General features: G+C 71.6%; 53 protein-coding genes and 1 tRNA gene. 32 read left to right on the forward strand and 22 right to left on the reverse strand.

What is annotated here, in order from left to right; genetic code table 11:
* Positions 1-413 precede the first annotated feature (413 nt).
* From rpmB to ACNQOV_RS12075, 6 genes are all read left to right on the forward strand, one after another.
* On the forward strand, positions 414-650 hold the full coding sequence (gene rpmB / locus ACNQOV_RS12050) for a 50S ribosomal protein L28 (RefSeq protein ID WP_022903747.1): 237 nt from the start codon (positions 414-416) through the stop codon (positions 648-650).
* On the forward strand, positions 650-820 hold the full coding sequence (gene rpmG, locus ACNQOV_RS12055; RefSeq protein WP_022908193.1) for a 50S ribosomal protein L33: 171 nt from the start codon (positions 650-652) through the stop codon (positions 818-820). The genes rpmB and rpmG overlap by 1 nt, the downstream gene beginning before the upstream one ends.
* 2 nt (positions 821-822) lie before the next feature.
* Positions 823-1,128, forward strand: coding sequence for a 30S ribosomal protein S14 (gene rpsN / locus ACNQOV_RS12060; RefSeq protein WP_022908192.1), 306 nt, complete (start codon positions 823-825; stop codon positions 1,126-1,128).
* Between the two features lie 288 nt (positions 1,129-1,416).
* Positions 1,417-1,704 (forward strand): HU family DNA-binding protein, encoded by a 288-nt coding sequence (locus ACNQOV_RS12065; protein ID WP_022908191.1) that lies wholly within the window; start codon positions 1,417-1,419, stop codon positions 1,702-1,704.
* Positions 1,705-1,851: 147 nt separating this feature from the next.
* Positions 1,852-3,795, forward strand: a complete 1,944-nt coding sequence (locus ACNQOV_RS12070; protein ID WP_416394691.1) for a cytochrome c oxidase assembly protein — start codon at positions 1,852-1,854, stop codon at positions 3,793-3,795.
* Positions 3,792-5,102 carry an ATP-dependent DNA helicase gene (locus ACNQOV_RS12075; RefSeq protein WP_416394692.1) on the forward strand — a complete coding sequence of 437 codons (1,311 nt, stop codon included), beginning with the start codon at positions 3,792-3,794 and terminating at the stop codon, positions 5,100-5,102. The genes ACNQOV_RS12070 and ACNQOV_RS12075 overlap by 4 nt, the downstream gene beginning before the upstream one ends.
* Before the next feature lie 194 nt (positions 5,103-5,296).
* Here ACNQOV_RS12075 and ACNQOV_RS12080 read toward each other — a convergent pair whose 3' ends face one another.
* Positions 5,297-5,746 (reverse strand): DUF4383 domain-containing protein, encoded by a 450-nt coding sequence (locus tag ACNQOV_RS12080; protein ID WP_416394694.1) that lies wholly within the window; start codon positions 5,744-5,746, stop codon positions 5,297-5,299.
* A gap of 334 nt (positions 5,747-6,080) precedes the next feature.
* Here ACNQOV_RS12080 and ACNQOV_RS12085 point away from each other — a divergent pair, with 334 nt between their 5' ends.
* Together ACNQOV_RS12085 and ACNQOV_RS12090 are read left to right on the forward strand one after the other, a co-directional pair.
* The gene (locus tag ACNQOV_RS12085) at positions 6,081-6,881 is read left to right on the forward strand and encodes a phosphatase PAP2 family protein (RefSeq protein ID WP_416394696.1); all 801 of its coding nucleotides are present in this window, start codon (positions 6,081-6,083) and stop codon (positions 6,879-6,881) included.
* A 110-nt stretch (positions 6,882-6,991) separates the two neighbouring features.
* Complete coding sequence (locus tag ACNQOV_RS12090; protein ID WP_416394698.1) at positions 6,992-8,131, forward strand: CE1758 family FMN-dependent luciferase-like monooxygenase; 1,140 nt, start codon at positions 6,992-6,994, stop codon at positions 8,129-8,131.
* 169 nt (positions 8,132-8,300) lie between these two features.
* Here the strand turns inward: ACNQOV_RS12090 and ACNQOV_RS12095 are convergent, their stop codons facing one another.
* Complete coding sequence (locus ACNQOV_RS12095; protein ID WP_416394700.1) at positions 8,301-8,699, reverse strand: DMT family transporter; 399 nt, start codon at positions 8,697-8,699, stop codon at positions 8,301-8,303.
* Between the two features lies 1 nt (position 8,700).
* Entirely contained in the window at positions 8,701-9,015 is a 315-nt protein-coding gene (locus ACNQOV_RS12100; RefSeq protein WP_416394702.1) for a DMT family transporter, read from the reverse strand.
* A gap of 97 nt (positions 9,016-9,112) precedes the next feature.
* Between ACNQOV_RS12100 and ACNQOV_RS12105 the strand changes: the two genes are divergently transcribed.
* Genes ACNQOV_RS12105 through ACNQOV_RS12120 form a run of 4 tightly spaced genes read left to right on the forward strand, consistent with a single transcriptional unit; the run spans position 9,113 to position 12,920 of the window.
* Positions 9,113-9,691 (forward strand): TetR/AcrR family transcriptional regulator, encoded by a 579-nt coding sequence (locus ACNQOV_RS12105; protein ID WP_416394704.1) that lies wholly within the window; start codon positions 9,113-9,115, stop codon positions 9,689-9,691.
* 41 nt (positions 9,692-9,732) lie between these two features.
* On the forward strand, positions 9,733-10,749 hold the full coding sequence (locus ACNQOV_RS12110; protein WP_416394706.1) for a permease: 1,017 nt from the start codon (positions 9,733-9,735) through the stop codon (positions 10,747-10,749).
* On the forward strand, positions 10,736-11,530 hold the full coding sequence (locus tag ACNQOV_RS12115; protein ID WP_416394708.1) for a TIGR03943 family putative permease subunit: 795 nt from the start codon (positions 10,736-10,738) through the stop codon (positions 11,528-11,530). Before ACNQOV_RS12110 ends, ACNQOV_RS12115 begins: the two co-directional genes overlap by 14 nt.
* Positions 11,520-12,920, forward strand: coding sequence for a hypothetical protein (locus ACNQOV_RS12120; protein WP_416394710.1), 1,401 nt, complete (start codon positions 11,520-11,522; stop codon positions 12,918-12,920). Before ACNQOV_RS12115 ends, ACNQOV_RS12120 begins: the two co-directional genes overlap by 11 nt.
* Here ACNQOV_RS12120 and ACNQOV_RS12125 read toward each other — a convergent pair.
* From ACNQOV_RS12125 to ACNQOV_RS12165, 9 genes are all read right to left on the reverse strand, one after another.
* Complete coding sequence (locus ACNQOV_RS12125) at positions 12,917-13,876, reverse strand: helix-turn-helix transcriptional regulator (protein ID WP_416394712.1); 960 nt, start codon at positions 13,874-13,876, stop codon at positions 12,917-12,919. The two genes, ACNQOV_RS12120 and ACNQOV_RS12125, sit on opposite strands and share 4 nt — an antisense overlap.
* Positions 13,877-14,021: 145 nt before the next feature.
* Positions 14,022-15,068 (reverse strand): NAD(P)-dependent alcohol dehydrogenase, encoded by a 1,047-nt coding sequence (locus tag ACNQOV_RS12130; RefSeq protein ID WP_022907070.1) that lies wholly within the window; start codon positions 15,066-15,068, stop codon positions 14,022-14,024.
* 143 nt (positions 15,069-15,211) lie between these two features.
* Positions 15,212-16,327, reverse strand: coding sequence for a glycerate kinase (locus ACNQOV_RS12135; protein ID WP_416394714.1), 1,116 nt, complete (start codon positions 16,325-16,327; stop codon positions 15,212-15,214).
* 214 nt (positions 16,328-16,541) lie between these two features.
* The gene (locus ACNQOV_RS12140; protein ID WP_416394716.1) at positions 16,542-17,897 is read right to left on the reverse strand and encodes a M20/M25/M40 family metallo-hydrolase; all 1,356 of its coding nucleotides are present in this window, start codon (positions 17,895-17,897) and stop codon (positions 16,542-16,544) included.
* Positions 17,894-19,453, reverse strand: a complete 1,560-nt coding sequence (locus ACNQOV_RS12145; RefSeq protein ID WP_416394718.1) for an ABC transporter substrate-binding protein — start codon at positions 19,451-19,453, stop codon at positions 17,894-17,896. Before ACNQOV_RS12145 ends, ACNQOV_RS12140 begins: the two co-directional genes overlap by 4 nt.
* Complete coding sequence (locus ACNQOV_RS12150) at positions 19,450-20,580, reverse strand: FAD-dependent oxidoreductase (RefSeq protein WP_416394720.1); 1,131 nt, start codon at positions 20,578-20,580, stop codon at positions 19,450-19,452. The genes ACNQOV_RS12145 and ACNQOV_RS12150 overlap by 4 nt, the downstream gene beginning before the upstream one ends.
* Positions 20,577-21,845, reverse strand: coding sequence for an NAD(P)/FAD-dependent oxidoreductase (locus tag ACNQOV_RS12155; protein WP_416394722.1), 1,269 nt, complete (start codon positions 21,843-21,845; stop codon positions 20,577-20,579). The genes ACNQOV_RS12150 and ACNQOV_RS12155 overlap by 4 nt, the downstream gene beginning before the upstream one ends.
* Positions 21,846-21,914: 69 nt before the next feature.
* Positions 21,915-22,853, reverse strand: coding sequence for a class A beta-lactamase (gene bla / locus ACNQOV_RS12160; protein WP_416394724.1), 939 nt, complete (start codon positions 22,851-22,853; stop codon positions 21,915-21,917).
* Between the two features lie 491 nt (positions 22,854-23,344).
* A tRNA-Gly gene (locus ACNQOV_RS12165) sits at positions 23,345-23,415 on the reverse strand.
* A 210-nt stretch (positions 23,416-23,625) separates the two neighbouring features.
* On the opposite strand from ACNQOV_RS12165, the gene ACNQOV_RS12170 reads away from it, so the two are divergent.
* Entirely contained in the window at positions 23,626-24,693 is a 1,068-nt protein-coding gene (locus tag ACNQOV_RS12170) for a DUF6177 family protein (protein ID WP_416394726.1), read from the forward strand.
* Positions 24,683-25,030, forward strand: a complete 348-nt coding sequence (locus ACNQOV_RS12175) for a hypothetical protein (protein ID WP_022907058.1) — start codon at positions 24,683-24,685, stop codon at positions 25,028-25,030. The genes ACNQOV_RS12170 and ACNQOV_RS12175 overlap by 11 nt, the downstream gene beginning before the upstream one ends.
* A gap of 74 nt (positions 25,031-25,104) precedes the next feature.
* On the opposite strand, the gene ACNQOV_RS12180 is transcribed toward ACNQOV_RS12175, so the two are convergent.
* A complete protein-coding gene (locus ACNQOV_RS12180; RefSeq protein ID WP_416394728.1) occupies positions 25,105-27,150 on the reverse strand; it encodes a cytochrome c oxidase assembly protein in 2,046 nt (681 codons plus the stop codon).
* A gap of 82 nt (positions 27,151-27,232) precedes the next feature.
* Positions 27,233-28,324: a GNAT family N-acetyltransferase gene (locus ACNQOV_RS12185; protein WP_416394730.1), complete on the reverse strand. Its 1,092-nt coding sequence runs from the start codon at positions 28,322-28,324 to the stop codon at positions 27,233-27,235.
* 88 nt (positions 28,325-28,412) lie between these two features.
* On the opposite strand from ACNQOV_RS12185, the gene dcd reads away from it, so the two are divergent.
* Genes dcd through ACNQOV_RS12200 form a run of 3 tightly spaced genes read left to right on the forward strand, consistent with a single transcriptional unit; the run spans position 28,413 to position 29,936 of the window.
* Positions 28,413-29,000 (forward strand): dCTP deaminase, encoded by a 588-nt coding sequence (gene dcd / locus ACNQOV_RS12190; RefSeq protein WP_402265418.1) that lies wholly within the window; start codon positions 28,413-28,415, stop codon positions 28,998-29,000.
* A 46-nt stretch (positions 29,001-29,046) separates the two neighbouring features.
* Complete coding sequence (locus ACNQOV_RS12195; RefSeq protein WP_416394733.1) at positions 29,047-29,562, forward strand: helix-turn-helix domain-containing protein; 516 nt, start codon at positions 29,047-29,049, stop codon at positions 29,560-29,562.
* Entirely contained in the window at positions 29,559-29,936 is a 378-nt protein-coding gene (locus tag ACNQOV_RS12200; RefSeq protein ID WP_402265412.1) for a DUF86 domain-containing protein, read from the forward strand. The genes ACNQOV_RS12195 and ACNQOV_RS12200 overlap by 4 nt, the downstream gene beginning before the upstream one ends.
* Before the next feature lie 221 nt (positions 29,937-30,157).
* On the opposite strand, the gene ACNQOV_RS12205 is transcribed toward ACNQOV_RS12200, so the two are convergent.
* From ACNQOV_RS12205 to ACNQOV_RS12220, 4 genes are all read right to left on the reverse strand, one after another.
* Positions 30,158-31,261, reverse strand: a complete 1,104-nt coding sequence (locus tag ACNQOV_RS12205; RefSeq protein ID WP_022907053.1) for a sugar-binding protein — start codon at positions 31,259-31,261, stop codon at positions 30,158-30,160.
* An 85-nt stretch (positions 31,262-31,346) separates the two neighbouring features.
* Positions 31,347-32,639, reverse strand: coding sequence for a multiple monosaccharide ABC transporter permease (mmsB, locus tag ACNQOV_RS12210; protein ID WP_402265409.1), 1,293 nt, complete (start codon positions 32,637-32,639; stop codon positions 31,347-31,349).
* Positions 32,636-34,159, reverse strand: a complete 1,524-nt coding sequence (gene mmsA, locus ACNQOV_RS12215; RefSeq protein ID WP_402265725.1) for a multiple monosaccharide ABC transporter ATP-binding protein — start codon at positions 34,157-34,159, stop codon at positions 32,636-32,638. Before mmsA ends, mmsB begins: the two co-directional genes overlap by 4 nt.
* A gap of 484 nt (positions 34,160-34,643) precedes the next feature.
* Positions 34,644-35,666 carry a LacI family DNA-binding transcriptional regulator gene (locus ACNQOV_RS12220; RefSeq protein ID WP_402265407.1) on the reverse strand — a complete coding sequence of 341 codons (1,023 nt, stop codon included), beginning with the start codon at positions 35,664-35,666 and terminating at the stop codon, positions 34,644-34,646.
* Positions 35,667-35,974: 308 nt separating this feature from the next.
* On the opposite strand from ACNQOV_RS12220, the gene ACNQOV_RS12225 reads away from it, so the two are divergent.
* The 4 genes from ACNQOV_RS12225 to ACNQOV_RS12240 are packed head-to-tail and all read left to right on the forward strand — an operon-like array spanning position 35,975 to position 41,052.
* Positions 35,975-37,258 (forward strand): MFS transporter, encoded by a 1,284-nt coding sequence (locus ACNQOV_RS12225; protein WP_416394735.1) that lies wholly within the window; start codon positions 35,975-35,977, stop codon positions 37,256-37,258.
* Between the two features lie 28 nt (positions 37,259-37,286).
* Positions 37,287-38,063 carry an SDR family oxidoreductase gene (locus ACNQOV_RS12230; RefSeq protein ID WP_416394737.1) on the forward strand — a complete coding sequence of 259 codons (777 nt, stop codon included), beginning with the start codon at positions 37,287-37,289 and terminating at the stop codon, positions 38,061-38,063.
* Positions 38,064-38,110: 47 nt separating this feature from the next.
* Positions 38,111-39,628: an FAD-binding oxidoreductase gene (locus ACNQOV_RS12235; RefSeq protein ID WP_416394739.1), complete on the forward strand. Its 1,518-nt coding sequence runs from the start codon at positions 38,111-38,113 to the stop codon at positions 39,626-39,628.
* The gene (locus ACNQOV_RS12240; RefSeq protein WP_416394741.1) at positions 39,625-41,052 is read left to right on the forward strand and encodes an FGGY-family carbohydrate kinase; all 1,428 of its coding nucleotides are present in this window, start codon (positions 39,625-39,627) and stop codon (positions 41,050-41,052) included. Before ACNQOV_RS12235 ends, ACNQOV_RS12240 begins: the two co-directional genes overlap by 4 nt.
* 78 nt (positions 41,053-41,130) lie before the next feature.
* Here ACNQOV_RS12240 and ACNQOV_RS12245 read toward each other — a convergent pair whose 3' ends face one another.
* From ACNQOV_RS12245 to idi, 3 genes are all read right to left on the reverse strand, one after another.
* The gene (locus ACNQOV_RS12245; RefSeq protein ID WP_416394743.1) at positions 41,131-42,180 is read right to left on the reverse strand and encodes a magnesium and cobalt transport protein CorA; all 1,050 of its coding nucleotides are present in this window, start codon (positions 42,178-42,180) and stop codon (positions 41,131-41,133) included.
* A 261-nt stretch (positions 42,181-42,441) separates the two neighbouring features.
* Positions 42,442-43,029 carry a glycerol-3-phosphate responsive antiterminator gene (locus tag ACNQOV_RS12250; protein WP_022907723.1) on the reverse strand — a complete coding sequence of 196 codons (588 nt, stop codon included), beginning with the start codon at positions 43,027-43,029 and terminating at the stop codon, positions 42,442-42,444.
* A 54-nt stretch (positions 43,030-43,083) separates the two neighbouring features.
* On the reverse strand, positions 43,084-43,626 hold the full coding sequence (gene idi / locus ACNQOV_RS12255; protein ID WP_031262885.1) for an isopentenyl-diphosphate Delta-isomerase: 543 nt from the start codon (positions 43,624-43,626) through the stop codon (positions 43,084-43,086).
* A 21-nt stretch (positions 43,627-43,647) separates the two neighbouring features.
* Between idi and ACNQOV_RS12260 the strand changes: the two genes are divergently transcribed.
* The 10 genes from ACNQOV_RS12260 to ACNQOV_RS12305 all read left to right on the forward strand — a co-directional run bounded on the left by ACNQOV_RS12260 (position 43,648) and on the right by ACNQOV_RS12305 (position 52,626).
* Positions 43,648-44,706 carry a polyprenyl synthetase family protein gene (locus ACNQOV_RS12260; protein WP_022907725.1) on the forward strand — a complete coding sequence of 353 codons (1,059 nt, stop codon included), beginning with the start codon at positions 43,648-43,650 and terminating at the stop codon, positions 44,704-44,706.
* Entirely contained in the window at positions 44,703-45,635 is a 933-nt protein-coding gene (locus ACNQOV_RS12265; RefSeq protein WP_416394745.1) for a phytoene/squalene synthase family protein, read from the forward strand. The genes ACNQOV_RS12260 and ACNQOV_RS12265 overlap by 4 nt, the downstream gene beginning before the upstream one ends.
* Complete coding sequence (gene crtI, locus ACNQOV_RS12270) at positions 45,632-47,263, forward strand: phytoene desaturase family protein (RefSeq protein WP_416394747.1); 1,632 nt, start codon at positions 45,632-45,634, stop codon at positions 47,261-47,263. The genes ACNQOV_RS12265 and crtI overlap by 4 nt, the downstream gene beginning before the upstream one ends.
* The gene (locus tag ACNQOV_RS12275; protein ID WP_402265386.1) at positions 47,263-47,604 is read left to right on the forward strand and encodes a lycopene cyclase domain-containing protein; all 342 of its coding nucleotides are present in this window, start codon (positions 47,263-47,265) and stop codon (positions 47,602-47,604) included. Before crtI ends, ACNQOV_RS12275 begins: the two co-directional genes overlap by 1 nt.
* Positions 47,601-47,981, forward strand: a complete 381-nt coding sequence (locus ACNQOV_RS12280; protein WP_416394749.1) for a lycopene cyclase domain-containing protein — start codon at positions 47,601-47,603, stop codon at positions 47,979-47,981. Before ACNQOV_RS12275 ends, ACNQOV_RS12280 begins: the two co-directional genes overlap by 4 nt.
* On the forward strand, positions 47,978-48,904 hold the full coding sequence (locus tag ACNQOV_RS12285; RefSeq protein ID WP_031262891.1) for a prenyltransferase: 927 nt from the start codon (positions 47,978-47,980) through the stop codon (positions 48,902-48,904). The genes ACNQOV_RS12280 and ACNQOV_RS12285 overlap by 4 nt, the downstream gene beginning before the upstream one ends.
* Positions 48,905-48,975: 71 nt before the next feature.
* A complete protein-coding gene (locus ACNQOV_RS12290) occupies positions 48,976-50,019 on the forward strand; it encodes a Gfo/Idh/MocA family protein (RefSeq protein ID WP_416394751.1) in 1,044 nt (347 codons plus the stop codon).
* A 241-nt stretch (positions 50,020-50,260) separates the two neighbouring features.
* Positions 50,261-50,779 (forward strand): hypothetical protein, encoded by a 519-nt coding sequence (locus ACNQOV_RS12295; RefSeq protein ID WP_416394753.1) that lies wholly within the window; start codon positions 50,261-50,263, stop codon positions 50,777-50,779.
* A gap of 4 nt (positions 50,780-50,783) precedes the next feature.
* Entirely contained in the window at positions 50,784-51,815 is a 1,032-nt protein-coding gene (locus tag ACNQOV_RS12300; protein WP_416394755.1) for a YihY/virulence factor BrkB family protein, read from the forward strand.
* A gap of 115 nt (positions 51,816-51,930) precedes the next feature.
* Positions 51,931-52,626 carry an SDR family oxidoreductase gene (locus ACNQOV_RS12305; RefSeq protein ID WP_416394757.1) on the forward strand — a complete coding sequence of 232 codons (696 nt, stop codon included), beginning with the start codon at positions 51,931-51,933 and terminating at the stop codon, positions 52,624-52,626.
* A gap of 87 nt (positions 52,627-52,713) precedes the next feature.
* Here ACNQOV_RS12305 and ACNQOV_RS12310 read toward each other — a convergent pair whose 3' ends face one another.
* A complete protein-coding gene (locus ACNQOV_RS12310; protein WP_416394759.1) occupies positions 52,714-54,303 on the reverse strand; it encodes an ABC-F family ATP-binding cassette domain-containing protein in 1,590 nt (529 codons plus the stop codon).
* Positions 54,304-54,591: 288 nt separating this feature from the next.
* Here ACNQOV_RS12310 and ACNQOV_RS12315 point away from each other — a divergent pair, with 288 nt between their 5' ends.
* On the forward strand, positions 54,592-55,011 hold the full coding sequence (locus tag ACNQOV_RS12315) for a DUF3151 domain-containing protein (RefSeq protein WP_022906966.1): 420 nt from the start codon (positions 54,592-54,594) through the stop codon (positions 55,009-55,011).
* The last annotated feature ends 56 nt before the right edge of the window (positions 55,012-55,067 follow it).

Consider the following 55,067-nt stretch of genomic DNA (forward strand, 5'->3'; position numbering starts at 1 on the left):
GCGCCGCGCCGCGCCGCGCCGCGCCGCGCGCGCCCGCCCTGCTCACTTGGTGAGCAGAAGGTGTCGGCTGGCCGACCGTGACCCGACCATTCCTGCTCACGAACGTGCCCGCCGGAGCCGGGGCGTGCCTCCAGGGCGACCCACGTCGCCGCGGCAGTTTGCGACACGCCCGGTCGTCGCGTACTGTTGACCCTTGGTTCTCCACGTCCGCGTGGCGAACCCAGTTGTTCCAAGCCCTCCGACCGTCGCGAACGCCGCGGTCGCGCGGTGTCAACGGCCCCTTCGACAGGGACCGCAGGCCTGGGCGGTGCGCACAACCCCCTCGTTCCGTCGCTCCGCGACCGAGCGCGTGCGCGCCAGGCAAGTGAACTTGGGTGCGGCCGTCCGGTCGCACGGTACCTCAGGAGGAAACCATGGCAGCAGTGTGCCAGGTGACCGGAGCCACCCCCGGCTTCGGACACAACATCTCGCACTCGCACCGCCGGACGAAGCGTCGCTTCGACCCGAACGTGCAGAAGAAGACGTACTACGTGCCCTCGCTTCGTCGTAACGTCACGCTCACGCTCAGCGCGAAGGGCATCAAGGTGATCGACGCACGCGGCATCGAGTCCGTGGTCAAGGATCTCCTCGCCCGTGGGGAGAAGATCTGATGGCCAAGAAGGGTCAGGACGTTCGTCCGATCATCAAGCTCCGCTCGACGGCGGGCACCGGGTTCACCTACGTGACCAAGAAGAACCGTCGCAACAACCCGGACCGTCTCGTGCTCAAGAAGTACGACCCGGTGATCCGCAAGCACGTCGACTTCCGTGAGGAGCGCTAAGCATGGCGAAGAAGAGCAAGATCGCGAAGAACAACCAGCGCGCCGAGATCATCGCGCGCTACGCCGAGCGTCGTCTCGAGCTGAAGAAGGCCCTCGTGGACCCGAACGGCACCGACGAGTCGCGTGAGGCCGCTCGCGTCGGTCTGCAGAAGCTCCCGCGCGACGCGTCGCCGGTCCGCTACCGCAACCGCGACGCCATCGACGGTCGCCCCCGTGGCCACCTCGGTGAGTTCGGCATCAGCCGTGTCCGCTTCCGCGACATGGCCCACCGTGGCGAGCTGCCGGGCATCACGAAGAGCTCCTGGTAAGCACCTGCTTCCGCGAACGCCCCGACACCCGAGTGGTGGCGGGGCGTTCGCCGTTCCCGGGTCGTTTCGGGGGACATCTTCGTCACATCGGTCACATTCGCCCCGTCAGGAGCCCGACAACCCCGGAAATCCGGGCGAGTCGGCAGATTTCGCCTCGGGTGGCTGGTACGTTCGACTCCGGTTCCGCAGGGTCTCACGCCCGCCGGCACCGTGGCACGGAGCACCCGCTCCGGGCGCCGGACGAGAAGTCGTCCGACCGATACTGCAAGAAGTCCGAGGAGGACATCCATGGCTGACAAGTCCCTGAACCGCACCGAGCTCGTCGCTGCCGTCGCCGCTGAGTCCGGCCAGAGCCAGGCCACCGTCAACGGCGTCGTCGACGCGCTCTTCTCCGTCGTCTCCGGCTCGGTCGCCGACGGCACCAAGGTCACGATCCCCGGCTGGATCGCCTTCGAGAAGACCCACCGCGCCGCCCGCACCGGCCGCAACCCGCAGACGGGCGAGGCCATCGAGATCGCCGCGAGCGACTCGGTCAAGGTCAGCGCCGGCTCGAAGCTCAAGGCTGCCGTCAAGTAAGACCGCTCCGCGAACGGAAGGGACGACTCCGGTCGTCCCTTTCGTCGTTCCCGGGGTCCTCCCCCACAGCCAGGAGGCGCGGATCGCCGCCCACAGGTCGGCTCGCTCGATTCCGTGGCCGGGTCGGCCAGCGCCTAGGCTTGACGGGTGGATCGGATCGCGCGCATCGCCGGCCCCGGCGTGCTGCTGCTCGTCGGGTTCGTGTCCCTCCTCGTCGCGCTGGTCATCGGGGGCGGGGCGAACGCCGCGCTCATCGCCGATCCCGGTGCCGTCGTCCGGTTCGGGCTGCCGATCGCCCGCATGGTCGTGGACCTCGCCGCCGCCACCACGATCGGTGGCCTCGCGCTCGCGACCGTCGGGTTGTCGCGCACGGCGCCCGAGTGGAACCGGGCGATCGACGTCGCCGCCGGTGCCGCGGGCGTCTGGACGGTGGCCGCCGCCGTCTCGACCTTCTTCACGTTCCTCAGCGTCGCCGGCTCGACGATCAGCATCGACGAGCAGTTCGGGCAGTCGATGGGGGTGTTCCTCACCGGGACCGAGCTCGGCCTCGCCTGGCTCGTCACGGTCCTCGTCGCGGCGGCGGTCACGGTGCTCTGCTTCGCCGTGCGCGCACGGGGCATGGTCGCCCTCACCGCGGGCGTCGCCATGATCGGCCTGCTCCCGCTCGCCCAGCAGGGGCACGCTGCCGGCACCGCGAGCCACGACGCCGCGGTGACCGCCCTGGGCCTCCACCTCGTCGGTGCCGCGCTCTGGGTGGGCGGTCTCGTCATGCTCGCGCTGCTGCGTCCCGTGATCGACGGGGACCGTCTGCCGGTCGTCGTCGGCCGGTACTCGAGCATCGCGCTCGGGTGCTTCGTGCTCGTGGCCGTCTCCGGTGTGGCGACCGCGCAGATCCGCGTCGGGGTGCTCGCGAACCTGTTCACCCCCTACGGGGTGCTGGTGCTCGTCAAGATCGCGGCCATCGTCGCGATCGGGGTCTTCGGCGCCGTGCAGCGTCAGCGGACGATCCGCTCCCTCGTCGCCGCACCCGGACGCCGCGGTCCGTTCTGGCTCCTCGTGGTGGCCGAGCTCGCTGTCATGGGCGTCGCCAGCGGGTTCGCCGCGGCGCTCGGCCGGACCGCGACCCCGGTCGACCAGGTCGCCCTGAGCAAGACCACGAACCCGTCGCCGGCCGAGCTGCTCACCGACGACCCCCTGCCGCACGCACCGGGTGCCTGGGGGTGGCTGACGGCGTGGAACATCGACCTGTTCTGGCTGATGGCGGCCGTGCTGCTCGCCGCGGCGTACGCGGCCGGCGTCGTCCGCCTGCGTCGAGCGGGCGTGCGCTGGCCGGTCCGCCGGACCGTCGCGGCGGGCATCGCGATCGTCGCGCTCGTCGTCGCGACGTCCGGTGCGCTCCACACCTACGACCGCTTCCTCGTGTCCGCGAACGTCGGCTCGCACGTGCTGCTCGGGCTCGTCGTGCCGGCGCTCGTCTGGGCGGCCGCGCCGGTGCAGCTCATCCGCCGGGCCGTGCACCCGCGTGACGACGACAGCACGGGTGTCCGCGAGTGGACCGGGGTCCTCGTCGACAACCCGGCGGTGCGGTACCTCGTGCAGCCCTTCCCGGCGTTCCTGTTCCTCGCCGCCGCGTGGTGGGCGTTCTTCGCGACCGACGCGCTCCGGTGGTCGATCAGCGACCCGACGGGGCGGACCGTGATCGACGTCGGGTTCCTGCTCGTGGGGCTCCTCGCCGTGCCCACCCTCCTCACGCCGGTCGCCGCCGGGGCGCGGGCGGCGTCGCCGTCGGCGCTCGCGGTCCGGATCGCCGGGGCGGTCGTGGTGGCCGCCGGGCTCGTCTCGCTCGGCATCGCGATGCGCGGACCGCTCGGGCTCCTGCAGGCGTCCTGGTTCGGTGCGATGGGGCGCACGTGGGGGCCGGATCCGCTCGTCGACCAGGCCCGCGCCGGCACGGTGCTCGTGGTCGCCGGCATCGCGGTCGTCGTGACCGTCGTCGCCGTCGGACTCGTCCGTGTGCGAACGGGCCAGCGGGGCGCGACCGCCGACTCCACGCGCACCGTCGGTCCGGGTGACCCGGTGTCGGCGCGATGAGCGTCGAGCTCAGCGCCGAGCAGCGCGCCGTCTTCGAGTACATCGAGCACACCCGCGACCACGTGTTCATCACCGGTCGGGCGGGCACCGGCAAGTCGACGCTGCTGAACCACCTGTCGTGGAACACCGAGAAGCAGGTCGTCATCTGCGCGCCGACCGGGGTCGCTGCGCTGAACGTCGGCGGCCAGACGATCCACTCGCTCTTCCGGCTGCCGATCGGGCTCATCGCCGACGCCGACCTCCGGCAGGGGCCGGACACCCGCAAGCTCCTCAACACGATCGACACCCTCGTGATCGACGAGGTCTCGATGGTGAACGCCGACCTGCTCGACGCGATGGACCGGTCGCTGCGGAAGGCCCGCGGGCGCCAGTTCGAGGCGTTCGGCGGCGTGCAGGTCGTCATGTTCGGCGACCCGTACCAGCTGCCGCCGGTGCCGGGCGACGGCGACGAGCGCGCGTACTTCACCGACCACTACCGTTCGATGTGGTTCTTCGACGCCAAGGTGTGGCTCGAAGCCGAGCTCCACATCGTCGAGCTCGCGACGGTGCACCGGCAGCGCGACGACGCCTTCGCCGCGATGCTGACCGCCGTCCGCCACGGGCGCGTGACGGCCGACGTGGCCGGGCAGCTCAACGCCGCGGGTGCACGGACCGCCCCGGACGACGCCATCACCCTGGCGACCCGGAACGACACCGTGGCGCGCATCAACAAGGCCGCGCTCGACCGGCTGCCCGGCAAGGTGCGGACGGCACGCGCCGACGTGAACGGGGACTTCGGCGGCCGGAACTTCCCCGCCGACGAAGCCCTCGAGCTGAAGCCCGGCGCGCACGTGATGTTCCTCCGGAACGACCCCGACCAGCGGTGGGTGAACGGGACCCTCGGGGTCGTGCAGACGATCCGCGACACGGTGTGGGTCGACGTCGACGGCGAGTCGTTCGAGGTCCAGCCGTCGGTCTGGGAGAAGTTCAAGTACTCGTACGACCCCGACAAGAAGGAACTCAAGAAGGACACCGTGGGGGAGTTCCAGCAGTTCCCGCTGCGCCTCGCCTGGGCGGTGACCATCCACAAGTCGCAGGGCAGCACCTACGACCGTGCGGTGGTCGACCTCGGCAACCGGGTGTTCAGCGCCGGCCAGACGTACGTCGCGCTGTCGCGGCTGACCTCGCTCGAGGGCCTGTACCTCACCCGGCCGCTGCGGCCGCAGGACATCATCGTGGACCTCGACGTCCGGCGCTTCATGTCCGAGGCGCCCCGGGTCGTGGCGACGGAGCTCGAGGCGGCCCCGGCCCCCGACGACGCCGACTGACCCCCCCGGTCCGGCGCGACGCGACGCGATGCGGCGTGGCCCGGCCCGGGCCGGCACTGTACGGTCCGGCACGCCGCGGCCCGGTGCAGCCCGGCCCGGCCTGCGCCGCCGTCCGGACGACGCATCGGCCGCGCCCCGGACGCACGACGCCCCGCCGGCCACGACGGGCGGGCGGGGCGTCGAAGACGCGAGGGTCAGCCCCGGGCGGCGGCCCGGAGTGCGCGGAGGTTCTCCTTGTCGGCGCCGAACGCCGTGAGCAGGAGGACCACGCCGACGATCGCGTGGAAGACGTTGTCCGTGGTGTTGAGTGCGAACACGTTCGCCGAGGTGTTCACGAACACGAAGCCGTACACCGCGAGCACGACGAGCACGACGCCCACCAGGACGTTCGCGTTGCGCGACCCGACGGTGTTGCCGAGCCCGACGATGAGCAGCACGGCGGCGAGCAGCACCCACAGGAGCGCGAGCGGCGGGTTCACCCCGAACGCGTTCCAGAGCATGCCGCCCTTACGGCTGAAGAAGCCCGGGTCGCCGTCGGCGGCGAAGAAGAACCCGAGGATGCCCCAGACGAAGAGCAACGCCCCCACGGTGAGCGCGAGACCGCGGTTCGGGGAAGCGGTGATGCTCGGTTCCTTGATGGACACTTCGGTTTCCTCCTCGTACGCAACCGGCGTCGTGTCCGCCGGTCCGGCGATGCGCGCCGGTGCGTTCGACCGCGCGCGACCGGTCGACACGTTCCCGGATCCGAAGGTCGCTGCCCCGCGGTTCCCAGGCTCCGACCGGCGTCCCAACGGTATCGTGTCGGACCCCGACCGTCCGAATCGCACGCGCGTGACCAGACGTGCAACGACACCGACGACCAGCACCCCGAGGAGGACCAGCCCGGTGACCCGAACGCCCGAACGCACCGCACCCGAGTCGCGTGGACCGAGCGTCTCACGGAGGGTGCGGTGGGGACTGTTGTCGGCTCTGGGGTTCGTGATCGTGCCTCTCGTCTACGCGGTGGCGGTGTTGACGCCGGTGGGGCAGCGGGTCGAGGACGCCGCACTCGGCGGGGTCCGGGAATCCGACCTGTTCTCGTCGGACACTGCCCTGAACGTCATCTCGGTACCGGTGATCCTGTTGCTCGTGGTCGTGATCGCCGCCGTCGCACTCGCTCGGCGCCGGCTCGCGGTGGGGCTCGGAGCCGGTGTCGTCGTGCTCGCCTCGGCAGCCACCTCGACGCTCGTCAAGCGTATCGCCGAGCGCCCGGAGATCGCCGAGTCCACGACGCCGAACTCGTTCCCGTCCGGCCACGCCACCATCGCCCTCGCCGCACTCTTCGCCGTCCTGATGGTCACGCCGCGTCGGTTCCGCCCGCTCGTCGTGGTCGTGGGCGCCGCCTACGCGGTGTTCGTCGCGAACCAGACGGTCGTCTACGGCTGGCACCGGGTGAGCGACATCATCGGCGCCTGTGCCATCGCGCTGTTCTGGGTCGGCGCGGTCCGCGCGCTCGGGCCGCGGGTCGACCGTGGTGCGCGCGGTGACCGGGACGGACGCCGCGGGCCGCGCCGCCTGGTGACCTGGGTCCTCCTGGTCGCCACCGGCGTCACGTTCCTGGTCGGCGTCGCAGCCCTGGTGTACGGCGTCTCGGGCGGGGTGCACGACCACGCCGCCATCCTCGTCGCTGGTCGGATGGCGTCGAGCGCGAGCGTCCTCGCCGTGGTGACGATCGTCTGGATCGCGGACGGCATGCACCACGCGGCGCGGACGGACACCGAGGCACTGCCGGTCCGGTAGGGCGTGGACCCCTGGCGGGAATGCCGGGCGCTGCGGTACGTTGTACCGAGCAAGTCGATGCAAACGCATCGAAATCGCAGGCGGAGGGACTCCGCGGAAGGCGGCGCATCATGCAGTTCGGCATCTTCACGGTCAGTGACGTCACGACCGACCCCACCACCGGGACGACCCCGGACGACACCCAGCGGGTCCGCGACATCCTGACGATCGCCGAGCACGCCGACCAGGCGGGGCTCGACGTCTTCGCGACCGGCGAGCACCACAACCCGCCGTTCGTGGCCTCGAGCCCGACCACCATGCTCGGCTACCTCGCCGGACGCACGAAGCACATCACGCTCTCGACGTCGACGACCCTCATCACCACGAACGACCCGGTGCGCATCGCCGAGGAGTACGCGATGCTCCAGGTCATCTCCGACGGCCGCATGGACCTCATGATGGGCCGCGGCAACACGGGGCCGGTCTACCCGTGGTTCGGGCAGGACATCCGCCAGGGCGTCAACCTCGCGATCGAGAACTACGCGCTCGTCCGCCAGCTCTGGGAGAACGACGTCGTCAACTGGCAGGGGAAGTTCCGCACGCCGCTGCAGGGCTTCACCTCGACCCCGCGTCCGCTCGACGGCGTCCCGCCCTTCGTATGGCACGGCTCGATCCGCACGCCGGAGATCGCCGAGCAGGCCGCGTACTACGGCGACGGGTTCCTCCACAACAACATCTTCTGGCCGATCCAGCACACCGAGCAGATGGTGGGCCTCTACCGTCAGCGCTTCGAGCACTACGGGCACGGGCGTGCCGACCAGGCGATCGTCGGGCTCGGCGGCCAGTTCTTCGCGCGGAAGAACTCGCAGGACGCCGTCGCCGAGTTCCGCCCGTACTTCGACAACGCCCCGGTCTACGGCCACGGTCCCTCGATGGAGGACTTCACCGAGCAGACCCCGCTCACGGTCGGTTCGCCGCAGCAGGTGATCGACCGGTACGCCGCGATGAAGGACCACGTCGGGCACTACCAGCGCCAGCTGTTCCTCGTCGACCACGCCGGGCTGCCGCTCAAGACGGTGCTCGAGCAGATCGACATCCTCGCCGAGGACATCGTCCCCGAGCTCCGGAGGGTCAACGAGGAGGGCCGGCCGGAAGGCGTGCCGTCGAACCCGCCGTCGCACGCCGACCGCGTGGCCGCCGCGATGGCCGCCGGCACCCTGGGCAGCGACCACGTCGCCGCCGAGGACGAGTGGACGGGCGCGTCCGTCTGACGCTCGCTTCGTGAGCAGCAATGGTCGGGTCCCGCAAGGTGACCCGACCATTGCTGCTCACCATGCGCGGTGAGCGTGGCCCCAGATCGGACGGGAGGCGCGGTGCCGGCTGGCACCGCGCCTCCTGTCCGTCTCGGCATGCGTCCACGGCGCGAGCTGGGTTTCGGGGTCAGCGACGGGCCACGGGGCCGGCGGCGCGTGAGCTGTCGCTCAGCGCGAGAGCTCGGCCGGGGAGGCTGGCCCGCACCGGGCGGGCCGGCACGAGTTTCAGACCGACGACGCAGCCGACGATGCCGGCGATGAACAGCAGGCGCAACGCGGTCACGGGCTCCGCGCCGGTGGCCATGCCCCACAGGACGGTGAGTGCGGCACCGGTCCCCGTCCAGACGGCGTACGCGGTGCTGATCGGGATGTGCTTGAGGACGTAGCCGAAGGCGCCGAGGCTCACCATGATGGTGACCGCGAAGACGATCGTCGGCCGGAGCTGGGTGAAGCCCTCGCTCTCGCCGAGGGCGGTCGCCCACACGGTCTCGAGCGTGGCGCTGACGAACAGGACGATCCATGCCACCTCAGCTCACCACCTTCAGGCCGACCACGCAGGCGACGAGGCCGAGGACGAGCGCGACCCGGGCGACCGACGCGGCCTCCTGTCGACGGAGGATCGCGACGACGACCGTCAGCGAGGCGCCGATGCCGACCCAGACCGCGTAGGCGGTGCCGACCGGGATCGCCGTCATCGCGAACGCCAGTCCGACCATGCTGAGCGCCATGCCGGCGGCGAACACGATCGTCGGCACGACCTTCCTGAAGCCGTTCGACGCGCCGAGCGCGGTGGCCCACACCGCCTCGAGCACGCCCGACAGGACGAGGACTGCCCACGCCATGACGGTCTCCCTTCGATCTCGTTCCGCAAGTCGCACGACTGTGCGACAACGGACTCCACGGTAGCACGAACTCGCACGACTGTGCGAGTATTGCGGTGTGGCCAGGAGCATCGACCTCGACGGACGCCGTCGCACCGTGTCCGTGGCGGCGTTCCGGGTCCTCGCCCGGGACGGTCTCGGCGCCCTGAGCGTGCGGAACGTCGCGGCCGAGGCGGGGCTGCCGCCGAGCACCGTCCGCTACGTCTTCCCGACGCAGTCGAGCCTCCGCGAGCACACCATCACGCTGGTCTTCGACCGCACCCGGGAGCGCATCGCCGCGATCCCCGACGCCCTCCCCGCCCGCGAGCGTGCACACCGGATCCTGCTCGAGCTGCTGCCCCTCGACGACGAGCGCGTGATCGAGCTCGAGGTCTACCTGGCCCTCGGGAACGCGGCCCTGACGGACGCCGGACTCCGACCCGCCCTCGACCGCGTCGTCGCCGAGATGGGCACGTGGAGCGCCGAGGTCCTCGACCTCGTGGGGGTGCGGTCCGCCGACCGCGAGTACGAGGCCCGTCGGCTGCACGCGCTCATCGACGGGCTCGCGATGCACGTCGTGCGCCTGGCGCCGGGGGAGTCCGGCGAGTGGACGATCGCCGTGCTCGACCGGCACCTCGACACGATCGCGCAGGCCTGACGGACACCCTCCACGGAGCGCCGGTCGCCTATCCTTGCCCGGTGACGACGACCACGCCGCCGCAGCGCACGAGCGCCCGGGTGTTCACCGGCCCCGGGCTGGTGCTGCTCGCCGTCGTCCTGCTGCTCGGGATCCGGCTGCTCTCGCCGGCCGTCGGCACCGCGGGACTGCCGGACGTGGTGCAGGACTTCCTCACCCTGGCGATCAGCGTCGTCGTCGAGTCCCTGCCGTTCGTCGTGCTCGGCATCGTGCTGTCCATCGTGGTCGAGGTGTGGGTGCCCGTCGGCGCGCTCGAGCGGGTCCTGCCACAGCGGCCGATCCCACGCCGGGCCGTGATCTCCCTGATCGGCATGCTGTTCCCGGTGTGCGAGTGCGGCAACGTCCCGCTCGCCCGCGGCCTCATGCTGCGCGGGTTCACCCCGGCCGAGGCGGTCACGTTCCTCGTCGCCGCACCGATCCTCAACCCGCTCGTGATCATCAGCACCGCGCAGGCGTTCGGGTGGTCCGGCTGGATCCTGCCGGTGCGCATCGTGGGCGGCTTCGTGGTGGCGAACCTGGTCGGCTGGATCGTCGCCGCGCACCGCCGACCCGCCGAGCTCCTCCTGCCCGCGTTCGAGGCCCGCTGCCGTGCGGCGATCGGCGCCCCGCGGTCGCGGAACCGCTGGCGGGACAGCGCCGCCCAGTTCGGTGGCGAGACCGCCACGATGATGCCCGCGCTGTTCGTCGGCGCCGGGCTCGCCGCCGCGATCCAGGTCGCGGTGCCCCGGTCCACCCTGGTGGCGATCGGGGCGAACCCGGTCCTGTCCGTCGCCGCGATGATGCTGCTCGCGATGACGGTGTCGCTGTGCTCGAACGTCGACGCCTTCTTCGCCCTGTCCTTCGCGTCGACCTTCCTGCCCGGGTCCATCACCGCGTTCCTCATCATCGGGCCGATCATCGACGTCAAGATGATCGCCCTGCTCCGGACGACATTCCGTGCGCGCTTCCTGGTGCTGCTCGCGGTCGTCTGCGTCCTGTTCGCCGCGACCGTCGGGTTGGTGATGAATGTCCTCGTCTGAGTCCCGACTGCCGTCGTACCTCGGCCTCGGGTCCGTCCTCGCGGTGGCGTCGTGCACCCTGTGGCTCGCCCTCGCCGGGCACCTCGACCTGTACATCAACCCGCGCTACGCGGTCTTCACCGTCGTGCTCGCGGCCGTCGCGGTCCCGGCCGCCGTCGCAGGTCTGGTCGTCGTGGCGCGGGGACACGGGCACGACCACGACCACGACGAGCACGAGCACGAGCACGAGCACCGGCAATCGGGTGCGGCCCGTCGCACGCGGGCCGTCCTCGGCGGTGCCGCGGCCCTCGTCACGATCGGGGTCACCGTCGCCATGCTGGTGCTCCCCCCGACGACGCTGTCGGCACGCACCGCCCAGCAGCGGAGCGTGGACTCCGCGACGCTGTCGAACGCCACCGGCTCCGAGGCCGCGGTGTCGCTGCTCGGCAGCACCTCGGTCGACACGTCGGAGTACGGCGTGAAGGACTGGGCCGCACTCATCCGGCAGACCACGGACACCTCGTCGCTCGTCGGGAAGCGCGTGCGGCTCACCGGCTTCGTCGTGCCCGGCTCGGACGGCTCGTTCACGCTGACCCGGTTCGTGATCAGCTGCTGCGCGGTGGACGCCCAACCCGTCGGGCTCGGGGTCGTCACGGACGGCACGGTGCCGGACGAGGGGCGGTGGGTGCGGGTGACCGGGGCGCTCGCCGCCAACCCCGACCAGTCGGCCGACGCCCGGATCGTCATCCGGGCCGCCAGCGTGCAGGCGATCCAGCAGCCCGAGGACCCGTATGAGTACTGAGCTGCGCAGCCGACCGCGGAACCGCTTCCGCCGTCGCCTCGTCGCGACCGTGCTGGTGTTCGTGGTCGTCGGCACCGCCGCGGCGGTCGTCGGATCGCAGCAGGGTCCGCGCCTCCGTGACGTCTCGTACGACGCCGTCGGCCTGGTGTCCCGACCGGCGCAGCGCGTGATCCTCACCGCGAACCAGGCGGTCGAGCGGGTGTCCGCGAACGAGGTGACGGTACGTCCGGCCGCGGCCCACACCGTGACGTCGAGCGGCAACACCATCGCGGTCGAGTTCGCCGGCCCGCTCGCCTACGACCGCTCGTACGAGATCCGGGTCGCGGGCGTCCGCGCGCCCGGGCAGCGTGCTACCGCCGACCTGCGGGCCTCCGTCCGGACCGGCAGCACCGACGTGCTCGCGCTCGTCCCCGGCGGCGCCGGTACCCCGGACCGGATCGTCCGCCGCTCGCTGGACGCCGGCGGGGCGACTACCGTCTACCGGGCCGCCGGCATCTCGGAGTACGTGCGGCTCGGCCGGTCGCTGGTGGTGGTGACCGGCACCGACGCGGGGTCCGCCGTCGACATCGTGCCGCTCGCGGGCGGTGTGCAGGACGAGGACGCCCCGGTCGAGCACCTGACCCTGCCCACCGCCGAGGGGCGGGTCACCGCGCTGCACGCCGCCGACGACGGGGCGTCGTTCGGGTTCGAGTACGCGGACACTTCGACCGGGCAGTCCCGGAACGTCGGTCTCTACGTCGTCGACATGACCGGCACGCACCTGCCGACGGCGATCGACGCGAGCGGGAAGCCCAGGACGGGCGCGGTCCCGATGAGCGTCGGGCAGTGGGCGTACGTCCCGCGCACCGAGAGCGCCCTCGTCCGGACCGGTAGCGACGACCTCGTGCTCGTCGACATGAGCGGCCGGACCGACCCCGTCCGACTGGGGAGCGCGACGTACCTGCACGGCTTCGTCGGCACCGGGACGACCGCCGTCGTGGAGACGGGCACGGGCATCGTCCGCCTCGACCTCACCGACGGGGACCGGACCGCGCTGCGGGCGCCCGCCGGCAGCACCGACGCCGCGTACCTCGGCCGGATCGCACAGCTGACCGACGACGCGTACCTGCGTGTCGTCGGCGACGTGCGCTCTGACGGCACCCTCGCCCAGCGGATCGTGCGGGTGGACGGGGACCGCGCCTCCCGGCTGCCCGTGAGCGTGCCGTCGGACGCGAGCATCACCGCGGTCTGCCCGTCCCCGAACAGCCAGTTCGTCGCCGTCGCGACCAAGTCGGCGACGGGGTCGCTCGTGAGCGTCGTCGACGCGACCTCGGGCGCGCTCGAGGCGAGCGTCGGGGCGGAGACCGTGGACTGGTGCAGCGCACTGCCCTCCGGCGACGAGGTCGGCTAGCGGCGGAGGGTCTGCTTCGGGTACTCGCCGAACCGACGGAGGTACTCGCCCGAGAACCGGCCCATGTGGGTGAAGCCCCAGCGGGCGGCGACGTCGGCGACGGACACCTGGCCCGGTGTCGCGGCAGCGAGGTCGTCGTGGCACCGTCGGAGCCGGACCTCGCGCAGGTACTGCATCGGGGACCGGTCGAGGGTGCGCTGGAACGCCTCCTGCAGTCCGCGCACGCTGAGGTCGGCGGCCCGGGCGACGTCCGTCACCGTCAGGGGTTCGTGCGCGTTGGCGTGCAGGTACTCGACGGCCGTGCGGATGCGTGCGTTGCGGTGCCCGCTCCAGCCGGCCGGCGCCAGCTCGGCACGGAAGCGGTACATCTCGAGCAGCGACCGGGCGACCTCGCGCTGGGACTCCTGCCAGGCGAGCGAGTCCGCGCCTGCGGTACGGAGCGCGTGCACCGACGACGCGACCGTCCGGCGCCACCGGTCGACCGACCCGGCGGTCGGCGGGGTCGTCGTGTCGAAGTCGACCGCCCCGTCGACGAGGTACCGCTCCGAGGCGACGTCGAGCACGAGATCTCGCCGCAGGTGCACGAGCCGCTGGTCCCAGTCGCGGTAGTCCACGTCGAACCGGCGTTCGATCGGGAACAGCGTGGGGACGCCTGGTTGCATCCGGACCTCGGTGCCGCCGACCTCGAGCGATGCGGTGCCCGAGTCGATCCACTGGACGACGATCTCGCCCTCGACGGCGACGTCTCCGTGGAGCGAGCCGTTCATCTGCGACCGCCGGACGCTCATCCGGTCGTCGCCGACGCCGACGTAGCGGTACCAGTACTCGCCCTCGGTGCGGCTCGAACGCCAGGCCCGTCCGGCGTACATGCCGGCGAGCTCGGTGACGGCCGCGTCGGTGTCCGTGCCGGCGAAGGACACCAGGGACGCGCTTCCCTCGCCCGCCGTGCTCGTCATCCCCCGAGTCTGTCGCGCCGAGGAGGGGCGGGACACCGCGCTGCGCGAGCCGGACGAGCCGCTCGCGTTGTGGGGACAGACCGGACGACGGACGGGAGGCGCGGTGCCGTCCGGCACCGCGCCTCCCGTCAGATCGTGACGCGCGTCAGGCGAGGGTGGCCGCGTCGATCACGAAGCGGTAGCGGACGTCCGAGGACAGGACCCGCTCGTAGGCCTCGTTGACCTGGTCGGCGCTGATGAGCTCGGTCTCCGGCAGGATGCCGTGCTCGGCGCAGAAGTCGAGCATCTCCTGGGTCTCGCGGATGCCGCCGATGGCCGAACCGGCCCAGCTGCGACGCGAGCCGATCAGGGCGAACGCGGGGACCTCGAGCGGCTCGGCCGGGGCACCGACGTTGACCATCGTGCCGTCGACCTTGAGGAGGCCGAGGTAGGCGCCCATCGGGATCTTCGCCGACACCGTGTTGATGATGAGGTCGAACGAGTTCGCGAGCTGCTCGAAGGTCTCCGGGTCCTTCGTCGCGTGGTGGGCCACGGCGCCGAAGCGGAGCGAGTCCTCCTGCTTGGAGGTGGTCTGCGACAGGACGGTGACCTCGGCGCCGAGTGCGGCGGCGATCTTCACGCCCATGTGGCCGAGCCCGCCGAGGCCGACGATCGCGACCTTCTTGCCGGGGCCGGCCTTCCAGTGGTGCAGCGGCGAGTACAGCGTGATGCCGGCGCAGAGCAGCGGCGCGACCTTCTCGATGTCGAGCGACTCGGGGACGCGGAGCACGAAGTCCTCGTTCACGACGACGGCCTGCGAGTAGCCGCCCTGCGTGATCGAGCCGTCGGCGGGGTCGACCGAGGCGTAGGTGCCGATGTTGCCCTTGAGGCAGTACTGCTCCTCGCCCTTGACGCAGTTCTCGCACTCGCCGCAGGAGTTCACCATGCAGCCGACGCCGACGCGGTCGCCGACCTGGTGCTTCGTGACGTTCTCACCGACGGCCGACACGTGGCCGACGATCTCGTGGCCGACGACCTGCGGGTACTGGATCTGGCCCCACTCGCCGCGGACGGTGTGGATGTCCGAGTGGCAGATGCCGGCGTAGGCGATGTCGATCTCGACGTCGTTCGGGCCGACGTCGCGACGGGTGATGGTGGTCTTGACGAGCGGCTCGGTGGCCGACGGTGCGGCGTACGCGTTGACGGTGCGCATGGTCTCCTCGTGGGTGGTGCGGTGCGGGCCGGGTCCGGCCCACGACCAGTCTCGTGGAGCGCGCCATCGCGTGGGGGGTCACGTTGGGGCACCCCTGTACGGAATGCCGGCGTGTCGCGTGCGGGCGTCCCGCTCGCCGCGCGTCAGGCCAGGCGGGCGAGTCGCTGGCCGGCGATCCGGGCGAAGCGCAACGGGTCGGCGAGGGCGTCGTCCGGCTCGCCCGTCGTCTGCGTCGCCAGGACGGTGAGCGAGGCAGCGGCGTCGAAGTCGTCGAGCGCTGCCTCGATCGCGCCGGCGACGAGCATCGCCCGGGCAGCGGGGGCGTGCCGCGTCGCGAGGGCGCGCACCACGCTCGGCACCTTGCCGGCGGCGGACTGCCCGTCGAACCGTCCCTCGCCCGTGATCACCACGTCGGCGCCGTCGAGGAGGGCCGGCAGCCCGAGGACCTCGGCGACCCCGTCCGCGCCGCCCGCCAGGGTCGCGCCCCAGGCGAGCAGCCCGAACCCGACACCACCGGCCGCTCCGGCACCCGGTGTCGCGGGGTCGACCTCGGGGAAGCACCGTGCCCAGTTGGCCAGGCGGGCGTCGAAGGCGGCGATCCGGTCGGGCGTGATGCCCTTCTGCGGGCCGAACACCGCCGCGGCCCCCGTCGGTCCGAGCAGGGGCGAGGTGACGTCGGTCAGCACGACGGCGCCGTGCTCCGGCAGCCGCCGCATCCACGTGGTGTCGACGCTTGTGACGTCGTCGAGCAGCTCGGCGCCCTGCTGCGGCCGCGGTGGGTGTTCGGGCACCGCGGGAGCCTGGTGGACGAGTGCGCCCAGCCCGATCAGTGCGTCCGCACCGCCGTCGGTCGAGGCGCTGCCGCCGATGCCGAGCACGAGCCCGGTCGCCCCGTCGTCGAGCGCGGCGGCGATCGCCTCGCCGAAGCCCCGGCTCGTCGCGGTGTCGGGCAGGGCCTCCGGCAGCAGGGGGAGCCCGCTCGTCGCGGCGAGTTCCACCACGGCGCGGCCGTCCGGCAGTCGCAGCCAGTGGGTGTCGACGGGGGTCCCGGCGGGGCCGGTGACGGTGATGGGGACCCGGGTGGTCAGGCGGATCGCGCTCTCGAACGCGTCGAGCGTGCCCTCGCCGCCGTCCGCCATCGGCGCGAGGACGACCTCGTCGCCCGGTCGCTCGGTGAGCCAGCCGTCGCGGACGGCCGCAGCGATCTCGGCTGCGGTCGCCGTCCCCTTGAACGAGTCCGGAGCCACCACGATGCGCACGGCACCACCGTAGCGGTCCACCCGGCCCATCCGGCCCACCCCGGCTGGTCCGAGGGCCCGGCCGCCACGACGCGTCCCGCCCGTCACGCTCGGGACCGCCCATCGATCCGCGTCGCTGACCGTCCTGGTTCGCGAAACCCGCGATCCGCGAACCAGGACGGTCAGCGCCGAGACCGGAAACGGGCGCCCGGAGCGGCACCGCCCGACGTCAGGGTCAGCGGGTGGGGAGTGCGGCCAGGAAGATCGCCTCGGCGAGGGCCATGTGCTCGATCTCGGACGGGTCGACGCTCTCGTCCGGGGCGTGCACGTTCGCCGTCGGCTCGGACACCCCGGCGAGGATCACCTCGACGCCCGGGATCGCCCGCTCGAGGGTCGCGCAGAGCGGGATCGAGCCGCCGCCGCCGAGCGAGCCGACCGGAGCCGGGTGGTAGGACTCCGCGAGCGCGGCGCGGAACGCCGACGAGGACGGTCCGCCGAGCGCACGGAACCCGGCACCGACCCCGGTGACCCGCGCCGTGACCTCGACGCCGGCGGGCGCCCGTCGGAGCAGGTGCGCCACCAGGAGTTCCCCGGCCGTCGCGGGGTCGACCCCCGGCGGCACGCGGAGGTTCAGCGCGGCACCAGCCCTCGCCTGCACGGACGGCGAGGACCCCGCGACCGCCGGGGCGTCGATCCCGACGACCGTGAGGGCGGGGCGTGCCCACACCTGGGACGCCGGGTCCGCCGAACCGACCGGCACCGCGCCGTCGAGCAGTCCGGCGTCGGCGGCGAACCGGTCGGCGTCGTAGGGCAGGCCGGCCCAGGTCTCGGACGCGTCGAGCCCGTCGACGGTGGTGTCCCCGGTGTCGTCCCGGAGCGACGCGAGCAGGGCGACGAGTACTGCGATCGCGTCGGGTGCCGCGCCTCCGAACATCCCGGAGTGCACGTTCCCCCGCAGTGCCCGGACGCGGAGCTCGACGAACGCGGTGCCGCGGAGCGTCGTCACGAGCGCGGGAGCGCCGACCGCGGCGTTCCCGGCGTCCATCACGACGGCGGTGTCCACGTGCCGGAAGTCGGCGGCGTGGTCGGTCACGTACTGCTCGAGGCCGTCGGTGCCCTGCTCCTCCGAGCCCTCGACGAGGACGACGAGCCCGACCGGGAACGTCCCGTGCACGTCGAGCAGCGCCCGCAGGGCCACGAGGTGCGTGACGATCCCGCCCTTGCAGTCCGCCGCGCCCCGGCCGTACAGGCGACCGTCCCGTTCGGTGAGCGTCCACGGATCGCTCGTCCAGGCGGACAGGTCCCCGGCCGGCTGCACGTCGTGGTGCGCGTAGAGCAGTACCGTCGGTGCACCGGCGGGTGCGGGGTGGGTCGCGATGACCGCCCGCGAGCCGTCCGCGGTGGTGGCGAGCCGCGCCTCCAGACCGAGGTCCGCAAACGCGACCCGCACCGCCTCCGCGACCCGGTGGCAGTCGTCGAGCGACTGCACGGCCGGGTCGTGGACGGACGGGATCGCCACGAGCGCGGCCAGGTCCTCGAGCCCCTCGGGCAGGCGGCCGCGGACGGCGTCGCGGAGGGCTGACGGGCTCACGAGCGGCCGATCTCCCAGATGCGGAACTCGCCGGACGCGTCGACGGACTCCGACAGCCCGGTCAACGACTTCTGCCCGATGACGTTCTCGTGCCCGGCGAGCAGCGGGATGAGCGGGACCGACTCGGCGGTGTCCCGCTGGATCTGCTCGATCTGCTGCGTCCGCTTCGCCGTGTCCGGCTCGACGGCCTGCGCGGCGACGAGGTCGTGCACCGTGGCGTCGTCGAAGTGGTTCGCGAGCAGGTTGACGTCCGCGGCGCCGTAGGCCGGGGTGAGGTACGACGAGGCGTCCGGGTAGTCCTGGAAGAACCCGAGCTGGAAGACGGGGTACTCGCCCTTGCCGACGTTCCCGACGTAGGTGTCCCAGCTCGCCGACTGCAGGTCGACCCGGAACAGGCCCGTGTCCTCGAGCTGCTGCGCGATGAGCGCGTACTCGTCGTCGGAACCCGAGCCGTAGTGGTCCGTCGTGTACTCGATGGGCAGCGTCACGGGCGTGGTCACCCCGGCCTGCTGCAGGATGGCCTTCGCGTCCTCGCCCGACAGGGACCGGAACGCCTCGGTCGCACCGGTGAACCCGCTCGGGACGATCGAGTACGCCGGCGCGTAGGTGTCCTGGTAGACGTCCTTCGCGATGGCCTGACGGTCGATCGACGCCGCGACGGCCTGCCGGATCGCCTGCTTCTGGGCGCTGTCCTTCCCGGGCATCGTGTCGAGGTTGAACGCCAGGAACCGGATCTCGCCGGAGTCGCCGTGCACGGTCTGCAGGGAGTCGTCCGACGACAGCGAGGTGACCTCCGTCGGCGTGAGCTGGCGGTACGCGACGTCGGCGTCGCCCTTCTGCACGGCGAGCTTGAGGTCGGCGGACTTCGTGTACTGCTTGATCGTCACGCTCTTCGTGGCCGGAGCGTCGCCGTCGTAGTGGTCGTTCGCGGTGAGGGCGATCGTCGCCCCACCGTCCGCGGCGTCCTGCAGCGCGTAGGGCCCGGATCCCACCACCCCGTCGTTCGCGTGCACCGTCGTCGCCGAGAACACCTTCGAGTCCACGATCGCCCCCGCCATGCTCGCGAGCACGTACGGGAACGTCTGGTCGTCGGCCTGCTTCAGGGTGAACGTCACGGTGCTGCCGGACGCCGACACCGACGCCATGTTGGCCAGCAGCGACCCCGGGCCGTTCTTCGACCCGAGGGACACCTGCCGCTCGAACGAGAACACCACGTCCTTCGCGGTCAGGTCGTCGCCGTTCGAGAACCGCAGCCCGTCCCGGATCTCGCACACGTAGTGCGTGCCGTCGGTGAAGTCGCAGGACTTCGCGACCTCGGGGCTGGTCGTGGTCTTCCCGGCAGGGTAGGTGAGCAGGTGCTGGTACAGCTGCGTCTGCACGGTGTAGCTCCCGCGGTCCCAGGCGCCGGCCGGGTCGAGGGACGTCACGACGTCGGTGGTGCCGACGACGAGTCCGTCGACGGCGTCGGTGCCGGACGAGCCGGTGGAGGCGCAGCCGGTGAGCACGGCGGCGGTGGCGGCGGTGAGCGCGATGGCGCTGAGGAGTCGGGTGGTCATCGTCCTGTGGGGGTGGGGTGGTGCTTCGAGAGGGAGAACCGGGCCGGGGGTGGTGGCCCGTCGGTCGCGAGGTCGGCGATCATGACGCCGAGCAGCGGAGCGAACTTGAAGCCGTGGCCGGAGAACCCGGTCGCGACGGTCACCGGACCGCGACGGTCGATGACGAAGTCCTCGTCGGGGGAGTTGTCGTAGAGGCAGCTGATGAAGGTCGGCTTCGTCGCGTCGACCCCGGGCACGTACCGGGCGACGTACGCCTGCAGCCGCTCGGCCTCGGCGGGCACCGGGGTGAAGTCGCGGTGGTCCGGGTCGACCACGGGGCCGGTGCCGTGGAAGCCGACCTTGACGCCCTCGCCCGGGGTGAGCAGGCCGTAGACGTCGTCCCCGTCGGCCCAGTGCACGAAGCTCGGCCACGCCTCGTCCGGCAGGTGGCTGGGGAAGTGGGCGGGCTGCTCCTGCGTGACACGGAGGGCCGGGAGGCGCGCCCCGCGTTCCGCGAGTAGGTCGCCGACCAGCGTGGGCGCCCACGACCCCACGGCGGCGATCACCGACGACGTGCGGTGGGCGGACCCGTCGGACAGCCGTACGGTCACGTCGTCCCCGTGATCGTCGAGGCCGGTGACCCGGGTGTCGAACCGGAGGTCGACGAGTCCCGTGCGCTCGGCCAGCGTGAGGAACACCTCGATCGCGCGGTCGGACCGGATCCGCCCCGCGGTCGCGTGCGTCAGGACGTGCCCCTCGAACGCGATGCCCGGCCAGCGCTCGGCAGCGGCGTCCGGGCTGAGGGCCTCGTGGGCGATCCCGGCGTCCGCGAGCGCCGCGGCGATGGCGTCGACGACCTCGGGGCGGCCGTGGTCGACGGCGCCCGTCCGGACGATCAGCTCTTCGTGGGCCGCGGTCTCGAGCGCCTCCCAGAGTGCGAGCGCCCGGGTCGTCAGCGCGACGTACTCGGCATCGGCGTAGCCCTGCCGGAAGATCCGGGTCGCACCGTGCGAGGAACCGCGGTGGTGGCCGCGCTGGTGCTGTTCCACGAGCAGGACGCGCTCGCCGCGGGTGGCCAGGGCGTACGCGGTGGCGGCACCCACCACCCCGCCGCCGATCACGACGTGCGTCGTCGTCTGGTCGCTCATGCCGTCGCTCCGGCTCGTCGGGCGTCGGCCTCACGGCGGGCCGGCATGAGCGAGACGACGTCGGCCTCGCTCGGTGCGCTTGCCGGGAACCGGGCGGGGTCGTAGCGGCTCGCGTCGCCGAGGGTGGTCGACCCGGTGACGCTCAGCTCGGCGGCGATCCGACCGAGCCCGGGGCCGTGGGTGACGCCGGACTCGTTGTCCCCGCCGGCGACCACGAGGCCGGCGAGCTCCGGGACTGGGCCGACGATGAAGTTCCGGTCCGCCGTCATCGACACGACCCCCTGTGTGACGGTCTCGTCGTCGGCGAGTGCAGCCGCGGCGCCCGGCAGCAGCGCCGCGACGATCGGGTGCAGGGCGGTGCGCATGGCCTCGACGAGGTCGGGGCGGTCCGGTCGGCGCTCGGGTTCGGTGTCGCGGCCGGCACCGCGCACGAAGAGCGCCTCGTACCCGCTGCCGGCGCCGTACGTCAGGCCGCCGCGGTGCTCGCGGATCCACAGCCCCTCGAGTTCGGGGAGCATCAGGGTCGGCAGCGTCTGCGGGAGGCCGAACGGCTTCGTGACGAGGCGGCTCGCGACCACCCGCACCGTCGGGAGCTCGCGACCGAGGGGCGCGAGCAGTGCGTTCGTCCAGCTGCCGGCCGCGAGGACGACCCGCGCGGCGTCGATGACCTCGCCACTCGCGGTCCGGACGCCCGTGACGGAGCCGTCCCGCGCCTCCAGGCCCGTGACCGTGGTGTGCTCGCGGAACGCGACCCCGCGCGCGTGCAGTGCCCGGACCAGGGCCGCGGCCGTGTCCGGCGCACTGATCTGGATGCCGTCCGGGTGGAGGAACCCGGCCGTCACCGCGGACGGGTCGAGGCCGGGGACGAGGTCCGCCGCCTCGTCCGGGGTGAGCGTCCTGGCACCAGCCGGTCGCAGGGGGTGGTCCTCGAACGGCGGGATGTGGTCCGCGCGGCCCTGGTCGGTGACCGTCAGCCAGACGTTGCCGTTCCGGCGGTACCCGGTCGGCCCGTTCCCGGACTCGGCCAGCCGCCGGTAGAAGTCGATGCCGTACTGCTCGACGTCGCGTTCGGACTCGTTCCAGTACCAGGCGTACCCGGCCGCCCACTGTCCGACGAACCCGGCACCAGCGGTGGTCGTCCCGCCGGCGGCGGGGCCGCTGTCGACGAGGACGACGCGCTGGCCGAGGTCGGCCAGGTGCCACGCGGTGCTCAGGCCGATGATGCCGGCGCCGACGACGACCGTGGGGGAGTCGGGGGAGGACATGACCAGATCGTAGTTGTCGTGTGTTGCCGACAGGTGTCGTGGATGACGCCGTGTGACGCCGCGTGACCGTCAGCCCGCGAACGCGGCGAGCACCGCGCGGGCGGACCGCGCGACCAGGGCGTCGTCGTACGCGGCGTCGGGCTCGTTGCGCGCCGTGAGCACGGCGATGACGATCGGGCCGCCGTCCGGTCGCGTGACGCGTGCGACGTCGTTCCGGATGCCGCCGGCGCCCCCGGACTTGTCCGCGACCGTCCACCCGGCCGGTGCGCCGGCGCGGACCAGGGTGTCGCCCGTGGCGTTGCCGCTCATCCACCGTTCGAGGAGTGCGGTGTCGGAGCGGCCGAGCGTCCGTCCGTCGAGCACCGTCGCGAGGTCCGCCGCGAACGCCGCCGGGGTCGTGGTGTCCGCGGTGCTGCCGGGCTCGATCGTGTTGAGCGAGGGTTCGTCGTGCACCACCTCGGTCGTCCGGTCCCCGAGCTCCGTCAGGGCCCGGCCGAGCCCAGCGGGTCCGCCGATGCGGTCGAGGACGAGGTTCAGGGCGAGGTTGTCGCTCTGTCGGACGGCGGCCTCGGCGAGCTGGGCGAGCGTCAGGCCGTCGGCGACGTGCGCGCTCGTCACGGGGGTGTGCCCGGCGGCGGTGGCGTCCGCCGCGGTCCACCGCACGCGCTCGTCCCGGTCGGCGCCGTGCACCTGGCGGAGGAACGCCGCCGCCGCGAACACCTTGAGCGTCGACGCGTACCCGAAACGCCGGTCGCCGCCGTACGCGACGGTCTCGCCGGTCGTGGTGTCCGTGGCGACGACGCCGACGGTGGCGTCGTACTCCCGCTCGAGGCCGGCGAGCGTCCGGTCGACGGCGGTGCGGTCGGCGGCCCCGATGCTCGGTGTCGGTGTCGGTGTAGCCGTCGCAGTGCTGGCGGTGCCGGTCGGACGAGGGGCGGCACCGGCGCTGCATCCGGTGAGGGCGAGGGCCGCGACGACGCCGACGACGAACGGGGCAGTGGCACGCATGACAGCACTCTCGCGCGCGGCCCTGGACGCTGCCCGCACGCCTCGGCTTCCGTCGGTGGATCGCCGGAGCGCCCGAGGCGGCGGTGCCTAGCCGCCCCGTCGCGAGCGTCGGATCCTGGCTCGCACGACACTCGCCCCGACCACGCCGATCGCGACGGCAGCCAGCCCGACGGTGGTGGCGAAGGTGAACAGGACGTGCTGCAGCGTGGATCCCGCTGGCGAGAGGTCGCCCCAGATCCCGAGGCCGATCGACGTGGCCAGGGCCGTCAGGGCCGGGACCGCGAACGCGAGCGTGAGCTTCGAGACGGCGTGGCGGTGTCCTCTCGTCCTGGCGGCGTTGCCAGACCCGACCCTCGTGGTCGGACGATAAGAATGATGCCGGTGAAATGCCAGATGCGCAAGACAGGAGGGTGTCGGCGAGTCGCGATCCCTCGACGGTGCCACTGGTGGAACGACGAAGGGCCGCCCGGTCGGGCGGCCCTTCGTGTCGGAGCGAGTGACGGGAATCGAACCCGCGCTACCAGCTTGGGAAGCTGGAGTTCTACCATTGAACTACACTCGCGCGCCCGCTCAGCGGGACGTGGCAAGCCTAGCGGATTCTGCGCTGGACGCCAGCCGAGTGCCCGCCGAGCGTGGCGTTGCCCGCTCGCACCGCACCTCCCGACCGCACCCGTGTCTCCGCTGTGAGCCGGTCCGTCCGACGGACAGGTGTCGCCCTCGTGTGTACCGTCCAGGTGGATCCGCACGACCCGCGAACCCGAGGAGGACCCGGATGGTCAGGCATCCCCTCATCGACGACGTGGTCGGCCCCGCGATCGTGGTCGACTCGGCTTCGCCGGTGGTGTGGCTGACCGAGGCGCTCGCCTCTCTGCTCCGTCGGGCAGCGGACTCCGGACGCTTCGTCCTGCTCCGCACCGGCCCCGGATCGGCCCTCACCCCGGCGCTCCGGCACGCCCTCGGTGCGTACGGCGCGGCCTGGGCAGTGACCGACCCGGACGGCACCCTCCGGGACGGTCGGACGGGCGTCACCGCCTCGCGCATCGAGGACTTCGTGCACCGCGGCCCGGAGCTCGTCGGGACACCGTCGCCCGAGCACCCGGTGGCCCGCGACTCGGTGCGCCAGATCAGCATCGACCTCACGCTCCGGCACCACTCCGAGCGCGCCGTCGACATCGGCTCCGCGATCGAGGCGCTGTGCGAGACCGTCGGCACCTGCCCCACCCGCTGGGGCACCGCCGAACCGCTCACCGTGCCGTGGGACCGCTGGGTCGTCACGCAGTACGCCAAGCACGAGGCGCCGGCCGTGTCGACGTCGTACGCCGTGGGCGAGGGGTTCTCGGCGACGATGACCGCGCACCTGCTCGACGGCGTGGTGGTCGAGACGATGTCCGCCGTGCTCACGGTGCCCGAGGACGGCACCGACCGGTCCCTCGCCCCGAAGCTGCTGGACGCCGTGCACCGCGTGGCCGAGGACGTCGAACCCGTCTTCGGCGTCGTCATGCAGCGCCGTGGCGACGCCGACCACCTCGTCCGGGCCGTGTCGCACGGCGAGCCGGAGCCGCTCGCGGTCGTCGTCGGTCCCGAGGCCACCGAGTTCCTCGACCGGGACGGCGTGTGGCCCCCGCCGCGCACCACCACCTCGACGTTCGGCGGCGGCGGCCTGGTCGTCCGCCTCGACGACGGCTGGCAGGCGCTCGAGGCGTTCCTCGACCGGATCGACGAGGACCGCTTCCTGCACCTCGTCGGCGGCGCTCCGCTCGACCCCGCCCATGACGAGGGCACGCTGGACGGCCACGTCGGGGACGGCTCGCACGTGTTCGGCGGTCGCCGTGCCCCGTGACGTCACGCTCCTCTGCCGCGGACCGGTCGAGACGCGCGACGTCGCCGAGGCCCTGCTGCTGCACGACGAGGGCTGGGGTGTCCGCGCCCTCGACGACGGCCCGGTCATGCAGGTCTGTCGTGACGCCACGCACCCTGTGATCACCGTGCTCGGGGTCCGGCGGGTGGACGCCCTCGACGAGGTCGAACGGATCCTGCCGGACGCCCCGACGCTGTCGACGCCGCTGTGGTGGGTGGACACCGTGACGCCGGCCGGCGCGGACGGCGAGTCCGGGATCTCCGCCGCGCTCGAGGCCGCGATGGACCTCGACGCGGTCTGCATCGTCCACGGCGACTGAGCGGCGGCGCGGCAGCCGCCCCGAGCAGCCCCCCCCCCCCCCCGAGCCGCCGCCCCACGCCGCCGCCCGGCGCGTCAGTCGCGGTCGTGCATCGCGGCGAGCTGCTCGTTGTAGGCCTTGAGGTCGGCGTCCCCGTCACGCTCGGCCTTGCGGTCGAGGCGCTTCGCGTCGCGTGAGTCCGACCGCACCCAGTTCCGCACCACGAGGAGCGCCACGAACACCATCGGCAGCTCGGACGCTCCCCACGCGATCCCGCCGCCGGTGTGCTGGTCGGCGAGGAGCGCGGCGTCGTTCGTCTGACCGAGCGCGTGGAACCAGTCGATCGCGAACACGGACTCCGAGGTCATCACCGCGACACCGAAGAACGCGTGGAAGGCCAGGGTCGCGAGCAGGGCGATGATGAGGATCGGGTACTGCGGACGCTTCGGGCCCGGGTCGACGCCGATGAACACCCAGAAGAACAGGTAGCCGCTGAACACGAAGTGCACGACCATCGCGACGTGCCACTCGTGCGACTGCATGGCGTACTCGTAGGCGGGCGTGAAGTAGAACACGACGAGGGACCCTGCGAAGATCACCCCGGCGACGGCCGGCTTCGCGAGGAACTGCATGTACCGCGAGTGCGTGAACAGCATGAGCCACTCACGGGCGCCGCGGGACCCGTCGTTGCGGACCGGCAGGGTGCGGAGCGCGAGCAGCACCGGGCCGCCGAGCACCAGCGGCAGCGGCACGAACATCATCAGCAGCATGTGCTGGATCATGTGCGACGAGAAGTGGATCATGCCGTAGACCGCCGGCCCGGCCGAGGTCGTCCAGATGAACAACGCGCACCCGAGGAGCCAGGCGACGGTGCGCCCGACCGGCCACGAGTCGCCGCGCCGGTGGAGCTTCCGGACGGCGAGCAGGTACCAGCCCGCCCCGACGACCGCGAGCGCGAGCCACACCCAGTCGATGTGCCACTCGGTCAGGTAGGTCTGCACGGTCTGCGCCGGCGGGTACGGGAAGCCGATGAGCCCGGAGCGGGTGTCGTCGCCGGTCTCCGGGGTCTGCGGGATCGGCGGCTGCGAGCGTGAGACGGCGACCGAGACACCGATCGCGATCGCCATGAAGACGATCTCGGCGAGGGCGAACCGCACGAACAGTCGGCGGTCGAGCGGCGCGCGGAGGAGCCCGGGCACGAGCCGACGACGCTGGACGACCCCGGCGAGCCCGAGCAGCACGAGGATGGCGGCCTTGACGGTGATGAGCCACCCGTACGTCGTCGTGAACAGGTCGAGCGGTCCGGTCAGGCGGAGGGACGCGTTCACGATGCCCGAGAAGGCGACCGCGGCGAACGCCCACCCGGCGAGCGTCGAGTACCGCGACACCACGCGGCCCGTGGCGCCCTTGGTGCGCGTCCGCAGGGCCACGACGGCGACGAGGCCACCGGCCCAGACACAGACGGCGACGAGGTGGACCGCGAGCGAGTTCACCGCGTTGGCGTGCTCGAGCGACCCGGCGGCGTGCCCGGAGAGCGCGAGCGGCAGCAGCGCGAACAACCCGGCGACCGTCGCGACCGCGAGCGTCGTCACGCGGGTGGCGAAGGCCGCGACGACGGTGGCGACGAGGATCGCCACGGCGGAGACCACGAGCGCCTGCCCGATCTCGACCTGGAACGCGAAGAGCAGGAAGTTGCGGGCGAACACGGGGTTCGTCAGCGGCACGCCGAGGGTGTTCGCGCCCGTCAGCACGATCCCGACGACGGCGGCGAGGAACCAGACCGCCCCGGTCACGGCCGCCCAGCGCGCGGCGCGGTGCTGCACGCTCGACATCGCCCGGTGGTCCTTCTTCTGTGCCGGCAGCGCGAAGGCGGCGACGACGAGCAGCCCGATCGTCAGCGCCGCCATGGTGTCGTGCACCACGCGGGCGACGGGCAGCCCGTACTCGACGAGGTCGCCGGCGGACACCAGCTGCTGGTTCGCGGTGAAGGCGCCGGTGAGCGTCATCCCGAGGATCGAGCACGCCACCGCCAACGGGACGGCGACGACGAGGACCGTCGCGACGGTGGACGTGCGCGCGGTGACGGGCGCCGATTCCGGCGCCGCGCCTCCTGGCTGGGTTTCGGGTGACGTGACGGTCATGACCGTCCAATGGTAGGCGTCGGGGCCTGGAGGCGCGGCGTGCGTCGCGCGCACCGGCTGCGGCCCGCCTCAGGCCACGCCGTCAGACGCGCCGCTCCCAGATGCCCTCGCTCCCGACACCGACGAACCCGACGGCCTCGTTGACGTCGAGCATCGGGCGGTTCTCCTCGGCGTTGAACGTGATGATCGACGGGTGCCCGGGGAAGTCCTGTTCGATGCGCTCGATGCCGGCAACCTTGAGGAGCCAGCCGAGCCGGTGCCCGCGGTGCTCCCGCAGCACGAGCGTGTCGCCCTGCATGACCGGCTGGTGGGCGGCGTCGGGCACCGCGAGCTGCGTGAAACCGGCCAGGGTGGTCGTCGGCAGGTGCTCGACCGCGACCGTGACCATCGTGCGGGGTGAGCGTTCCAGGTTCGCCTCGTGCTCCGTCAGACGCTCCCGGGTCCAGACGTCCTCCGGCTCCTCCATGTCACCCTCGGGGGCGTCGGTGCTCATCCGCGTCTCGAGGAGCGCGATGCCGTCGAGCCACTGCTCCGGCGTCGGCCCGGTCCAGGCGTGCACCCGGTACGCCGGTCCGGCGGCGGTCACCGCCCGGTCGTGGAGCTCGCGCACGACGGAGTGGTCGGCGGGCAGCGCGAGGCGGCTGATCCGGTTGACCTGCCCGAACCGCCAGCCGCGTCCGGTGAGGAACCGCGTGCCGGCCTCGTCCTCCGGCACGGCGCCGTGGCCGGTGGGCGGCACGAGGTACCCGGGGCCGGAGGCCGGGCCGACCTGGCGCGACACCGCGTACGTCTTCCACTGCGTGCGGCCGTCGGCGCGGGCGAGTCGTTCGAGGTGGTCGGCCAGCAGCGTGCCGATGCCGCGGCGCTGGTGCTCGGGTGCGACGGCGACCGCGAGCCAGCAGTTCGGGGTGCCCGCCGCCTGCTTCGTGTCGTAGGAGCCGGCGGCCACGACCTCCCCGCCGGCGTCCCGGACCACGAAGAGCCGGCTCGGTGCCGCGCTGTCGAGCAGGTACGGCAGCTGCTCCTCGGGGGTCCAGAGGATCTCGGGCAACCCGGTGACGGCGACCTCGGCGGCGTTCTGCACGCGGACCCAGTCGCGGAAGGACTGCACCGTCGCGGGGTCGTCGCCCATCGTCACGGGCACGTCGATCTCGTGCACGGTGTACGCGGTCATGTCGTTCCTCCCGGCCGTGTGACGCCGCCCGACGCTGGGCAGCCTCGCAGCTTACCGGCGCCCGTGCGGCTGCCGCTAGGCTCGTCGCGTGCTGCTCTCCGACCGCGACATCACCGCCCAGCTCGCCGAGGGCCGGATCGGCCTCGACCCGTACGACGCCTCGCTCGTCCAGCCGTCGAGCATCGACGTCCGGCTCGACAAGTTCTTCCGGCTGTTCGACAACCACAAGTACCCGCACATCGACCCGGCGACGGACCAGCCCGACCTCACCCGGCTCGTGGAGACCGACCCGGACGAGGCGTTCGTGCTGCACCCGGGGGAGTTCGTCCTCGGCTCGACGTACGAGGTCGTGACACTCCCCGACGACATCGCGGCGCGGCTCGAGGGCAAGAGCTCGCTCGGTCGCCTCGGGCTCCTGACCCACTCGACGGCGGGCTTCATCGACCCGGGCTTCTCCGGCCACGTCACGCTCGAGCTCTCGAACGTGGCGACCCTGCCCATCAAGCTCTGGCCGGGCATGAAGATCGGCCAGCTCTGCTTCTTCCAGCTCTCGAGCCCGGCCGAGAAGCCCTACGGTTCGGCCGAGTACCAGTCGCGCTACCAGGGCCAGCGGGGGCCGACACCGTCCCGCTCGGCGCAGAACTTCCTGCGGACGGACGTCTCCCGCCGCCCCTGACGCCGGTCGACCGGACGACATTTCGCATTCTGTGTATCGTGGCGACATGTCCGTAGCCACCCCACGACCCGTGCTGCCAGTGTCGGCCGCCGGGCTCATCCGGGACGCCCGTCTCCGCGCCGAACTCACCCAGGTGCAGCTCGCGGAGCGCGCCGGCGTCACGCAGAGCGTCATCAGCACCTACGAGAACGGGCGTCGCGAGCCGTCCCTCGCCGCGCTGCAACGCCTCCTGCTCGCCGCCGGGTTCACCACCGAGATCGACCTGCACCCCGTCGAGGAGTCGCCCCCGCTCCGCGAGCGGGTGATGGCAGCGCGGCGTGACCTCGTCGCGATCGTCACGCGACTCGGCGGCCGGAACCCCCGGCTGTTCGGCAGTGTCGCCCGTGGCGACGACGGTCCGGCGAGCGACGTCGACCTCATGGTGGACCTCGAGGCGGGGCTCGGCATCTTCGCGCTCATGCGGATCCAGGACGAGGCCGAGCAGCTCCTCGGCGTCCGGGTCGACGTCGTGGACGCGGCCGGCATGGGCGGCGACGCCGTCCGCGACGCGGTGCCGCTGTGAGCCGCGACCTCGAGGACCGGCTCGAGGACGTCATCCACGCGTGTGGGGTCATCGGGCGGTACGTCGACGACGATGCGCTACCGGAGGACCTCGTGTACGACGCGGTCCGGATGCGGCTGGTCGAGATCGGCGAGGCGGTGCGGATGCTCCCGAGCGCGGTGACGTCGACCGAACCCGGCATCCCGTGGTCGCGTGTCTCGCTCCTCGGCGAGCGGCTCACCCGGCGGTACTTCGACACCACGCCGGCCGTCGTGTTCGGGACGGCGCGGGTGGACGTGCCCTCGCTCTGCGCGGCGGTGCAGCGCCTGCGCGCCGCGCACACGGCGCGCGGTGACCGACGGAGCGCGACCGGGGCGGTGGACCGGACCGGCTGACGGACGCGGGATGCGAGTCGCCCGGAACCGTGCCTCCCGTCCGCACGAGGCGCGGCCGACGGACGTTCCCGGTCGTGGCGCTGACCGTCCTGGTTCGCGATCACCGGGTTCCGTGAACCGGAACGGTCACCGCCGCAGGAGAGAACGGCGCACCGCGAACGCGGGACGGCCCCGTCTCGCCGGAGCGAGACGGGGCCGTCGTCGTGCTGTGATCGGGGAGATCAGCCCTTCTTGGCGAGTGCCTCGAGGGTGTCGTTGCCCTTGTAGGCCTCGACCGCGTTCTCCTTGGTGACGAGGACCGGGGTCAGCTCGATCGCCGGGACCGTCTTGACGCCGTTGTAGTTGTTCGTCTTGTCGATCTTGGTGTCGGGCTTGTCACCCTTCGACAGCGTCGAGACGAGGTCGATGGCGGCCTGCGCCTCTTCGGTGGTGTTCTTGTAGATCGTCGAGTACTGCGTACCCTGCATGATGAGCGGGATCGACGCGGTCTCGGAGTCCTGACCGGTGACGACGGGGTTCGGCTTGCCGGCGGCCTTCGTCGCGGTGAGGATGGCGCGGGCGAGCGTGTCGTTCGGCGACAGGACGCCGTCGAGCTTGGTGTCACCCGAGTAGTACTGCGAGAGCAGGTCGGTCATGCGCGACTGGGCGTTCTGCGCGAGCCAGCCCTTGGTCTGGACCTTCTGGAAGGTCTCCTGGCCGGACGTGACCTTGACGGTGCCGTCCTTGATCTTCGGCTCGAGCACGTTCATCGCACCGTTGAAGAACACGGTCGCGTTCGCGTCGTCCGCCGAACCGGCGAAGAGCTCGATGTTGTAGGGGCCGTCACCCTTCTCGGCCTTGAGGCCGTCGAGGAGTGCCTGCGCCTGCAGCTGGCCGACCTTGTAGTTGTTGAACGCCACGTAGTAGTCGACGTTCTTGGTGTTCAGGATGTTGCGGTCCCAGGCGATGACGGTGACGCCCTTCGCCTTGGCGGCCTTGACCTGCGAGCCGAGCTGCGAACCGTCGGCGGCGCCGATGATGACGACCTTCGCACCCTTGGTGACCATGCCCGAGATCTGCGACTGCTGGTCCGGGACGGGGTTGCCGGCGTTGGCGTACTGGATGTCGGCCTTGAAGCCGGCGTCCTCGATCGACTTCTCGAACGCGGCGCCCGCGAGCACCCAGTTCTGCGAGGTCTTGGCCGGCAGGGCGACACCGATCAGGTCACCCTTCTTGATCTCCGTGCTGGCGGAGTCCGAACCGGAGGTCCCGCGTGCGGAGCAGCCGCTGAGGGCGAGGCCCGCGACGAGGGCCAGGCCGATGCCGGCGATGAGCTTCTTGCGCATGAGATTGCTTTCTCTTCGTTGAGGGGTGGTGCTGTGGTGGTGGGGATTCGTGCGCCGGGCGGACTGACCCGCCCGGCGCCACGTTCTACTGGGTGTTGACCTTCTGCGGCTGGTCCTCGATGGACCGCGGCTGCTGGGCCTCGACCGTGTTCTGTTCGGTGTCCTTGCGCTGGAACTGGCGCATCATGCCGCCGATCAGCGACGGACGACCCTGGGACTTCGAGTAGACGTCGAAGGCGACCGCGACGAGGAGCACGAGACCACGGATGATCTGCACCTTGTTCGACTCGATGCCCATGAGCTGGAGACCGTTGGACAGGAGCGCCATCACGAGACCACCGATGATCGACCCGGAGATGGTGCCGATGCCACCGGCGACCGCGGCGCCACCGACGAACACGGCGGCGATCGCGTCGAGCTCCCAGCCGGTGCCGTCAGCAGGGCCGGAGGCGTTCGAGTAGCCGACGAAGACCATGCCGGCGACGGCGGCCAGGACCGACATGTTCGCCATGACGAAGAAGTTGACCTTGCGGGCACTGACGCCGGAGAGGACCGCGGCGCTGGCGTTGCCACCGACGGCGTAGACCTGGCGGCCGAAGATCGTGTTCTTCGTGATGAAGCCGTAGATGATCGTGAGGACGCCGAGGATGATCGCGACGATCGGGATCGACGTGCCGACGGGGCCGGCGGCGAACAGGTAGGTCGCGACGAGCGTGACGGCGACGAGGATGCCCGTGCGGACGATCGACACCCACAGCGGCGGGACCTCGGCCTGCATCTTCTTGCGGCGGCCGCGGCCACGCACCTCGATGACGATGAGCGCGATGATCGTGGCGAGGCCGATGAGCAGCGTGCCGTTCGAGAAGCCGAAGTCCGGGCCGAAGTCGCCGAGGTAGCCGGCACCGATGACGTTGTACGAGTCCGGGGTCGGCACCGAGGTCGACTGTCCGATGATCTGGTTCGCACCGCGGAAGATGAGCTGACCGGCGAGCGTCACGATGAAGGCCGGCACCCGGACGAACGCCACCCAGAAGCCCTGCCAGGCACCGACGAGCGCACCCACGGCGAGGCCGAGGATGATCGCGGCCCAGACCGGCCAGTGCCACACGGAGATCGACTGCGCGACGATGATGCCGACGAACGCCGCGACCGAACCGACCGAGAGGTCGATGTGGCCCGCGATGATCACCATCACCATGCCGAGCGCGAGGATGAGGATGTAGGAGTACTGCAGGAACAGGTTGATGACGTTCGTCGGCTCGAGGATCAGGCCGTTCGTCGTGATCGAGAAGAAGATCACGATCGCGATCAACGCGATGATCATGCCGTACTGGCCGATGCTGTTGCCCTTGCCGAACAGCAGTTTCAGGTTCTTCATGAGACGAGAGCGCCCTTCCGCGCGGAGGTCATGCTGCGCATGAGCGTTTCTGGATCGGCCTGTTCCGAGGGGATGTCGGCCGTGATCTGGCCCTCGAAGATCGTGTAGATCCGGTCGGAGAGGCCGAGGAGTTCGGGGAGCTCGGAGGAGATGAGGATGATGCCCTTCCCCTCTGCGGCGAGCTGCTGGATGATGCCGTAGATCTCGAACTTGGCGCCCACGTCGATGCCGCGGGTCGGCTCGTCGAGGATGAGGATGTCCGGGTCGGTGAACATCCACTTCGACAGGACGACCTTCTGCTGGTTCCCGCCGGAGAGCTTCCCGACGTTCTCCTCGACGGTCGGCACCTTGGTGCGGAGCATCTTGCGGTACTTCTCGGCGACGTTGTACTCCTCGAGGGAGTCCACGACGCCGGCCTTGGAGATCTTCGGGAGGTCGGCCGCGACGGTCGACCGCTTGACGGTGTCGAGCAGGTTGAGGCCGAGCGCCTTGCGGTCCTCGGAGACGTACCCGATGCCGTGCTCGATCGCCTGCTGGACGTTGGCGACCTTGATCTCCTCGCCGTCCTTGATGATCTGGCCGCCGAGCCACGTGCCGTAGGAGCGGCCGAAGATGCTCATCGCGAGCTCGGTGCGGCCGGCACCCATCAGGCCCGCGAAGCCGACGATCTCGCCGCGCTTGACGTGGAAGTTCGAGCCCTTGCAGACCAGACGCGAGGAGTCGAGCGGGTGCTGGACGGTCCAGTCGCGGACCTCGAAGAAGGTCTCGCCGATCTTCGGGGTGCGGTCCGGGAAGCGGCTCTCGAGCGAGCGCCCGACCATGCCGCGGATGATGCGGTCCTCGTTGACGCCGTCGCCCTTGACGTTCAGGGTCTCGATGGTCTTGCCGTCGCGGATGATCGTGATCTCGTCGGCGATCTGCTCGATCTCGTTCAGCTTGTGGCTGATGATGATGCTCGAGATGCCCTTGGCCTTCAGCCCGACGATGAGGTCGAGCAGGTGCTGGGAGTCGTTCTCGTTCAGGGCCGCCGTCGGCTCGTCGAGGATGAGGAGCTTGACGTCCTTGTGCAGGGCCTTGGCGATCTCGACGAGCTGCTGCTTGCCGACACCGATGTTCTTGATCTGCGTGTCCGGGTCGTCGGCGAGGCCGACGCGGGCGAGCAGGTCCTGGGCGCGGAGCTGGGCGCTGGTCCAGTCGATCACGCCGAACTTGCCCGGCTCGTTGCCGAGGAACAGGTTCTCGGTGATCGAGAGCTCCGGGATGAGCGCGAGCTCCTGGTGGATGATCACGATGCCGGCCTGCTCGGACTGCTTGATGTCCTTGAAGCGGACCTCTTCGCCCTCGAAGACGATCTCGCCCTCGTAGGTGCCGTACGGGTAGACGCCGGAGAGGACCTTCATGAGGGTCGACTTGCCCGCGCCGTTCTCGCCGCAGATCGCGTGGATCTCGCCGGCACGGACGCTGAGCGAGACGTCGGAGAGCGCCTTGACACCAGGGAACTCCTTGGTGATCGAGCGCATCTCGAGGATCGTCTCGGGTGCGGTGATCGACCGGGTCTCGAGTCCGGTGTCGATCGGGGTTGACGCCACGGTGCATCTCCTTCTGCCGCTGCGATGCGGCAGTCCTTCGGGTGGTCCTGCTTGCGGCAGCGAAGGCACAGGAGGTCTGTGTGGACTTCGTTGTCGCGTCCGGTGTCCTGCTTGTGTGACGGTCCATGTGACCGTTCACATCGGCGGAACGGAGGTAATACTACGCACGGGATCGGCGCGCCTGTCAATTCGGATTGGTCGCGTTTTCGTAACGGCCCGCGTGATCTGGCGGAACGCGGGTCCGCGCGTCCCCCGCGTTGGGGTACCGGGGCGGGTCCACAGGGGCCGGGAGGCGCGGCTCGGCTCCACTCGGCACCGCGCGTCCGTCCCGTGGTGCGGGAACACGCACGGTGCTGGGCAGCGCGTCGGCGCTTGCGCGGGGGCGGCGCGTCGGCGCTTGCGCGGGGGCGGCGGGTCAGCGCTTGCGCGGCGCGCTCGTGGAGCCGCGGACGACCAGCTGCGGCACGAGGTCGATCGGGCGGAGCATCGCCGCGTCGTCCCCGGGGAGCAGCTGCTCGACGCAGCGCCGACCGAGCTCGGGGAAGTCCACCTGCACGGTCGTCAGCGGTGGCCAGAGGTGCTTCGCCTCCGGGATGTCGTCGTAGCCCACCACGGACAGGTCGCCCGGCACGTCGAGGCCGTACGACCGGGCCGCGTGCATGACCCCGAGCGCCATCGCGTCGTTCGAGCAGAAGATCGCCGTGCAGTCGCGGTAGCGCAGTAGCTCGCGGCCGGCGTGGTACCCGAAGTCCGCGGTCCAGTCCCCGAGGATCGGCGGCACGACGGGCATGTCGCGGTCGGACATCTCGCGCAGGAAGCCCTGCATCCGCGCCTCGGCCTCGATCCAGTCCTGTGGTCCGGCGATGTGCCGCACGTACTCGTGGCCGAGGTCGAGCAGGTGCGCGGTGGCGAGTCGGGCGCCCTCCATCTGGTCGATGAAGAGCGTCGACGGACCGTCGGCGTGGCTCGTGCGGAGCGCGACGTAGGGCGTCCGCATGCCGAGTTCCTCGATGAGGTCGAACACCCGCTGCTGCGGCGCGATGACGATGATGCCCTCGACGTCCTGGTCGAGCAGGTGGCCGAGGCCGTCCCGCACCGCCTCGTCGGTCGCCGCGGCGATGTTCGCCGTCGTGACCGAGTACCCGCGCCTCACCGCGGCGTCCTCGATCGCCTGCATCGTGGCCGCGGGACCGTAGTGCGACCGCTGCGCCGTGAGCACGCCGATCGTGTGCGTGCGGCTCGTCACCAGTGCCCGCGCGGCGCGGTTCGGCCGGTACTGCAGCTGCTCCATCGCCGCGAGGACCTTGTCGCGGGTCTCCGCGACGACGGCGTCCGAGTTGTTGAGGACCCGTGAGACGGTCTGGTGCGACACCCCGGCGACCCGCGCCACGTCGCGGATGCTGGGCGACCGCGGTTGTTGTGTCCGCGTCGACGCCATTGCTACTCGTTCCTGCCCGGGGCCGAAGCACGTCGATGTGCACGTTCACATTCCGAGCCAGATCATTATGCACGCCTCCGGCATGCATGCGACCTGAGTTGTCGTTTCCGGATCCGATGGGTTACCGTCAACCCGTATCCGGCATATCGCCCGAGCCGGAGCACACAACTGCAGATCGGCCGTCCGCCCGCGGACGGCAGTCGCTCCAGACCTCAGAGAACAGCGACACCCGCAGCGCACCAGCGCTGGGGTGTCGCTGTTCTCTTTTTTGCGTCCACCGAACCCCCACCCACCACGAAGGAGTGGTCTTGACCAGAGCCCGCAGACTGACGAGCTTCATCGTCCTGTCGATGACCGGCGGTGCGATCTTCCAGGTCGCGTACATCCGGTTCGTGTTCCTCGCGGACACCGCGCACGCGCTCCACCTCAGCATCCAGCGCTACGGCGAGATCACGTCGGTCTTCGGCGCCGTCGCCGTGCTCATGTACTTCTGCGGCGGCTGGTTCGCCGACCGCTTCTCGCCCAGGGCGCTCATCGTGATCGCGCTCGCGGGGATGGGCGCCGTCGACCTCTGGCTGTCCACGGTCCCCGGCGAGACCGGCATCGTCGTCGCGCACGTGCTCATGGCCGTCCTCGGCACGGGGCTCTACTGGTCGTCGCTCGTCAAGCTCGTCTCGATGCTCGGGAACGCCGACGAGCAGGGCAAGCTGTTCGGCTGGCTCGAGGGCGTCCGCGGCATCACGTCCACCGTCGTGGGCTTCATCGGCGCCGCCATCGTCGCCGCGGCGATCGCGGACACCGGCGGCGTCCTCTGGGTGATGCGCATCTACGGCGTGCTCTGCCTGGCGTTCGCGGTGCTCGTCCTCGTCGTCGTCCGGACCGACCGCGACGCCCTCGGCCAGGTCGGGCGGCAGACGGTCACCCTCCGAGAGCTCGGCGCGGCGGCCCGCAACAAGTACACCTGGCTGATCGGCGTCTCGATCATGCTCATGTACTGCTTCTACACGCTGCTCGGGTACCTCACCCCGCTGCTGCAGGACGGCTTCGCGGTGCCCGTCGTGCTCCTCGGCGCGATCGGCGTCGTGCGCACCTACGTCTTCCAGATCGTCGGCGGACCGGTCGGCGGCGTGCTCGTCGACCGGTGGACGAGGTCGTCGCCCGCGTTCCTCCGGTGGGCGTTCGTCGTCGCCGCGGTGAGTGCCGTCGGGTTCCTCGTCCTGCCGCACGAGCCGGCGCTCGTCTGGGTCGCCGTGGCCCTCATGACCGTGATGTGCCTCGCGGTCTTCACCTCGCGCGGGATCTACTGGGCGCAGGTCGGCGAGGTCGAGGTCCCGCTCGCCCAGCGCGGCGGCGTGATCGGGCTCGCGTCGGGCATCGCCTACCTGCCGGACGCCTTCCTCCCCGCCCTCGGCGCCTGGTGGGTCGGCGACCCGTCGAACGGCGTCCCGCAGCAGGGCGGCGGCTACACCACGATGTTCGCCGTCCTCGTCGGCGCAGCCGTCCTCGGCGTCCTCCTCACCACCCTCACCATGCGCGTCCGCGCGCGGGAACTCCGGAACCGTCGGCCGTCCGACGTCGCCGTCGCCGTCTGACCCACCTCGAAAGGACACTGCACACCCCATGGACATCCGCGACTTCTCGATGGACCTGTTCTCGCTCGCCGGCAAGCGGGCCATCGTCACCGGCGGGAACTCCGGCCTCGGCCAGGCGTTCTCGCTCGCACTCGCCAAGGCCGGCGCCGACGTGTTCGTGCCGAGCGTCGTCGACGACGACGGCACCACGCGGGCGCTCGTCGAGGCCGAGGGGCGCCGCTACGCGTTCCTCGAGGTCGACCTCACCGCCCCCGACGCCCCGACCCGGATCGTCGAGGCGTGCACCCGGGCGCTCGGCGGCATCGACGTGCTCGTCAACTCGGCCGGCATCTGCCTGCTCGACGACGTCGAGGCGTTCGACCGCGCGAAGTGGGACCCGATGGTCGCCGTGAACCTCACCGCGCCGTTCGCCCTCGGGCACGCGGTCGGCAAGCACCTCGTGGCGCAGGGCTCCGGCAAGATCATCAACATCGCGTCGCTGTTCGCGTTCCTCGGCGGCCAGTGGTCGCCCGCGTACGCCGCGACGAAGCACGGGATCGTCGGCTTCACGAAGGCCTACTGCGACGAGCTGGCGCAGCACGGCGTGCAGGTCAACGCGATCGCGCCGGGGTACTTCGCCACGAAGATCACCGAGCAGACCCGCACCGACCCGGTGACGAACCAGCGCGTCCTCGACCACATCCCCGCCGGCCGCTGGGGAGACGTCGCCGACCTGATGGGCGCGACCGTCTTCCTCGCCTCGGGCGCCTCCGACTACGTGAACGGGCACACCCTCACCGTCGACGGCGGGTACCTCGTCCGCTAGTCCCTCCCACCGCACACCCGACCCACACCACCGAAGGGCTCACCACCATGATCGAATCGACCGCCACCCTCGACCGCGCCGGGATCCTCGAGCGTCTCGCGACCATCGTCCGTCCCGACCAGCTCGACACCGACGAGCAGCACCTGCTGGACGCCAGCGTCGACCGGTTCAAGAAGTACCAGTCCGTGCACGGCATCCACGACGCTCCGACGCCCGTCGCGATCGTCAACGCCGAGTCCACCGAGGACGTCGCCGCGATCCTCGCCTTCGCCGACGAGCACGTCGTGAACATCGTCCCCCGCACCGGCCGCACCGGCACCGAGGGCGGCCTCGAGACGAGCGTCGTCGACACGGTCGTCCTCGACTGCTCCCGCATGGACGCCGTCCTGCACGTCGACCCGGAGAACATGCAGGTCACGGTGCAGGCGGGCGTGCCGCTCCAGCGCCTCGAGGACGAGCTCCGCCTGCAGGGCCTCACCACGGGGCACTCGCCGCAGTCCAAGCCCCTCGCCCAGTACGGCGGCCTCGTCGCCACCCGGTCGATCGGGCAGTTCTCCACGCTCTACGGCGCGATCGAGGACATGGTCACCGGACTCGAGGCCGTGTTCCCCGGCGGTCGCGTCCGTCGGATCAAGTCGGTCCCGCGCCGCTCGGCCGGCCCGGACATCCGCCACGTCGTCATCGGCAACGAGGGTGCGCTCTGCGTGATCACCGAGGTCACGATCAAGGTCTTCAAGTACATGCCGGAGAACAACGAGTTCCACGGCGCGCTCGTCGACGACATGCGCACCGGGGTCGCGATCATCCGCGAGGTCGTCGTGAACGGCTTCCGTCCGTCCGTCGTGCGCCTGTACTCGCCGGAGGACGCGAACCAGCACTTCTCGCACTTCTCGAAGGGCAAGTGCGTGGTGGTGTTCGTCGCCGAGGGACCGAAGGGCATCGTCCGCGCCACGAGCGAGGAGATCCAGCGCGTCCTCGACCAGCACGAGCACGAGCCGGTCGACCCGTCGCTCATCGAGTCCTGGTTCGAGCACCTCAACTGGGGGCAGGACAAGATCGACGCCGAGAAGCAGGCCATGCTCACCGACCGGCACCTCGGGTACACGACCGAGGTCTCCGCGGACTGGTCGGCCGTCGCCGACCTGTACGACGCGGTCATGCGCCGCATCCGCGAGGAGTACCCGTACGCCGACGACCTGACGATGCTCGGCGGCCACTCGTCGCACAGCTACCAGACCGGCACGAACATGTACTTCGTCTACGACTACCGCATCGACTGCGCGCCCGAGGAGGAGATCGAGAAGTACCACATCCCCCTCAACGCGATCATCGTGGAGGAGGCCCTCCGCCACGGCGGGTCGATGGTCCACCACCACGGCGTCGGCAAGTACCGCACCCCGTGGGTCGAGGAGGAGCACGGCTCGGCGTTCGCGATCATGCAGGGGCTCAAGGCGCAGTTCGACCCGAAGGGCATCATGAACAAGGGCACGATCTTCCCGGCACCCGGTGCGATCCAGGCGGCCGCCGCCGACCCGGACACGTCGTTCCGGCGCGCGAGCGCATGACCCGGTACGTCGTCGGCATCGACAACGGCTCGCAGTCGTCGAAGGTCACGGTCTTCGACGAGCGGGGCGGGGTCGTGTCCGAGGGGCGCGTGCCACTGCGGCCGAACCGGTCGCCGGCCCCCGGCGTGGTCGAGCATCCGGACGACGACCTGTGGGACTCGATCGCCGCGGCGTGCCGGATCGCGATGGCGGCGTTCCCCGGCGACCCGTCCGAGATCGTCGGGGTCGGTCTCTGCACGATCCGGTTCTGCCGGGCGGTGCTCCGCGCCGACGGGTCGCTCGCCCAGCCCGTGATGAGCTGGATGGACGCCCGCGTCGGCCGGCCGTTCGTCGCCGAGCAGGACGACGTCGGCTGGGTCACCACCTCGTCGGGCTACGTCACCCACCGGCTCACCGGGACGTTCCGGGACACCGCCGCGAACTACCAGGGCATGTGGCCGATCGACACCGACACGTGGCGCTGGAGCGAGGACGAGGCCGCGTATGCCGCAACGGGCATGCGTCGTGCGCAGCTGTTCGAGCTCGTCGACCCCGGTGCGGTCCTCGGCGCCGTGACAGACGATGCCGCGGTGGCGACGGGCCTGCCGGTCGGCCTGCCGGTGGTCGCGACGGCGAACGACAAGGCCGTCGAGGCGCTCGGCTGCGGGCTCCTCGACCCGACGACGCTGCTGGTGTCGCTCGGCACCTACATCGCCGGCATGTCGGTCGGGACCCGGAACGTGCTGGACGCGACGGACTTCTGGACCAACTTCGGGGCCGAGCCCGGGCGGTACCTCTACGAGTCCGGCGGGATCCGTCGCGGCATGTGGACCGTGAGCTGGTTCCGCGACCTGCTCGGAGCGGACTTCGCCGAGGCGGCCGAACGGACGGGTGAACGCGCCGAGGACCGGCTGAACCGCGAGGCCTCGGCGGTCCCGGCAGGATCGGACGGCCTGCTCACCGTGCTCGACTGGCTCGCGCCGGCCGATGCGACGTTCCGGAAGGGCTCGATCCTCGGCTTCGACGGACGCCAGGGCCGCGCCCACGTCTACCGGTCGATCCTCGAGGGCATCGCGATGACGATGCGCGACCGCGGCGACGCGATGGCCGCCGAGCTCGGGACCCCGTACGAACGGGTCGTCGTCTCGGGTGGGGGATCGTCCTCCGACCTGATGATGCAGATCGTGTCGGACGTGTTCCAGGTGCCGACGATCCGGGTGGTGGGGGACAGCGCTGCGGGGCGCGGTGCGGCGATCTGCGCGGCGGTCGCGACCGGGGTGCACCCGTCGTTCGCGGCGGCCGCGCGGGCGATGGTCGTCGAACGGGACCGCTTCGGTCCCGACCCGTCGACCGCGGCCGTGTACGACGCGCTGCGCGCCGTGCACGCGGACGTGACCGCGCACACCGACGAGGTCTACCGGCGGACGGCGGCCATCGTCGGCTGACGCCCGACGAGCGGCCCGGTGCGGGACGGGAGGCGCGGTGCGGGCCCGCACCGCGCCTCCCGTCTCCTCGCCCCGCGACTACAGCCAGTTGCGCTTGCGGAAGATCGCCCAGAGCACGCCCATCAGGGCGAGCATGCCGAGGATCGCGACCGGGTACCCGTAGCGCCAGTGCAACTCGGGCATGTGGTCGAAGTTCATCCCGTAGACCCCCGCGATGAGTCCAGGGGCGAAGAGGATCGCGGCCCACGAGGAGATCTTCTTGACCTCCTCGCCCTGGCGGTGGGCGGCCCGCGCGAGCTGTCGGCTCTCCTCGCCCTGCGCCAGGCTGGCGCTCGTCATCCGGCGCATGGCCTCGTTCTGCTCCTGGGACACCAGGGTCGAGTGCAGCGTCAGGGCGTTCTCGAGCAGCGCCCGGAACGAGTCCACCCGCTCGGTCACCCGGAACGCGTGGTCGAGCACGTTGCGCAGCCGGTGCTGGACCTCGTCGTCGACGCCGTACTTGTCCGCCCCGCGGAGCAGGCCCTTCACCATCGCCGGTACCGGCTTCGTGGCGCGCTGGAACGCCAGGACCTCGCTGAGGAGCTGGTAGATCCGCTTCGAGACGCCGGGGTCGACCTGGCCGGCGAAGAGTTGGTCCTCGATGGCGTCGATGTGGTCCTGCAGGATCTCGACCACGGGGGCGTACCCGTCGACGACCTCGTCGAGCACGGCGGCGGTGACGGCCTCGGAGCCCCGCGCGAGGAACTCCGGGTCGGCCTCAACACGGGCGCGGAGCGCCGCCAGGTCGGGCCGCTCGGCGTGCCGGACGCTCACGACGAACCGGTCGCCGACGAACAGGTGCACCTCGCCGAACTCGACGGTCTCGGCCCGGGTGTCGAACCACGCCGGGCGCAGCACGAGGAAGAGCGTGTCGCCGTAGCGCTCGAGCTTGGCGCGCTGGTGGCCCTTGCGGGCGTCCTCCACCGCGTTCTCGTGCAGGTCGAACTCGACCGCGACGGCCTCGAGCTCGGCATCGTCGGGTCGGAAGAGCCCGATCCACGCGAGGTCACCCCGCGTGGCGAGCGACAGGGTCGACGGGGACTCGACGCGTCGTCCCGCGACGTACACCGCGTTGTCGATCAGTGCCATGTGCGTGCTCCTCTCGGGAGCAGGCAGGCGCGATTCCCCGGGGCACCGGGGAGCAGGCGTGGTTCAGCGAGCGGGCGCGCAGATCGTCCGGGACCGGAGCCGGGGCACGATCTGCTGGCCCGATCGAGGATGGTCACCCGACATCGCGCCTCACCTGCCCTTCTCCTGGTCCGTCGGCCGCGGACGGCGACCTCGCGGCCACACCCGTGGCCGACGTCCGACCCTACTCCGCTGGCCCGGTCGAGCCAAGTGAACGAACGCTCACATGCCCCAGACGTCGCGGTCGGACGACGCCACCGCGACCGCTCCGGCACCGAGCGCGGCCACCACGTCGGCCTTGTCGCACACCAGGCCGCCGGCGATGATCGGCACGTCCGTGTCCTGGCGCAGCCAGGTGATCACGCGCGGCATGCACCCGGGGAGGATCTCGATCGCGTCCGGCCCGGCCTGCTCGACCACGCGGGGGAGCTGGTGGTACGAGAACGAGTCGACGAGGAAGAACCGCTGCACGGCCACGAGTCCGGCACGCTTGGCGGCGCGGACCAGGTTCGACTTCGTCGAGAGCACGCCGTCCGCACGGGTGTGCTCGGCGATCCAGGTGACCACGACCTCGCGCGCCGCGAACCCGTCGAGCAGGTCGACGTCCACGAACACGGTCTTGCCGGCGTCCTTCGCCCGGGCCACGATGTCCGCGACGTCGAGCACGCTGCCGTAGAGCACGAAGACGACGCCCCGGTCGGACGCGAGGACCTCCTGCAGGGCGGACGCGTCCTTGATGCTCGCGATCACGGGGTCGTCACGGAGTGCCTCGAGCACCGGTCGCGCGACATCGCGTTCCGTCGTCGTCATACCGACCATTGTCGATGACGCGGGGTGGTGGCCGCTGCCCGCTCGGCGGATCCGTCAGCGGGTGATGTGCAGGCCCTGGGTGGCGAGCTCGGTGAGCTGCCAGCCGAGCCACGGGCTCCACGCGAAGGGCGCACCGGCCACCGACTCGCGGAGCGCCGCCTCGGAGACCCAGGCGTACTCGGCGACCTCGTCGTCGGCCGGGGCCGGGACGTCGTCCGTGACCGCACGGAACACCGGGCAGACCTCGTTCTCGACGATGCCCGACGCGTCCACCGCGCGGTACCGGAAGTCGGGCAGCACGAGCTCGACGTCGCGGACGGTGATCCCGAGTTCACGCGATGCCCGCCGGGCGATGGCGTCCTCGAACGACTCGTCCGGCCCCGGGTGGCCGCAGAACGTGTTCGTCCACACGCCGGGCCAGGTCTTCTTCGTCAGCGCACGACGGGTCACGAGGACGTCGCCGTCGGTGTTCCGGACGTGGCAGGAGAAGGCCAGGTGGAGGGGCGTGTGGTCGGTGTGGACCGTGAACTTGTCGGCCGTGCCGATCGGGACACGGTCATCGGCCAGCAGGACCACGGATTCAGGAAAAGTCGTCATCAGCTTGGATAGGTTAGGCCAATGAGCGAGGAAGCGGCCACCGTGGCGCACATCGACCTCGCGCTCGTCGACGACTGCCTCGAGCGCTTCTTCGCCGTGTCGTCGGCCCGCGCCGAGCGGTACGGACGCCCGTCGGAAGAACTCTGGCGGGTGCTCCGCAAGGCGAGCATGGGCGGCAAGCGCTTCCGACCGCGCATGGTGCTCACCGCGTACACCGGCCTCGGGGGTGACGACCTGCACGCGGCTGCGCACGTCGGGGCAGCCTACGAGCTGCTGCACACCGCGCTCGTCGTGCACGACGACGTCATCGACCGCGACTGGTCGCGCCGCGGGCAGCCGAACGTCGCCGGGTCCTTCCGCGACACCGGCACGACGGGTGGTCTGCCGCTGCCCACCGCCGAGCACCGCGGCATGAGCGCCGCCGTGATCGCCGGCGACCTCGCGCTCGCCGGTGCGCCCCGGTTCATCGAGTCCGCCGGCGTCACGGGCGACCGACGCGCCCGGCTGCTCGAACTCCTCGACGAAGCCGTGTTCGCCAGCGCCGCCGGTGAGATGACCGACGTCGACCTCGCGCTCGGCGTGATGCCGACGGTGGACGAGGTCCTCCGGATGGAGCGTGCGAAGACGAGCGTCTACTCGTTCGAGGCACCCCTGCAGTCCGGCGCGGTCCTCGCGGGGGCCCCGGAACCCGTCGTGCAGGCTCTCGGTGCGTTCGGCCGCGAGATCGGCATCGCCTACCAGATCGTCGACGACCTCCTCGGGGTGTTCGGCGACGAGGGCACGACCGGCAAGACCGTCCTCGGCGACCTCCGCGAAGGCAAGCGCACCATGCTCATCGCGTACGCCGCGACGACCGACTGCTGGCCGGACATCGCGCCGTACCTCGGCGATCCGCACCTCAGCGAGGAACGCGCGGCCGAACTCCGTGCGACCCTTGTCACCTGCGGTGCCCGGGCCGCCGCCGAATCGCGGATCGCCGAGCACACCGCACTCGCCCGTGCCGAGCTCGCCGGACTGCCGTACGAACTCGCCGACCGCCTGGAGGCCCTCGTGACCGAACTCGTGGAGCGCGCCCGGTGACCCACAGCCGAACGGAGCCGCGTCCCACGACCCGGCTCCCGCTGTACGACGCCACGGCCGAGGCCGCCTCCGGGGTCGTGATCGACCGGTACTCGACGTCCTTCGGACTCGCCAGCCGGCTGCTCACGAAGGACACCCGCGAGCACATCCGCAACGTCTACGCCCTCGTCCGGGTCGCCGACGAGGTCGTCGACGGCCCCGCGACCGAGGCCGGGCTCGACCACGAGCTCGCCTGGACCGTCCTCGACGAGCTCGAGGCCGACACCGAGCGGGCGATCGCGATGGGCTTCTCCGTCAACCCGGTGGTGCACGCCTTCGCGCGGACCGCCCGGGTCACGGGGTTCGGTCCGGAGCTGACGCGTCCGTTCTTCGCCTCGATGCGGATGGACCTCGAGCGCACCGAGCACGACCAGGAGTCCTTCGACCGCTACGTCTACGGATCGGCCGAGGTCGTCGGGCTGATGTGCCTCCGTGCGTTCGTGCACCGTGCCGGCACGCCGACCTTCGACGACTCGGTGCTCGTGGACGGCGCGCGGGCCCTCGGCGCGGCGTTCCAGAAGGTGAACTTCCTGCGCGACCTGCACGCCGACTTCGAGGTGCTCGGTCGCTCCTACTTCCCCGGGGTCGACATCCGGAGCTTCGACGAGGCCACCAAGTGGCGACTGGTCGACGACGTCCAGGCCGACCTCGACCGGGCCGCCCGCACCGTCCGGCTGCTGCCGGCCGACGCGCGGAACGCCGTCGGACTCGCCCACGCGCTGTTCCAGGAACTCAACGACCGCATCGCCGCGACGCCGGCCGACCGCCTGGTCACCACCCGCGTCCGCGTGCCGAACCCGGTGAAGGCACGCCTCGCCGCGCAGGTGCTCGCCGGACGTGCGCCGCTGCGGTCGCGCGCGACCCACCACCGGACGGGAGGCACGGCGTGACCCCGCCCCTCGCCTCCGGGCCGGCACAGGCCGGCTCCACGACCACGCGCAAGGTCCCCGCGCGTCGCGCCGTCGTCATCGGCGGCGGCATCAGCGGGCTCGCGTCCGCGGCGCTCCTCGCGCGGGACGGCTTCTCGGTGACCGTGCTCGAGCAGCGCGGGCAGCTCGGCGGCCGAGCCGGATCGTGGGAGCGGGACGGCTTCCGGTTCGACACCGGGCCGTCGTGGTACCTCATGCCCGAGGTGTTCGACCACTTCTTCCAGCTGCTCGGCACCTCGGCCGACGCCGAACTCGACCTGGTGAAGCTCGACCCCGGGTACCGCGTGTACAGCGAGGGCAACGACGAGCCGATCGACCTGCGCGCCGACGCCGAGGCGAACATCGCGCTGTTCGAGTCCGTCGAGCCCGGTGCGGGCAAGCGGATGCGGAAGTACCTCGCCTCAGCCGAGGACACCTACGCGATGGCCGTCCGCCGCTTCCTGTACACGACGTTCCAGGACCTCACGAAGCTCGCCGCGCCCGACGTCCTCCGGCGCCTGCCGAAGCTCGCACGCCTGCTGCTGCAGCCACTGTCGGCGTTCGCGAGCACGGCGGTCAAGGACCGTCGCCTCTGGCAGATCCTCGGGTACCCGGCAGTGTTCCTCGGCACCAGCCCGTACGCCGCGCCGAGCATGTACCACCTGATGAGCCACCTCGACCTCGCCGACGGGGTGCTCTACCCGAAGGGCGGGATCACCGAGGTCATCGCTGCCGTCGAGCGGGTCGCCCGCGCCGAGGGCGCGAAGATCATCGCCGGTGCGAAGGTGGAGCGGATCGTCGTCGAGGACGGCGTCGCCACCGGTGTCGTGCACCGCGACCGGGACGGCGTGCAGCACACCGCCCCCGCCGACCTCGTGGTGAGTGCCGCCGACCTGCAGCACACCGAGATGCAGCTGCTCGACCGCGAGCACCGCACCCACGGCGCCGAGCACTGGAAGACGCGCGACCCGGGGCCGAGTGCGGTCCTGGTGTACCTCGGCATCGACGGCCCGACCCCGGGGCTCCTGCACCACACCCTGGTCTTCACGGAGGACTGGAAGGCGAACTTCGGCGCCATCTTCGGCAAGGACCGGCACGTGCCGGACCCGGCGTCGATCTACGTCTGCGCACCGTCCGAGACCGACCCGTCCGTCGCACCGCGGGGTTCGAGCAACCTCTTCATCCTGGTGCCGCTGCCCGCCGACCTGTCCATCGGCAAGGGCGGGATCGACGGCGCCGGCGACTTCCAGGTCGAGCAGATCGCGGACCGCGCCATCGACGTCGTCGCGGAGCGTGCCGGGGTGCCGGACCTGCGGGACCGCATCCGGGTCCGGCGCACCATCGGACCGCGCGACTTCGCGGACGACCTCAACGCCTGGAACGGCTCGATGCTCGGCCCGGCGCACACCCTGAGGCAGAGCGCCTTCTTCCGCGAGAAGAACGCGTCCACCAAGGTCGACGGGCTCTACTACGCCGGCGCCTCGACGATCCCGGGCATCGGGCTCCCGATGTGCCTCATCAGCGCCGAGGTGCTCCTCAAGCGCATCCACGGCGACACCACCACCGAACCGCTCCCGGCACCGCTGCCGCGGCCCGGCACCCCCGGCTGATGCCCGGGCTGTACCTCGCCGGGCTGCTCGTGTCGCTCGTGGGCATGACGGTCCTCGACGCCCGCCTGCACCTGTTCTTCTGGCGGGCGCCGTGGCGTGCGGCCGCCGTGATGGTGGTGGGCGTCGCGTTCTTCATGCTGTGGGACGTCCTCGGGGTCGCGCTCGGCATCTTCTTCATCGGGCCGCAGAACCTGCTGACCGGGGTGCTCCTCGCCCCCGAGGTCCCGCTCGAGGAGCTCTTCTTCCTGCTGCTGCTCTGCTACACGACGATGAACCTGGTCGGCTTCGTGCAGCCGCTGGTCGCCCGGGGCCTCCGGCGGTCCGAGCGAGGCGGCTCGTGACCGGGTCTGCTGCGTACGCGCTGCTCGCGCTCCCGTTCTTCGCGGTGGTGGCGGTGGTCGCCGTCGTCGCCGGGATCGTCGCCGCACGACGGGCCCGTGCCGCCGGCCGACGGTCTGCGACCGGACGGCGGATCGCCCTCGTCACGGGGCTGGCCGCCGGCGTCGCCCTGCTCGTGATGACGATCGTCTTCGACAACGTCATCGTCACGCTGCGCATCGTCGCGTACGACCCGGCGCTCATCAGCGGCGTCAAGCTCGGCGCGATCCCGATCGAGGACCTCGCGTACTCGATCGCGGCGATCGTGCTGCTGCCGAGCCTGTGGGTCCTGTTCGCCCGCCCCACCCGGCCATCCCAGGAAGAAGAACCGACCCGATGAACGCCAGCACCGCCTCCCGGCCCTCGACCGTGCGCGCGCTGTTCGTGTCGTCGCGCCCGATCAGCTGGGTGAACACCGCGTACCCGTTCGGCGCCGCCTACCTGCTCGGCAGCGGGGTCGGCGTCGAGGGCGGCGGCGGGTTCTCGCTCGTCGCGTTCCTCGTCGGGGTCGTGTACTTCCTCGTGCCCTACAACCTCGCGATGTACGGCATCAACGACGTCTTCGACTACGAGTCCGACCTGCGCAACCCGCGCAAGGGCGGGGTCGAGGGCGCCCTGCTCGACAAGAGCGTGCACCGCACCACGCTCTGGGCGGTCGTCGTCACGAACGTGCCCTTCCTCGTCGCGCTCGTCGTGCTCGGCGCCGTGTCCGGCAACGGGCCGTGGTCGTGGCTCGTCCTCGCGATCAGCGTGTTCGCGGTCATCGCCTACTCCGCCCCGGGGCTGCGCTTCAAGGAGAAGCCGTTCCTCGACTCGCTGACCTCGTCGACCCACTTCGTGTCGCCGGCGATCTACGGCCTGGCGCTCGCCGGCCCGCACTGGACGGGGCAGCTCGTCGCCGTGTGCGTGGCGTTCTTCCTGTGGGGTGTCGCGTCGCACGCGTTCGGTGCGGTGCAGGACGTGCTCGCCGACCGCGCGGGCGGGATCGGCTCGGTCGCGACCGTCATCGGCGCCCGGGCCACCGTGCGCCTGGCGTTCGTTGCGTACCTCGTCGCCGGCGTCGCCCTGCTGTTCTCGGCGTTCCCGGGCCCGATCGCCGCGGTCGTCGTCATCCCGTACGCGCTGAACGTGCTGCCGTGGTGGAACGTCACCGACGACGGGGCCGAGTCCGCGAACGCCGGGTGGAAGCGCTTCCTCTGGATCAACTACCTGGCCGGCTTCATCGTCACGATGGCGCTCATCGCCTACGCGTTCACGCACTGACGTCGCACCCTGACAGACTGGACGCACGCGCCGCGGGAGTCGTGGCGCCCCAGCCACGAAGGAGTGCACGCATGACGGTCCGGATCATCCACGTCGGTCTCGGAGGGTGGGGCGGCAACTGGGCCCGCACCGCCATCCCAGAGGTCACCGAAGTGGAGGTGGTCGGGATCGTCGACCCGGTCCCGGCGACGCTCGACGCCGTCCGGACGGACCTCGGGCTGCCGGCATCGGCGGCGTTCGCGTCCCTCACCGAGGCTCTCGCCGGGGTCGAGGCCGACGCCGTCGTCATCACGGCCCCCGCCGTCACGCACGTGCCGCTCGCGCTCGAGGCGCTCGAGGCCGGCAAGCACGTCCTCGTCGAGAAGCCGTTCGCGAACTCCACCGACGAGGCCGTCACCGCGGTCCGTCGCGCCGAGGAACTCGGGCTGGTGCTGCAGGTCAGCCAGAACTACCGCTGGTACCCGGCACCCCGGGTGGTCACGGACCTGCTCGCCGCGGGGACGGTCGGGGAGCTCTCGGCCATCTCGATCGACTTCCGGCAGTGGGACAACGACCTCGCCTTCGAGGAGCACCCGCACTACCGGTTCCCGCACGCGATGATCAACGACATGGCGATCCACCACTTCGACCTCCTCCGGATGATCACCGGTCAGGAGGCCGTCCGGGTGTTCGCGAAGTCGTCGTACCCGTCGTACAGCAAGTACCAGGACGAGGCCGTCTCGTCGATGATCATCGAGCTCGACGACGGGCTCGTGGTGAGCTACCGCGGCAGCTGGCTCTCGCGCGCACCCCGCACGGCGTGGGCGGGCGAGTGGAGCATCCAGGGCGAGGACGGCGAGGTGTGGTTCACCAGCCGTTCCGGGGAGCCGAACGCGGTGGCCGGCGACCGGGTGACCGTCCGCCGGACGCAGGACGACGACGCCGAGACGGTCGAACTGCCGACGATGCCGCACACCGACCGGCAGGGCGGCCTGCAGGCGTTCGCGCGGTCCGTCGAGGGCGGGCCGGCCCCGGCGACGAGCGGGCGGGACAACCTGCGGAGCCTGGCGCTCATGGAGGCGGCCGGTCGTTCCGCGGCCTCCGGCCTGCCCGAGGACGTCGTCGTCCCGTCCTGACACCCGGCGGACGGGAGGCGCGGTGCGGCCCCGCCCCGCGCCTCCCGTCCCGTGCGCACGCACGCACGCGCGCACTCACGGGCGCGTTCTCACGCGCACAGCGACAGTTCACGCGGTCGTGCGCGCGTGAACTGTCGCCCAGCGCGAAAGCCCGCTCGCGTCGGCGGCAGCATCGTCCGACGCGCGCGAGGGGACGACCGGACTGGGCGAGACCCCGGCTCGTGCGTGTACGAAATGGGGAATGGCCAAGGACAGTCTCCCCGAGCTCGAACTCGCGAACGTCCGCACACGTGAGGGCATCACGGACACCGTGACCGAGATCCGTCGTCGTGCGGACATCCCGGCGCGCACCCGCCTGGCGATCGCGAAGACCAAGCAACGCTGGCACCGCGACCCCACTCCGCTCGTCGCGATGGGCGTGACCGCCGCCGCCGGTGTCGCGGCGATCATCGTCGGCATCGCGATCCGGAACGACCCCGCCGGGCACCTCGCCCGGCCGCCCGCGTCGTCGGCCTTCACCGCGCTGCTGCCGTTCGGTGCCCGCGGCGGCGACGGCCCCGGTGCGGTCGAGCAGAGCCAGCCAGGACGCAAGGGGCGCAAGGCCCGTGCGAAGGCTGCCGAGGAGTCGCTTGAACGCGACCCGCTGCACCGGGCACGTGTGAAGCAGCGCGCCGGCATCGCCGCGGTGCAGCGGCGTGCGGCGAAGAACCGCAAGCAGGCGGCGAAGCGCTCGAAGCAGGCGCTGAAGGCGAGGGGGTAGTCCCGTGGCACGCGAGCAGCAGAAGCCCGACGCCGACGACCCCCGCAAGCCCGACAGCCCGGCGGACCTCACGAAGCCGACGCTCGTCTACACGCTGAAGAAGACGCTCCGCGAGTTCTCCGGCGACCAGTGCACCGACCTCGCCGCGAGCCTGACGTACTACACGGTCCTCGCGCTCTTCCCCGGGCTGCTGGCCGTGGTGTCGATCCTCGGGCTCGTCTCCGACCCGAAGGAGACCGTCGAGACCCTGCTCGACATCGTCACGGGCATCGGCGGCGGGCAGGTCGCCGAGCTCCTCCGCGACCCCATCGAGGGACTCGTCCGGTCGCCCGCGGCACCGATCACGTTCGTCGTCGGTGTCATCGGTGCGCTCTGGTCGGCCTCCGGGTACGTCGGTGCCTTCGGCCGGGCGATGAACCGGATCTACAACGTCCGCGAGGGTCGCCCGATCTGGAAGCTCCGCCCGACCATGCTCGGCGTCACACTCTTCACCGTGGTGCTGCTCGTCGTCGGCCTGCTCGCGCTCGTGTCCGGCCCCCTCGCGCGGAGCTTCGGCGACGTGATCGGTCTCGGCGAGGCCGCCGCCACGGTCCTCAGCATCGTGCAGTGGCCGATCCTGCTCGTCATCGCGATCGTCGTCGTCGCCGTGCTCTACTACTGGGCGCCGAACGTCAAGCAGCCGAAGTTCCGGTGGGTGAGCGGCGGGTCGATCCTCGCCATCCTCATCCTCGTCGTGGCCAGCGTCGGGTTCGGGTTCTACGTCGCCAACTTCTCGAACTACAACGCCACCTACGGCTCGCTCGGCGGGGTGATCGTCTTCCTGCTGTGGGTGTGGATCACGAACAACGCGCTGCTGTTCGGGGCGGAGTTCGACGCCGAGCTCGAGCGTGGTCGGCAGCTGCAGGCCGGCATCCGCGCGGAGGAGGACATCCAGCTCCCCGAGCGCGACACCCGGCAGATCGAGAAGCAGGACGAGAAGCGGGCGCAGGACGTCCTCGACGGCATCAAGATCCGTGAGGGCGCCGACCGCAGCTGATCGACCCGGTGCGTCGCCGCGGCGGCGTCGCGCCGTCGCGGCGTCGCGGTGATGCGCTCGACGGGCCTGGAGGCGCGGTTCGGCCTGGGCAGACGGCTTCCGTAGGGTGGGACGCATGACCGACACCGCCCCTCCCGTCCGTCCGACCGCCCTCGTCACGGGCGCGACCCGTGGGATCGGCCGGGCGATCGCGCTCGACCTCGGCCGGACGTACCACGTGCTCGTCGGCGGCCGCACCGCCGCGGGGGTCGACGCGCTCGTCGCCGAGCTGCCGAGCGCGGCGCCCTTCGTGGGCGACCTCGGCGCGGGTGCGGTCCCGCCGCTGCCGGAGCGCCTCGACGTCCTCGTGCACTCCGCCGGGATCGAGCAGGGCACGACGATCGCCGACACCGAACGCGCCGTCTGGGAGCAGGTCTTCGCCACGAACCTGTTCGCCGTCGCCGAGCTGACCCGGCTCGCGCTCCCGGCACTCCGGGCCGCGCGCGGCATCGTCGTGCCGATCAACAGCGGGTCCGGGTTCACCGCGGGCCCCGGCGGCGGCGTGTACGCGGCGTCGAAGTTCGCGCTGCGGGCCTTCTCCGACGCCCTGCGCGAGGAGGAGCGGGGCAACGGCGTGCGGGTCTCGAGCGTGCACCCGGGCCGGACGGACTCCGACATGCAGCGTGCCCTCACCCAGAAGCTCGGCGAGGACTACGACACCGCGTACTACCTCGCGCCGTCGGACGTGGCCGACGCCGTCCGGACCGTCGTCGACCTGCCGGAGCGCGGCACGATCGAGTCCCTGGCGATCCGGCCGACGCGGCGGCGCTGACGGGACGGCCCACGGGTCGCCGCTGATGAGACCGCGCACGGGTCGCCGCTGATGAGACCGCGCACGGGTCGCCGCTGACGGGACGGCTCACGCCAGCTCGATGCGGGTCGTGAGGTCGAGTCGGTCCAGGAAGTCCTCGTCGTGGCTCACCACCACGAGCGCCCCGCGGTACGCCCGGAGCGCGTCCACGAGCTGGTCGACACTCGTCAGGTCGAGGTCGTTCGTCGGCTCGTCGAGCACCAGCAGCTGCGGCGGCGGATCCGCGAGCACGAGGCTCGCGAGCGCCACGCGGAACCGCTCGCCGCCGGACAGTGCCCCGGCCGGGCGGTCCACGGTGTCCCCGCGGACGAGGAACTTCGCGAGGCGGTTCCGCACCTCGGCCGGTGGCACGTGCGGGGCGTCACGCCGGACGTTGTCGAGGACCGACACGGCGTCGTCGAGCGAGTCCCTCCGCTGCGGCAGGTAGCCGACGCGGTCGACGTGCGGGACGGCAGTCGTGTCGGGCAACGGGTGCGTCCGCGCACCGGGGACCCCGACGAGCTGCTCGAGGAGCGTGGTCTTGCCGACGCCGTTGTCCCCGGTGACGGCGACGCGTTCGGGACCCTGCACGATCGACTCCCGGCCCCGCACCCGGATCGTCGCGATCTGCCGGGACGCCGGCACGGCCGGGTCGGGGAGGGTCACGTGGATGGACTCGTCCGCCCGAAGCCGCCCCTCGGCCTCGCGCTTGGTGGCAAGTGCGGCGGCCTCGTCCTCGGCGTACCCGGTGCGGAGTCGGCCGGCGGTCTGTTCGCCGCGCTTGCGCATCTCGTTCGCGAACATCTTCGGCATCCCCTCGGCGGCCTTCACCCCGGACCGGGCCCGGCGGGCGATCTTCGTCTCGGCCTCGATGCGCTGCCGCTTCTCGGTGCGGTGCCGCTGCTCGGCGACCCGGACCTCGCGTTCGACGGCGGCCTGCTGCACGGCGAGGTGCTCCTCGAACGCGCTGAACGTCCCGCCGAACACCGTCATGCCGCCCGCGCGGAGCTTCGCCACCTCGTCGACGTGCTCGAGGAGCTCGCGGTCGTGACTGACGACGACGAGGGTGCCGTGCCAGTCGTCGACCATGCCCAGCAGCAGCGCACGGGCGCGGCGGTCGAGGTTGTTCGTCGGCTCGTCGAGGAACGCGATCGGCAGCCCTCGCAGTCGGATGCCGGCGACGGCGACGAGCACCGCCTGTCCACCGGAGAGCGTGTGCACCGGACGCTCCAGGACGTCCCGGTCCGAGCCGAGGGCGGCACCGACCCCGATGGCGTCGAGCGCCGCGGCGGCACGCTCCTCGAGGTCCCAGTCGTCCCCGACGACGTCGAAGTGCTCCGGGGCGGCGTCACCGCCGAGGATCGCGCGGAGTGCCGTCAGGGTGGGGCGGATGCGCAGGAGGTCGGCGACCGCGTCGTCGTTCTGCGGTTGCAGCCGTTGCGGCAGGTGGTCGACCGGCCCGGACGTCGTGACGGAGCCCGACGTGGGGTGGAGCCGACCCGTGACCAGCCGGACCAGCGTCGACTTGCCGGCACCGTTCCTCCCGACCAGGCCGGTCCGGCCACGGCCGAAGGCGGTGGTGAGGTGGCTCAGCGCGACGGTGCCGTCGGGCCAGGTAAAACTGAGGTCGTTCAGGACGACGGACGGACTGATGGGCATACGGGTGCCTCCCCGGTGGTCGATGCTGGGCGCACGACACCGGACCCGCCGCGGGAGGGCGGAGCGCCCGACGGGGCGCGACGATCACGGTGTCAGCGCGAGGGCTGAGCAGATCCGGTGATCGACAGCAATTCGTCCACTTCCGTCGGGGAGCCCTGCGTGACCGCCATCCGGACCGCCGGTCGGTCGTCCCGCACCGGTGGCCTCGCGATGACGACGAGGACCCGATCACGCTACGCCGGGCGCCGCGCGCCGCGCAAGACCCCCGGACCGTGACAGGCTGGAGGCATGCCGGAGAACCTGCTGCCGAACCCGACCGCGAACCCCGAGACGCTCCTCCCCGCCGAACCGGAGGTGACCGCCGCCCTCGCCGCCGACGCACCCGTCGCGAGCGTGGTGGTGTCGCACCCGGCGTCGAGCCTGGCGTGGGCGATGCTCGCCGACGAGGCGTGGGAGCGCGGGGCCACCCTCGAGTCCTACGCGTACGCCCGGGTGGGCTACCACCGGGGCCTCGACGCGCTGCGGAAGGCGGGGTGGCGGGGTGCCGGGCCGGTCCCGTGGTCGCACGAGCCGAACCGGGGCGTGCTGCGGGCGCTGTTCGCGCTGCGGCGGGCGGCCGAGGCGATCGAGGAGCCGGGCGAGCCCGAGCGGCTGACGGAGTTCCTCGATGCGTCCGACCCGGCGGCGATCCCGGCGCTGAGCGCGTAGCGCCGCGCCGCTGCCGCTGGCGCTGGCGCTGGCGCTCGCGCGCCGCGCCGCTGGCG

It is taken from the genome of Curtobacterium sp. LFS084 (genome assembly GCF_047977705.1).
Classification (GTDB): Bacteria; Actinomycetota; Actinomycetes; order Actinomycetales; family Microbacteriaceae; genus Curtobacterium.

Bases quoted from the DNA above. Each gene is read 5' to 3' on its own strand.
- rpmB (WP_022903747.1), top strand. From the start codon at position 414: ATGGCAGCAGTGTGCCAGGTGACCGGAGCCACCCCCGGCTTCGGACAC.
- rpmG (WP_022908193.1), top strand. From the start codon at position 650: ATGGCCAAGAAGGGTCAGGACGTTCGTCCGATCATCAAGCTCCGCTCG.
- rpsN (WP_022908192.1), top strand. From the start codon at position 823: ATGGCGAAGAAGAGCAAGATCGCGAAGAACAACCAGCGCGCCGAGATC.
- ACNQOV_RS12065 (WP_022908191.1), top strand. From the start codon at position 1,417: ATGGCTGACAAGTCCCTGAACCGCACCGAGCTCGTCGCTGCCGTCGCC.
- ACNQOV_RS12075 (WP_416394692.1), top strand. From the start codon at position 3,792: ATGAGCGTCGAGCTCAGCGCCGAGCAGCGCGCCGTCTTCGAGTACATC.
- ACNQOV_RS12090 (WP_416394698.1), top strand. From the start codon at position 6,992: ATGCAGTTCGGCATCTTCACGGTCAGTGACGTCACGACCGACCCCACC.
- ACNQOV_RS12100 (WP_416394702.1), bottom strand. From the start codon at position 9,015: ATGGCGTGGGCAGTCCTCGTCCTGTCGGGCGTGCTCGAGGCGGTGTGG.
- ACNQOV_RS12115 (WP_416394708.1), top strand. From the start codon at position 10,736: ATGTCCTCGTCTGAGTCCCGACTGCCGTCGTACCTCGGCCTCGGGTCC.
- ACNQOV_RS12120 (WP_416394710.1), top strand. From the start codon at position 11,520: ATGAGTACTGAGCTGCGCAGCCGACCGCGGAACCGCTTCCGCCGTCGC.
- ACNQOV_RS12125 (WP_416394712.1), bottom strand. From the start codon at position 13,876: ATGACGAGCACGGCGGGCGAGGGAAGCGCGTCCCTGGTGTCCTTCGCC.
- ACNQOV_RS12130 (WP_022907070.1), bottom strand. From the start codon at position 15,068: ATGCGCACCGTCAACGCGTACGCCGCACCGTCGGCCACCGAGCCGCTC.
- ACNQOV_RS12145 (WP_416394718.1), bottom strand. From the start codon at position 19,453: ATGACCACCCGACTCCTCAGCGCCATCGCGCTCACCGCCGCCACCGCC.
- ACNQOV_RS12150 (WP_416394720.1), bottom strand. From the start codon at position 20,580: ATGAGCGACCAGACGACGACGCACGTCGTGATCGGCGGCGGGGTGGTG.
- ACNQOV_RS12155 (WP_416394722.1), bottom strand. From the start codon at position 21,845: ATGTCCTCCCCCGACTCCCCCACGGTCGTCGTCGGCGCCGGCATCATC.
- bla (WP_416394724.1), bottom strand. From the start codon at position 22,853: ATGCGTGCCACTGCCCCGTTCGTCGTCGGCGTCGTCGCGGCCCTCGCC.
- ACNQOV_RS12170 (WP_416394726.1), top strand. From the start codon at position 23,626: ATGGTCAGGCATCCCCTCATCGACGACGTGGTCGGCCCCGCGATCGTG.
- ACNQOV_RS12180 (WP_416394728.1), bottom strand. From the start codon at position 27,150: ATGACCGTCACGTCACCCGAAACCCAGCCAGGAGGCGCGGCGCCGGAA.
- ACNQOV_RS12185 (WP_416394730.1), bottom strand. From the start codon at position 28,324: ATGACCGCGTACACCGTGCACGAGATCGACGTGCCCGTGACGATGGGC.
- ACNQOV_RS12195 (WP_416394733.1), top strand. From the start codon at position 29,047: ATGTCCGTAGCCACCCCACGACCCGTGCTGCCAGTGTCGGCCGCCGGG.
- ACNQOV_RS12205 (WP_022907053.1), bottom strand. From the start codon at position 31,261: ATGCGCAAGAAGCTCATCGCCGGCATCGGCCTGGCCCTCGTCGCGGGC.
- mmsB (WP_402265409.1), bottom strand. From the start codon at position 32,639: ATGAAGAACCTGAAACTGCTGTTCGGCAAGGGCAACAGCATCGGCCAG.
- mmsA (WP_402265725.1), bottom strand. From the start codon at position 34,159: ATGCGCTCGATCACCAAGGAGTTCCCTGGTGTCAAGGCGCTCTCCGAC.
- ACNQOV_RS12220 (WP_402265407.1), bottom strand. From the start codon at position 35,666: ATGGCGTCGACGCGGACACAACAACCGCGGTCGCCCAGCATCCGCGAC.
- ACNQOV_RS12230 (WP_416394737.1), top strand. From the start codon at position 37,287: ATGGACATCCGCGACTTCTCGATGGACCTGTTCTCGCTCGCCGGCAAG.
- ACNQOV_RS12235 (WP_416394739.1), top strand. From the start codon at position 38,111: ATGATCGAATCGACCGCCACCCTCGACCGCGCCGGGATCCTCGAGCGT.
- ACNQOV_RS12240 (WP_416394741.1), top strand. From the start codon at position 39,625: ATGACCCGGTACGTCGTCGGCATCGACAACGGCTCGCAGTCGTCGAAG.
- ACNQOV_RS12245 (WP_416394743.1), bottom strand. From the start codon at position 42,180: ATGGCACTGATCGACAACGCGGTGTACGTCGCGGGACGACGCGTCGAG.
- ACNQOV_RS12250 (WP_022907723.1), bottom strand. From the start codon at position 43,029: ATGACGACGACGGAACGCGATGTCGCGCGACCGGTGCTCGAGGCACTC.
- idi (WP_031262885.1), bottom strand. From the start codon at position 43,626: ATGACGACTTTTCCTGAATCCGTGGTCCTGCTGGCCGATGACCGTGTC.
- ACNQOV_RS12260 (WP_022907725.1), top strand. From the start codon at position 43,648: ATGAGCGAGGAAGCGGCCACCGTGGCGCACATCGACCTCGCGCTCGTC.
- ACNQOV_RS12275 (WP_402265386.1), top strand. From the start codon at position 47,263: ATGCCCGGGCTGTACCTCGCCGGGCTGCTCGTGTCGCTCGTGGGCATG.
- ACNQOV_RS12285 (WP_031262891.1), top strand. From the start codon at position 47,978: ATGAACGCCAGCACCGCCTCCCGGCCCTCGACCGTGCGCGCGCTGTTC.
- ACNQOV_RS12290 (WP_416394751.1), top strand. From the start codon at position 48,976: ATGACGGTCCGGATCATCCACGTCGGTCTCGGAGGGTGGGGCGGCAAC.
- ACNQOV_RS12295 (WP_416394753.1), top strand. From the start codon at position 50,261: ATGGCCAAGGACAGTCTCCCCGAGCTCGAACTCGCGAACGTCCGCACA.
- ACNQOV_RS12305 (WP_416394757.1), top strand. From the start codon at position 51,931: ATGACCGACACCGCCCCTCCCGTCCGTCCGACCGCCCTCGTCACGGGC.
- ACNQOV_RS12310 (WP_416394759.1), bottom strand. From the start codon at position 54,303: ATGCCCATCAGTCCGTCCGTCGTCCTGAACGACCTCAGTTTTACCTGG.
- ACNQOV_RS12315 (WP_022906966.1), top strand. From the start codon at position 54,592: ATGCCGGAGAACCTGCTGCCGAACCCGACCGCGAACCCCGAGACGCTC.